46 protein-coding genes (1 of these 46 only partly in view) are annotated in these 57,671 nt (G+C 71.3%); 20 read left to right on the top strand and 26 right to left on the bottom strand.

Annotation, left to right across the window (positions count from 1 at the left end):
- Nucleotides 1–1,522 precede the first annotated feature (1,522 nt).
- From ACWCPW_RS30730 to ACWCPW_RS30760, 7 genes are all read left to right on the top strand, one after another.
- Nucleotides 1,523–2,995 (top strand): hypothetical protein, encoded by a 1,473-nt coding sequence (locus ACWCPW_RS30730; protein WP_449764821.1) that lies wholly within the window; start codon nt 1,523–1,525, stop codon nt 2,993–2,995.
- Between the two features lie 258 nt (nt 2,996–3,253).
- On the top strand, nt 3,254–4,735 hold the full coding sequence (locus ACWCPW_RS30735; RefSeq protein WP_449764822.1) for a hypothetical protein: 1,482 nt from the start codon (nt 3,254–3,256) through the stop codon (nt 4,733–4,735).
- Nucleotides 4,736–4,879: 144 nt separating this feature from the next.
- A complete protein-coding gene (locus ACWCPW_RS30740; protein WP_449764823.1) occupies nt 4,880–7,405 on the top strand; it encodes a hypothetical protein in 2,526 nt (841 codons plus the stop codon).
- Nucleotides 7,406–7,603: 198 nt separating this feature from the next.
- Nucleotides 7,604–8,626: an AAA family ATPase gene (locus tag ACWCPW_RS30745; protein ID WP_449764889.1), complete on the top strand. Its 1,023-nt coding sequence runs from the start codon at nt 7,604–7,606 to the stop codon at nt 8,624–8,626.
- Nucleotides 8,626–9,819, top strand: coding sequence for a DUF58 domain-containing protein (locus ACWCPW_RS30750; protein ID WP_449764824.1), 1,194 nt, complete (start codon nt 8,626–8,628; stop codon nt 9,817–9,819). The genes ACWCPW_RS30745 and ACWCPW_RS30750 overlap by 1 nt, the downstream gene beginning before the upstream one ends.
- On the top strand, nt 9,816–12,260 hold the full coding sequence (locus ACWCPW_RS30755) for a DUF3488 and transglutaminase-like domain-containing protein (RefSeq protein WP_449764825.1): 2,445 nt from the start codon (nt 9,816–9,818) through the stop codon (nt 12,258–12,260). Before ACWCPW_RS30750 ends, ACWCPW_RS30755 begins: the two co-directional genes overlap by 4 nt.
- 122 nt (nt 12,261–12,382) lie before the next feature.
- A complete protein-coding gene (locus tag ACWCPW_RS30760) occupies nt 12,383–13,450 on the top strand; it encodes a hypothetical protein (protein WP_449764826.1) in 1,068 nt (355 codons plus the stop codon).
- A 16-nt stretch (nt 13,451–13,466) separates the two neighbouring features.
- Here ACWCPW_RS30760 and ACWCPW_RS30765 read toward each other — a convergent pair whose 3' ends face one another.
- The 13 genes from ACWCPW_RS30765 to ACWCPW_RS30825 all read right to left on the bottom strand — a co-directional run bounded on the left by ACWCPW_RS30765 (nt 13,467) and on the right by ACWCPW_RS30825 (nt 27,073).
- Complete coding sequence (locus ACWCPW_RS30765; RefSeq protein WP_449764827.1) at nt 13,467–13,820, bottom strand: hypothetical protein; 354 nt, start codon at nt 13,818–13,820, stop codon at nt 13,467–13,469.
- A 47-nt stretch (nt 13,821–13,867) separates the two neighbouring features.
- Nucleotides 13,868–14,470 carry a hypothetical protein gene (locus ACWCPW_RS30770; protein WP_449764828.1) on the bottom strand — a complete coding sequence of 201 codons (603 nt, stop codon included), beginning with the start codon at nt 14,468–14,470 and terminating at the stop codon, nt 13,868–13,870.
- A 40-nt stretch (nt 14,471–14,510) separates the two neighbouring features.
- Nucleotides 14,511–15,158 carry a DUF4913 domain-containing protein gene (locus ACWCPW_RS30775; RefSeq protein ID WP_449764829.1) on the bottom strand — a complete coding sequence of 216 codons (648 nt, stop codon included), beginning with the start codon at nt 15,156–15,158 and terminating at the stop codon, nt 14,511–14,513.
- The gene (locus tag ACWCPW_RS30780; protein WP_449764830.1) at nt 15,155–16,918 is read right to left on the bottom strand and encodes a type IV secretory system conjugative DNA transfer family protein; all 1,764 of its coding nucleotides are present in this window, start codon (nt 16,916–16,918) and stop codon (nt 15,155–15,157) included. Before ACWCPW_RS30780 ends, ACWCPW_RS30775 begins: the two co-directional genes overlap by 4 nt.
- A gap of 59 nt (nt 16,919–16,977) precedes the next feature.
- Nucleotides 16,978–18,657: a hypothetical protein gene (locus ACWCPW_RS30785; RefSeq protein WP_449764831.1), complete on the bottom strand. Its 1,680-nt coding sequence runs from the start codon at nt 18,655–18,657 to the stop codon at nt 16,978–16,980.
- Nucleotide 18,658: 1 nt separating this feature from the next.
- A complete protein-coding gene (locus tag ACWCPW_RS30790) occupies nt 18,659–20,032 on the bottom strand; it encodes an ATP/GTP-binding protein (RefSeq protein WP_449764832.1) in 1,374 nt (457 codons plus the stop codon).
- A 280-nt stretch (nt 20,033–20,312) separates the two neighbouring features.
- The gene (locus ACWCPW_RS30795) at nt 20,313–21,803 is read right to left on the bottom strand and encodes an SCO6880 family protein (protein WP_449764833.1); all 1,491 of its coding nucleotides are present in this window, start codon (nt 21,801–21,803) and stop codon (nt 20,313–20,315) included.
- A 73-nt stretch (nt 21,804–21,876) separates the two neighbouring features.
- The gene (locus tag ACWCPW_RS30800; RefSeq protein WP_449764834.1) at nt 21,877–22,452 is read right to left on the bottom strand and encodes a hypothetical protein; all 576 of its coding nucleotides are present in this window, start codon (nt 22,450–22,452) and stop codon (nt 21,877–21,879) included.
- A 264-nt stretch (nt 22,453–22,716) separates the two neighbouring features.
- The gene (locus ACWCPW_RS30805) at nt 22,717–23,010 is read right to left on the bottom strand and encodes a hypothetical protein (protein WP_402236792.1); all 294 of its coding nucleotides are present in this window, start codon (nt 23,008–23,010) and stop codon (nt 22,717–22,719) included.
- A gap of 14 nt (nt 23,011–23,024) precedes the next feature.
- Entirely contained in the window at nt 23,025–23,441 is a 417-nt protein-coding gene (locus ACWCPW_RS30810; RefSeq protein ID WP_449764835.1) for a DUF6668 family protein, read from the bottom strand.
- Between the two features lie 276 nt (nt 23,442–23,717).
- Nucleotides 23,718–24,191 (bottom strand): hypothetical protein, encoded by a 474-nt coding sequence (locus tag ACWCPW_RS30815; protein ID WP_449764836.1) that lies wholly within the window; start codon nt 24,189–24,191, stop codon nt 23,718–23,720.
- Between the two features lie 247 nt (nt 24,192–24,438).
- Nucleotides 24,439–26,055, bottom strand: coding sequence for a hypothetical protein (locus ACWCPW_RS30820; RefSeq protein WP_449764837.1), 1,617 nt, complete (start codon nt 26,053–26,055; stop codon nt 24,439–24,441).
- Between the two features lie 103 nt (nt 26,056–26,158).
- A complete protein-coding gene (locus ACWCPW_RS30825; RefSeq protein WP_449764838.1) occupies nt 26,159–27,073 on the bottom strand; it encodes a hypothetical protein in 915 nt (304 codons plus the stop codon).
- A 555-nt stretch (nt 27,074–27,628) separates the two neighbouring features.
- On the opposite strand from ACWCPW_RS30825, the gene ACWCPW_RS30830 reads away from it, so the two are divergent.
- Nucleotides 27,629–28,768, top strand: coding sequence for a hypothetical protein (locus ACWCPW_RS30830; protein ID WP_449764839.1), 1,140 nt, complete (start codon nt 27,629–27,631; stop codon nt 28,766–28,768).
- A gap of 269 nt (nt 28,769–29,037) precedes the next feature.
- Here ACWCPW_RS30830 and ACWCPW_RS30835 read toward each other — a convergent pair whose 3' ends face one another.
- Nucleotides 29,038–30,021, bottom strand: coding sequence for a LysR family transcriptional regulator (locus ACWCPW_RS30835; RefSeq protein WP_449764840.1), 984 nt, complete (start codon nt 30,019–30,021; stop codon nt 29,038–29,040).
- Nucleotides 30,022–30,147: 126 nt separating this feature from the next.
- On the opposite strand from ACWCPW_RS30835, the gene ACWCPW_RS30840 reads away from it, so the two are divergent.
- Nucleotides 30,148–31,293 carry a Glu/Leu/Phe/Val family dehydrogenase gene (locus ACWCPW_RS30840; RefSeq protein WP_449764841.1) on the top strand — a complete coding sequence of 382 codons (1,146 nt, stop codon included), beginning with the start codon at nt 30,148–30,150 and terminating at the stop codon, nt 31,291–31,293.
- A 102-nt stretch (nt 31,294–31,395) separates the two neighbouring features.
- Here ACWCPW_RS30840 and ACWCPW_RS30845 read toward each other — a convergent pair whose 3' ends face one another.
- On the bottom strand, nt 31,396–32,394 hold the full coding sequence (locus tag ACWCPW_RS30845; RefSeq protein ID WP_449764842.1) for a hypothetical protein: 999 nt from the start codon (nt 32,392–32,394) through the stop codon (nt 31,396–31,398).
- Between the two features lie 474 nt (nt 32,395–32,868).
- Here ACWCPW_RS30845 and ACWCPW_RS30850 point away from each other — a divergent pair, with 474 nt between their 5' ends.
- Entirely contained in the window at nt 32,869–33,807 is a 939-nt protein-coding gene (locus tag ACWCPW_RS30850) for a hypothetical protein (protein ID WP_449764843.1), read from the top strand.
- Nucleotides 33,808–33,862: 55 nt separating this feature from the next.
- Here ACWCPW_RS30850 and ACWCPW_RS30855 read toward each other — a convergent pair whose 3' ends face one another.
- Nucleotides 33,863–35,056 carry a hypothetical protein gene (locus tag ACWCPW_RS30855; RefSeq protein WP_449764844.1) on the bottom strand — a complete coding sequence of 398 codons (1,194 nt, stop codon included), beginning with the start codon at nt 35,054–35,056 and terminating at the stop codon, nt 33,863–33,865.
- Nucleotides 35,043–36,017: a helix-turn-helix domain-containing protein gene (locus tag ACWCPW_RS30860; protein WP_449764845.1), complete on the bottom strand. Its 975-nt coding sequence runs from the start codon at nt 36,015–36,017 to the stop codon at nt 35,043–35,045. The genes ACWCPW_RS30855 and ACWCPW_RS30860 overlap by 14 nt, the downstream gene beginning before the upstream one ends.
- A 345-nt stretch (nt 36,018–36,362) precedes the next feature.
- Between ACWCPW_RS30860 and ACWCPW_RS30865 the strand changes: the two genes are divergently transcribed.
- On the top strand, nt 36,363–37,472 hold the full coding sequence (locus ACWCPW_RS30865) for an AraC family transcriptional regulator (RefSeq protein WP_406299954.1): 1,110 nt from the start codon (nt 36,363–36,365) through the stop codon (nt 37,470–37,472).
- 178 nt (nt 37,473–37,650) lie between these two features.
- Here the strand turns inward: ACWCPW_RS30865 and ACWCPW_RS30870 are convergent, their stop codons facing one another.
- Nucleotides 37,651–38,214, bottom strand: a complete 564-nt coding sequence (locus ACWCPW_RS30870) for an XRE family transcriptional regulator (RefSeq protein WP_406299953.1) — start codon at nt 38,212–38,214, stop codon at nt 37,651–37,653.
- A 100-nt stretch (nt 38,215–38,314) separates the two neighbouring features.
- Nucleotides 38,315–39,898 (bottom strand): serine/threonine-protein kinase, encoded by a 1,584-nt coding sequence (locus ACWCPW_RS30875; RefSeq protein WP_449764846.1) that lies wholly within the window; start codon nt 39,896–39,898, stop codon nt 38,315–38,317.
- A 97-nt stretch (nt 39,899–39,995) separates the two neighbouring features.
- On the opposite strand from ACWCPW_RS30875, the gene ACWCPW_RS30880 reads away from it, so the two are divergent.
- Entirely contained in the window at nt 39,996–41,318 is a 1,323-nt protein-coding gene (locus tag ACWCPW_RS30880) for a hypothetical protein (protein ID WP_449764847.1), read from the top strand.
- Between the two features lie 73 nt (nt 41,319–41,391).
- Here ACWCPW_RS30880 and ACWCPW_RS30885 read toward each other — a convergent pair whose 3' ends face one another.
- Entirely contained in the window at nt 41,392–42,987 is a 1,596-nt protein-coding gene (locus tag ACWCPW_RS30885) for a hypothetical protein (RefSeq protein ID WP_449764848.1), read from the bottom strand.
- A 63-nt stretch (nt 42,988–43,050) separates the two neighbouring features.
- Nucleotides 43,051–43,866 (bottom strand): hypothetical protein, encoded by an 816-nt coding sequence (locus tag ACWCPW_RS30890; RefSeq protein WP_449764849.1) that lies wholly within the window; start codon nt 43,864–43,866, stop codon nt 43,051–43,053.
- A gap of 551 nt (nt 43,867–44,417) precedes the next feature.
- On the opposite strand from ACWCPW_RS30890, the gene ACWCPW_RS30895 reads away from it, so the two are divergent.
- Entirely contained in the window at nt 44,418–44,582 is a 165-nt protein-coding gene (locus ACWCPW_RS30895; RefSeq protein WP_449764850.1) for a hypothetical protein, read from the top strand.
- Nucleotides 44,583–44,716: 134 nt separating this feature from the next.
- On the opposite strand, the gene ACWCPW_RS30900 is transcribed toward ACWCPW_RS30895, so the two are convergent.
- The 3 genes from ACWCPW_RS30900 to ACWCPW_RS30910 form a co-directional block, all read right to left on the bottom strand.
- The gene (locus ACWCPW_RS30900; protein WP_449764851.1) at nt 44,717–44,956 is read right to left on the bottom strand and encodes a YbdD/YjiX family protein; all 240 of its coding nucleotides are present in this window, start codon (nt 44,954–44,956) and stop codon (nt 44,717–44,719) included.
- Nucleotides 44,953–47,103, bottom strand: a complete 2,151-nt coding sequence (locus tag ACWCPW_RS30905) for a carbon starvation CstA family protein (protein ID WP_449764890.1) — start codon at nt 47,101–47,103, stop codon at nt 44,953–44,955. The genes ACWCPW_RS30900 and ACWCPW_RS30905 overlap by 4 nt, the downstream gene beginning before the upstream one ends.
- 156 nt (nt 47,104–47,259) lie before the next feature.
- Nucleotides 47,260–47,505: a DUF3311 domain-containing protein gene (locus tag ACWCPW_RS30910; RefSeq protein WP_449764852.1), complete on the bottom strand. Its 246-nt coding sequence runs from the start codon at nt 47,503–47,505 to the stop codon at nt 47,260–47,262.
- Nucleotides 47,506–47,691: 186 nt separating this feature from the next.
- Between ACWCPW_RS30910 and ACWCPW_RS30915 the strand changes: the two genes are divergently transcribed.
- The 6 genes from ACWCPW_RS30915 (at nt 47,692) to ACWCPW_RS30940 (ending at nt 54,598) form a co-directional block, all read left to right on the top strand.
- The gene (locus ACWCPW_RS30915) at nt 47,692–49,254 is read left to right on the top strand and encodes a sodium:solute symporter family protein (protein WP_449764853.1); all 1,563 of its coding nucleotides are present in this window, start codon (nt 47,692–47,694) and stop codon (nt 49,252–49,254) included.
- An 83-nt stretch (nt 49,255–49,337) separates the two neighbouring features.
- Complete coding sequence (locus ACWCPW_RS30920; RefSeq protein ID WP_449764891.1) at nt 49,338–49,949, top strand: SigE family RNA polymerase sigma factor; 612 nt, start codon at nt 49,338–49,340, stop codon at nt 49,947–49,949.
- Nucleotides 49,946–50,200, top strand: coding sequence for a hypothetical protein (locus ACWCPW_RS30925; protein WP_449764854.1), 255 nt, complete (start codon nt 49,946–49,948; stop codon nt 50,198–50,200). Before ACWCPW_RS30920 ends, ACWCPW_RS30925 begins: the two co-directional genes overlap by 4 nt.
- A gap of 423 nt (nt 50,201–50,623) precedes the next feature.
- The gene (locus tag ACWCPW_RS30930; protein ID WP_449764855.1) at nt 50,624–52,165 is read left to right on the top strand and encodes a discoidin domain-containing protein; all 1,542 of its coding nucleotides are present in this window, start codon (nt 50,624–50,626) and stop codon (nt 52,163–52,165) included.
- A gap of 175 nt (nt 52,166–52,340) precedes the next feature.
- Nucleotides 52,341–53,633 carry an MFS transporter gene (locus ACWCPW_RS30935; RefSeq protein ID WP_449764856.1) on the top strand — a complete coding sequence of 431 codons (1,293 nt, stop codon included), beginning with the start codon at nt 52,341–52,343 and terminating at the stop codon, nt 53,631–53,633.
- Nucleotides 53,630–54,598, top strand: a complete 969-nt coding sequence (locus ACWCPW_RS30940) for a hypothetical protein (RefSeq protein WP_449764857.1) — start codon at nt 53,630–53,632, stop codon at nt 54,596–54,598. Before ACWCPW_RS30935 ends, ACWCPW_RS30940 begins: the two co-directional genes overlap by 4 nt.
- Before the next feature lie 189 nt (nt 54,599–54,787).
- On the opposite strand, the gene ACWCPW_RS30945 is transcribed toward ACWCPW_RS30940, so the two are convergent.
- On the bottom strand, nt 54,788–55,756 hold the full coding sequence (locus ACWCPW_RS30945) for an ArsR/SmtB family transcription factor (protein WP_449764858.1): 969 nt from the start codon (nt 55,754–55,756) through the stop codon (nt 54,788–54,790).
- Between the two features lie 298 nt (nt 55,757–56,054).
- On the opposite strand from ACWCPW_RS30945, the gene ACWCPW_RS30950 reads away from it, so the two are divergent.
- A complete protein-coding gene (locus ACWCPW_RS30950; protein ID WP_449764859.1) occupies nt 56,055–57,353 on the top strand; it encodes an alpha/beta hydrolase in 1,299 nt (432 codons plus the stop codon).
- Between the two features lie 138 nt (nt 57,354–57,491).
- On the opposite strand, the gene ACWCPW_RS30955 is transcribed toward ACWCPW_RS30950, so the two are convergent.
- A protein-coding gene (locus ACWCPW_RS30955; protein ID WP_449764860.1) for a hypothetical protein crosses the window boundary here: on the bottom strand, nt 57,492–57,671 show its final stretch. Its footprint extends 516 nt past the window's final position; 180 of the gene's 696 nt are visible here — the last part of the coding sequence; the start codon falls outside the window, past its right edge; its stop codon occupies nt 57,492–57,494.

Consider the following 57,671-nt stretch of genomic DNA (forward strand, 5'->3'; position numbering starts at 1 on the left):
GAGCACCCGCCCGCTCCCGACGCGGCCCCTCAGCCCGAGCATCCGCCTGCTGAGCCCGCGCCCGCAAACCAGCCCGCAACCTCGTCAAGAAACCCTGATCAGCACCATTCGCCGGAGCATTCGCCCGCGCCTGACGACGCACCCGCCGCGCCTCCCGAGCCGCAACCCGGTTCGCAGCCCTGGTCTGACGCCGCGCCTGACGCGCCTGGCGAGCCGCAACCCGGTTCGCAACCCTCGCCTCACGCCGCGCCTGACGCCGCCCCTGACGAGCCTCCCGAGCACCCGCCCGCTCCCGACGCGGCCCCTCAGCCCGAGCATCCGCCTGCTGAGCCCGCGCCCGCAAACCAGCCCGCAACCTCGTCAAGAAACCCTGCCTCGGCCCCGTGCCCCGAGCATTGGCCCTCGCCTGCCGCATGTTGCGCACGGCGTCGCGGCCCCTGAGCACTTGGTTCCGCACGCCCCGGGCACCCGCCAGGAGGCCACGGCCGGCCCAACGAAGACCCGTCCATGTACCCCGACCCACCGCACGAGTTCCCGCCCAGATGCCCCGACCCACCGCACGAGTACGCGCGAACCGACCTCGACCCACGGGCCGACTGGGCGCGGTCGGCGTTACCGGCGTCGTCGAGTTGCGCTGCGCCGCCGCCTCCGCACGCCGCGTCCGCCGCTCCGCGAGCCCTCGACGGACAGCGTTCAAGGGTCGCGTGACGACCGCCTGGTACGCCCGTCGCGCCCCCGCCGCCAAGCGGGTGCGCAACGGCTGCCGTTCCGGCGCCAGGTCGGTCAGGGGCGGCAGACCGTTCCGCTCCCGAAGCGCATTCAGCTGGGTCCGGTTGAGACCCGGCACATCACGCAATACCGAAGCGTCCGAACGCAGCCCCTCACCCTGCTGCTGCCGCCCGGCGTTCGTCTCCCGCTGCGGAGCGGCCGCCTCCCGCTGCGGTGCGGGCGCCTCCCGCTCCGGCGCCGGCTCTCGTGGGGCCGGCTCGGGTGTCGGGCTTGCCGCTTCGGCGGCCGGAGTATCGGCGGCGGCGTTCGCGCCCGCGTCCACGCCGGCGTTCCCGCCGGGCAGGGGCCCGGGAATGGGAATCGTCTTCGCCCGTACATTGCGGGCGACGAAGGAGGACCACAGACCGCGGAAGAAGCGCACGGTGGCGGCAACGGGGCGCGTGATCACCCGGAAGAAGGCCGAGAAGAAGCGGCGGAAACGACCGCCGCGAGCGACGGGCTCCAGATTGAGCCACGGATTGGGGGTCGCCACCGGCCGCATCTCCCTTTGACGCACGGAAAACTTCACGGTAGTGATCACGAGCACACCACGACTAGGTCGCAACACGCGGACCCGTCACGGATATTCGCGCGATCCGTCCGTTGCACACGACTCCGCGCGGGCGTGCCGGCCGGGCGCAAACTTCATCGCCGCGGAAAGTCCACTCGCGTACATCGACTAGCCAACGCCTGCCCCATACTGCTAGAGCTGTTCGATACTTCGGGGGAGACGGACGATGGGTCAGGCGGTTACATGAGTGACGAGTCACGCAAGTCGTCGCCGAGCGGGCCGCGTGGTCGTGGAGCCGCCGCTCGCGACGAAGCCCTGCGGGTGTCCCTGCACGGCGCTGTCGCGCGAATTCGACAGGCGCTGGCCGACGATCCGGTACGCACTCGCTCCGAGAGCGAACTCGAGTCGCTTCGGGAACGGTTCGCCGATCACGGTGTGATCGTCGGGGCCCGGCACGGACTCCTCGACGTGCCCACGCCCCAGGTCCTGTCGGCGTGTACCACGCCCGATTGGGCCTCCCGTTCGATCCTGCACTTCGTCGCCCTGCAAGCCGCCGTCGAGGACGAGCTGCGGGGCATGTTGTCCGTCGCCGCGAACGAGGCGTCGGCCTCGGGCGATCTCGTACCGACCTGGACCGCGCCCAAGCGCAGCGCCGGTGACGACTGGCTCGGCATCCCCTCGATCTGGCAGGGTCGAATCGCCGAACCCCTGGGCGCGCTGGACGAGTTGTGGACGACGACGTGCCGCGCCGTGCTGCGACGGGCGCCGGACGCCGACGCACTCCTGCGCCGGCTGGACCTGTTGCTGCCGGCCACCCACGATCGCCGCGTCGCGCCGTTGTCCGGCGGAGCCGGCATCCAGGCCTTGCGCGAACGCATCACCGAAGGGGCGATCGCCTGGGACGATCCCGCCTCGGCACCGCCCGCCGGCTCGTTGTGGGTACCGGAGGGTTCCGGCGCCAACCCCTGGTTGCTGCAGGCGGCGAACGCGGCCCCGGCCGCCGGGATCACGCCCATCGTGTCCACCGCGTGGTGGTCGTGGTTGCGCGCGCTGTGGTCCCGGCTGACCGATCGGGTGTCCGCGTCGCTCGTCCCGGCGGTGACCGAACTGCTCAGCCGGATCCTGACCCGACTGCTCGCGCTGTGGGCGGACCACGTGAGCCGTCGCGAGGCGCAGTCGCCGGCACCGAATCTGCCCACCGGCGGAATCGATCTCGAAGCCCGCGGCCTGCCTTCGCTGCGCGCCGCGGTCGCCGCGGCGGAGTCGACGATCGACGCTCCACCGGCGGTGCGACCGCGTCCGGTGCGCCCGGTCGTCGATCGGCCCGCGCCCGCCCGCACGAACCCGAGTCCGGCGAAACCGATGCCGGCACCGGCACCGGCAGCGGCGCCCCCGGCGGCGGCGAACCCGGCGGCACGACCGGCCGGCACCGCGACCAAGACCAGGCCCAGGACCAGGCCCGCGCCGGCGACATCCCCGGCTCCGGCCTCCGCTCCGGTCTCGACGCCCGCCCCGGCCCCGGCGGCGGCCGCACCCGCGGCGCCCACCCGTCGGGTGTCGTCCGTACGCACCCTGTCCGGCCCCTCGACCCGCCACCTCTCGGAGACGCAACCCGCCCGGGAGCCCGACGCCGACCGTGTCGCCTCACTCGCCAGGATCGGCCTGCTTCCCGTCGCGGGCGCGATCTCGAAGGTCCGTACCACGAAATCGGGTTAGGTCCGGTCGGACGCGCCATCGAAGGTCCACACGACAAGGCCGGCCGGCTCCGGCAGGGCCTCGAAACTCCACACGACCAAGGTCGAAATGCGCGGAGGCCGCGCCCGATCCCGCGTTTTGTGACCTATCGCGTTCCGATCCGCGCCTCTAGGCTCCTGTCGCGCCGGCACGAGCCCTGACCTGTCCATGCGGCGAGTCGCGGACTCCGGAGCGGAGTCGCCCCGCCGAGCGGAACGGAAATCCGTGATTCGCCCACGCTTGCCCCTGATATCCCTGCTGATCGCTGCCGCGCTGGCGCTGAGCGGTTGCTCGAGTGCCGGGAGCGGGAGCGTTCCCCTGGTGCGCAATCCGGTCGACGAGCCGGTCAAGGCACCCAAGCTGGTGGTTCCCGCCGGCTTCGACGTGAACAACGGCTGGCAGGCCGATGTCCGCAGCCGGGCCTATGTCGTCGCCCCGAAGGTCGGCGCGCTGGTCAGCATCGACATCCGCAGCGACATCCCGTCCGCGGGCAGTGAGTCCACCACCCGAACCAAGACCGCCGTCGTCGCCCGTAGCGCCACCGACGGCAAGGTCTGGTGGTGGTCCCAGCCGGTGACCCCGCTGCAGGATCAGGAACGCCCGGTCCTGTCGCTGATCACTGTTCGCGACACCGAGATGATCGTGCTGATGCGGTTGGGCACGATCCCGGAGGACGGGCTCAGCCGGGCCCGACGCGTCGTGGTGGTGGACAGCTTCGTCGCCGCCAGCAGTGGCCGCAGCGTGATTCCGCGACAACATCTGGTGCGGGACGTACCCGAGGGGCTGACCGAGTTCCCGGCCCGGGTCGGGGACGGCGGGGTGTTGTTCCGCGACGACACCGAGGACCGCCAGGAGGCCCCGTTCGAGCGGGGTTCGGTGTGGAATCCCGAGACGGGCGAAGTCACGCCCACCGCGCCGACCGGACCGACTCCGCGTCGCTGCCTGCTGGGCGCCACCTGCGCGATGTTGTCGTATCCGATGTTGCCGACGGCCGCCGGAATGCTCAACGAGACCTGGCAGACGGTCGATTCCAAGGACGAGAACGGCCTGCCGGACACGTGCCGCACGCGCAGTTCCCGAGACGAGGCCTGTGGTCGCGGATTCGAGGTCGCCGGACGTTGGAACAGCGGATCGGTGGCCCCGCCCGGGCGCGCGCTCGGGGTACCGGTGAGTGTCACCAAGACCGCCGTGGTGGCGGCGTGGTGGACACCCGCCGAGGAGAACCAACCGCAGGAGTTTTTGTACGTCGTGCACGACCTGGTCACCGGGGCGGCGTTGACGCAGATCCCCTGCCACACCGCGCGCGACGACAACCCGGACGAATACCATCAACTGCTCCCCGCTCGGCACTCCCCCGACACCCGCTACCTCGTCGTCGGCCCGCTGGCCGTGGACATGCGCGGCGCGGCCGTGTGCTTCGCCCAGAACGATCGCAACAACGCGGTCGACCTGGAGGCGGTCTCCAACGCCGGCATCGCGTACGGAACGATCCAGAGCTCCGACGGCAGCGACAAGCTCAACGCCGGGCGCGCCGCGCTGAACATCACCACGAAGGGCATCGAGGCGCTGCCCGCCGGAGTTCGTCCCCCTTCGATGCTCACCGCCTCCAGTGTCGGGGTGTTCGTCACCCGCAACGTGGAGGGGCGGGAACCGGTCGACACGACCTTGACGATGTATCCGCCGCCGCCCGCCGTACCCGCCCCTACCAAGAAGAAGAGCTGAGCCGTCCGACGCGCGATTACCACATCGGCGGCGACGGTCCGGCCACTATCCCGATCGCGCGGAACGCTTCGCGCTCGGCGGATAGTTCGCCGACGGGCCGAACGTAAAGATTGACAATCGTTCCCTGTTTCGGGAAGAGGATCCATGTCCCAACACTCCGAGCCCGCCGCGCAGCCGGGTCGGACGATCGCCGCCTCCCTGTCGATCGAGTCGACCCGCCGTCAGGTCGCCCAAGCCGTCGCCTCGATCCGACGCGGCCGCGAGCGCTCGACCACCGTCGTCGCCGTGGTCGCCGTCGGCTCACTCTTCGCGACCTCCGTCGTCGTCGGAATCGGCGTTGCCGGAGCCGACGCCGACCTGGCCGACGTGGGCGCCTGGCTGCCCAGCGCGAACGGCAGCATGGTCCATGTCAACGGCCTCTCCGGCGACATCACCGGCCGGGTACGGCTGCCCGGGGCACCCGGCTCCAACTACCAGGTGAGCGAGGACGGCGACACCGTCCTGGTGATGGACGAGTCGACCGGCCAGGTCACCCGGATCGACCCCGCCCAGTTGACCGCTCCCTTGTCGGTCGACCTCGGCGACGCCGGCATGCAGTTGGTCACCGGTGGCGAGCGTGCGTGGTTGGTGGAGTCCGGTACGGCGCCGGGCGCCACGACGGCCGTGGTGCGGCCGATCGATCCGGGCACCCTCGCACCGCTGGGACCGCCGATCGCCCTCGGCGCCAAGCCGATCGGTCGCGCCCAGGCGGACGCCAAGGGCACGTTGTGGATCCCGATCCCCTCCAAGGGCGAGGTGATCCCGGTCCGCGGCGCCGTGTTGGGCACGCCGATCAAGGTGTCCGAGCCGAACAGCCCGATCATGCTCGCCCTCGTCGCGGACCGCGCGGTCGTCGTCGACGCGGCGGCCGGCGCCGCGAAGATTCTCACCGACACCGGCGTGCAGACGACCATCACGCTGCCGTCCGATCTGTTCAAGGGCGGCCTCGACAAGGCCGTCGTACCCGGCAAGAGCGAAGGACAGGTGCTTCCCGTCCTGAGCACCGCCGACGGCACCCTCGTCCTGGTGGACATCGCGGCGGGCAAGGTGTCCGCGGTACCGCTGGGCACCGGCGGGAACGTCCTGGGCGAGCCTCAGGTCCTGGGCAAGAAGGTCTACATCGCCGACCGCACCAGCGGTTCGCTGATCGTGTACAACACCGAGCAGGCCAAGCTCGAGGAGCAGGTCAAGGTCACCGGCGTCGCCGGCGAGCTGGAGACCTTCGTCCGCGACGGTCTGCTCTGGGTCAACGACGAGAAGAACGCCACCGCGGTCGTCGTCGACGGCGATGGCAAGCTGCACAAGGTACAGAAGTACGACGAGAAGGGCGGCAACCCGGTCCCGGGTGACGAGCTGCCCCCGACGCTTCCGCCCTCGACGCCGCCCGCCGACGATCAGCAGCGGCCGAACAACCCGGGCAACGCCGACGTCCCGCCGAACCCGAAGGACAACGACGGGGACGGCGACAACGACCGCGGCAACGACCGCGGCAACGACGACCCGGGCCGGGACAAGCCCACGGATCGTCCGACCCAGGGCGGCGGCAACACGTCCACCCCCGATCCCGGCAAGGACCCGAAGCCCCAGCCCACCGCCACCATCACGGTCACCGCCCCGCCCGTCCCGACGGGCTCCTCGACACCGTCGGCCACGACGACGCCTACGGCGAGCAGTACGCCGTCGGCATCCGCGTCCGCGACCAAGAGCCCCTCGGCGTCCGGCACGCCGACGGCTCCGGGTGGTTCCGCGACGGCGAGCCCCACGCAGACGACGCCGACCCCCAAGCCTCCGGAGCAGACGGCTCCGGGTACGCCGCAGGCGAAGTCCGGCGCGGGCTTCATCACCGTCACGTTCCCCAAGTCCAGTGGAGCAACGCCCCAGAGCTACCGGATCGACGGTCTCAAGGACGGCATGAAGGCCGAACCCGCCTCCTTGGGCCCCAAGGCCACGTCGTCGTTCAAGGTCACCGGCGGCCAGTGCAAGACGGAGTACAGCTTCACCGTGACCGCGGTCTTCGCCGACGGTGTGGAGAAGACGTCGAAGCCCTCCACAGCGGTGCGCCCCTGCACGGTCCCGGCGGCGCCCAAGGGCCTCACGTCGAAGCCCGCCGCCGGCGGCCACGGCGGCACGTTCACGTGGACCGACGTCGCAGGCCTCACGTACTCGATCGACTTCCAGGACAAGACCACGAAGTCCACCACCGCCAAGTTCGCGGTGAGCAACCTCAAGAACAGCCACACATACCCGATCACCATCAGCGCGACCAACGAGGCCGGCACCAGCCCCAAGGCCACGGGCAGCCTGAACCTGACCCCGCCGAAGCACACCTACAAGGTCGGCCCGAACATCGACAACAACGTCACGATCGGCATCCGGACCGGCCCCTCCGTGGCGGGAACCACTCGCGCCGGCTACATCGCGGCCGACTACACCGGCAACATCACCGTGATCTGCCAGGTCAAGGGCGAGCACCAGGTCCGCCAGGGAACCAACGTGACCGGTTCGATCTGGGACAAGGTCGAGTACAGCGGACCGGGCGACCCCGGCAACGGCTGGACCAGCGACCTCTACATCCGCACGCCCAACTCCAACAGCGGCAGTTTCTCGCCGGAGATCTGGCAGTGCGAGTGAGCGCGGCCGGCGAACCCGCCTGACGCGACACACATTTCCTGGTGGTGCGCCCCCTCTCCCGATCGGGGGCGCACCACCGAGTCACCCCGCCCGTCCGCGACCACACACGCGTCAAGACGCGGCAAGCCCTCCCGCCTTCCCCGACCGTCCACGGCACGGAGCGACGGTGGGCGATCGACCTGGAGCGCCGTGAACACGATGCCATCGACGACGAACGACGATCGTCAGAACTCTCTGCCGTTCCATGCCCCCGACGCGCTGGCGCTGTTCGGCGAGTGCTTCAGTGCCCTCGCCGACAACATCGAACGGGTCGTGGTCGGCAAGCGGGAGCAGATCGAACTGGCCCTGACCTGCCTGTTCGCCGAGGGTCATCTGCTGGTCGAGGACGTGCCCGGAACCGGCAAGACGACCCTCGCCCGCGCGCTCGCGGCATCGCTCGACGCGGCGTGGCAGCGCGTCCAGTTCACCCCGGACCTGTTGCCGTCCGACATCACCGGCGTGTCGATGTTCCGCCAGACGACCAACACGTTCGAGTTCCTGCCCGGACCGATCTTCGCGAACATCGTGATCGGCGACGAGATCAACCGGGCCTCGCCGAAGACCCAGTCCGCGCTCCTGGAGGTGATGGAGGAGGCCCGGGTCACCGTGGACGGCGTCGCGCACCCGGTGCCCCGCCCGTTCATGGTGATCGCCACCCAGAACCCGGTGGACATGTCCGGCACGTATCCGCTGCCCGAAGCGCAGTTGGACCGCTTCCTGATGCGGATGTCCTTGGGCTATCCGGACCTGCGCTCGGAGGTGGCGGTCGCGGCCGGGGCGAACGGCGCCCCCTCGATCGAGACGCTCCCCACGATCGCGACGGCGCAACACATCCAGGAGTTCGTCCAGATCACCCGCAGCCGGGTCAAGGCGGTCGAATCCGTCGTGGAGTACGCCGTGCGGATCGGCCACGCGACCCGGGAGTCGGCGCACACCCGACTGGGCGCCGGACCGCGCGGCAGCGTGTCGTTGATCCGGGCCGCCCGGGTCCGGGCCGCGTCGCAGCGCCGCGCGCACATCCTGCCCGAGGACATCAAGGCGCTCGCCGGACCGGTCCTGACGCACCGTCTGTTGCTCACCCCCGAGGCGGAATTGAGCGGCGTCACCGCCGCCGACGTGCTCACCGAGGTGCTCTCCCAGGTCAGCGTCCCGAGCGCGACGGCACTGAAGGCGAACGCTTGATGCTCTCGTCCAGCGGGCGCGGAGTGCTCGTCTTCGGCCTGGTCCTGTGCGGGCTCGGCTGGGGGCTGGGGTACCGCGAGGGAGTGGTCCTTGGCGTCGCGTGCCTGGTCTCCGTGACCGTCGCCGTGACCTGGACCCTGCGCCGCTCCTCCGTGGCCGCGAAACGCGAAGTGGTGCCCGCGAAGGTCGCCCGCGGCGACGTCGCCCAGGGCCGGGTGACCCTGGCCAACACCGGGCGGCGGGCGCTGCGCGGACTGCGGGCCGAGGACCGCGTGGCGGGCCTGATGGTTCCTCCCGTCGACCTGCCGCCCGTTGCCGCCGGTGCCGAGATCCGGGCCCGGTACACGCTGCCCACGCATCGTCGCGGCCGGGTGGAGATCGGCCCGATGCACCTCGTGCGCAGTGATCCGCTCGGGCTGACCCGGCGTTCGCGGCGGCACGGCGAGTTGGAGACCCTGCTCGTGCGACCGCGCACGATCGCGCTCCAGTCGCTGCCGGCCGGCCGCACCCACCACCTCGAGGGCCCGAACTCCGACACCGCGGACGACGGGACGCTCACCTTCCATTCGCTGCGCGAGTACGTCATGGGCGACGACCTGCGTCGGGTGCACTGGCGTTCGACCGCGCGCACCGGAACGATGATGGTCCGCAAGCTGATCGACGTGAGCCTGCCGCAGACCACGCTGGTCCTGGACACCAACCTCGCCGCGTTCGCCGAGGGGGTGAACGCCGACGAGCGCGACGAGGCGTTCGAGGTCGCCGTCGACGTCACCGCCTCGGTGGCGCTGGCCGCCGCGAGCAACAACTTCCCGCTGAAGGTGGTGACCGGGCGCGGCGCGCTGCCCGCTCCCCTGGGCGATCACCGCAGTGCCGAGCACTGGCTCGACCTGCTCGCCGAGGTCTCGGCACACGAGGACCACTCGTTGTCGGACGCCTTCGACGTGGTCGAACGCACCCGGGCGGGCGACACGCTGATCGTGGTCACCGGCAGCACCGACACCCCCGGGTTGCCGCGGATGGACCGGGTCCAGAGCCGGTTCGATCGCGCGTTGCTGATTCGGGTCGTCCCGCCCTCGACCACCGACCCCGGCCGGCGCCCGACCGCCCGGCCGACCGCGATGCACGTGTCGCAGATCCGGGTGTCCAGCCTGGAGGAGATGGCCGTGGCGTGGCGCAAGGAGATATCCCGGTGAGCACCACTCTCGACGATCGTCCGGTGGAGTCCCGACCCGCCGGCGATTCCCGGCCGGGCGGACCGGCGGCCACGCCGCCCGCGGGCGCGAACCACCCGCGCGGGCGGCTCGATCGGCCGGACGCCGACCGGCGTTCCCTGTGGTCGCTGATTCCCGTGACGCTCGCCGCGTTGTCGGTGGGCTGGGCGTTCGGCCGCACGTTCGAGACGCGCGACCTGCTGCCGGTGATCCTCCCGTCCGCGATCGTGCCGGTGTTGTTGTCCGTCGCCTGCTCGCGACCGGTGCGGTCCCCGTCGCCGTCGGGCACCGCCGCTTGGACCGGGGCGGCCGGGGCGGCTCGACGCGGTCCCGCCGTACGGCCGTTGTGGCCGTCGTTGATCATCACCGTGGTGTGCTGGTCGCTGGTGATGTCCGCGACGCTGTTCCGGGACCGGGCCGCGGGTGGTTTCCTGCCGAGCATCGGGCTGATCCGGGAGATCTGGTCGGCGCTGTTGGACGCGCCGCACGCGGTGTTGAGTGTGGTGGCGCCGGTGCCCGATGAAGCCGAGATGCTCGTGCTGCCCGCGACGTGTGTGTGGCTCGCCGCCCTCGGCGGGGCCGAGTTGGCACTGCGTACCCGCACGGTCGTCGCGCCCGCGGTGCCCGCGGTGTTGGTGTTCGCGGTGCCGGCCGTGCTGGGGACGGGTGGGCCGGGAAGCAATGTCGCGGCGTCGGTGGCGCTGGCGGGCTCCGTCGGCCTGCTGCTCGTCTCCCGGCGTCCGGGACGCGGATCGGGGCTGCGCAACCTGTCGATCGGCCTGCCGTTGGTGGTGGCCTCGTCGGTGTTCGCGGGCGCGGTCGGTCCCGCGCTGCCCGGGGCGACCTCGCGCGAGGCACCGGACCTGCACACGCTCGTCGAACCGCCCACCGATGTGCGCCTGGGCGGGGCCAGCCCGCTGGATCGCATCTCCGCGTGGTTGCAGACCCCCGAACGTCCACTGTTCACCGTCGCCGGCCCGGCCCCCGCGGAACGCAACTGGCGGCTGGCGGTGTTCGACTCCTACAACGGGGTGCGCTGGGCTCCGGCCGACGACCTGCGCACCACGACCGGGCGCGTTCCCGACCGCGAGGACACCTCCGTGGTGTCCAAGACGGCCGAGTCGCATCTGGTGACCATCAAGGAACTCGGCGGGATCTGGCTGCCCGCGGCGGACCGGCCGCGCGAGATCCGGCCCCCGGCCGACCTCGAGATCTCGGTGGAGCAGCACAGCGGCACGGTGGCCGCACACCGGCGGCTGACCGCGGGAACCCGCTACCAGGTCGACTCGCGCGTCCCGGTCCTGGATCCCAACCGCCTGCAATTCCTGCCGGTCGGTACGGATCCCGCCTTCATCGCGCTGCCGGACAAGGACGTCACGGGTGAGCCGTTCGAGGCGCTGCCGGTGTTTCGGCGACTCGCCGAGGAGGCCACCAGCGGTGCCAGCTTCCCCTACCAGCAGGCGCTTCGGCTCGCGTCGTGGTTGCGCGCCAACTACCGATACGACATCACGGCCACCCCGGGACACTCGTACCGCAACCTCCAGTTCTTCCTCGAGTCGGGCAGGATCGGCACCTCGGAGCAGTTCGCGACCGCGTTCGCGGTGATGGCACGCACGCTGAACCTCCCGAGCCGCGTGGTGGTCGGGTTCTCCTCGGGGACCGACATCGGCGGCGGGGTGCGCGAGGTGCGGGCCGGGGACGTGGTCGCGTGGCCCGAGATCGAGTTCGCGGGCGCCGGGTGGGTGCCCTTCTTCCCCACCCCGGGACGCCAGAACGAACCGGGTGACCGGAACAAGGCTCCCGGCCAGGACGTGGCCCAGCCGGGCACGGTGGCCTCGCCGCCGCCTCCGCAGCTCACCCGCGACCAGGTGGACGCGGGCATCGAGGGCACCGATCGCAGCGGGGTGGCCCCGGACCCCCACGACCGCGGGGACGAGGGTTCCGGTGTTCCGTGGTGGCTCGTGGCCGCGGTGATCGCCGTCGTCGTACTGCTGGGCTACGCGGTGTTGGTCTTCGCCGCACCACGTGTGGAGCGGCGTCGACGTCGCGGCGGCAGCCCGAACGAACGGGTGCTGGGCGCCTGGCAGTTGATCGGCGCCGCGCTCACCCGAGCCGGTCTGCCGGCCGGGAGCGCGGCGACGGCGCAGGAGGTCGCGGTGTACGGCGGCGCGCTGCTGCCCGCCGAGGTCGGGGCACGACTGCCCGCGCTGGCGGACCTGGTCAACGACTGCGCGTACGGCGAACGGGTCGCCACACAGCAGGAAGCCGACGACGCGTGGAGTCTGTGCGCCGCCCTGGAAGGGGTGTTGCGCCGCGAGTCGTCCACGACGTCCCGCCGGCAGCGCGTGCTTGCGCGCTGGCGGCCGCGCAGGGTCATCGGGGTATTCGGGTTGTCGAAAGGACGGCGGGAGTGGGGGCAATGAACAGCGGGGGAGCTTCGGGGATTCGGGCCGGCACGAGGGCCAAACTGGTGCGCCTCACCGCACTCGTCGCCGTCGGCTCGTCCTTGGTCGGATGTAGCGAAGCGGCGAATCGCTTCATCCAAATGTCGGCCCAGCAGCTCATCTTCGGTCCCGGGTCGGCGACGTCCGACATGTTGGACGCGTCCGCGATTCCGGAGAAGTATCAAAAGTACATACCGCAGATCGAGAAGGCCGGTGAGGCGTGCGCGGATGTGTCCGCGCCCTTGATCGCGGGGCTGATCGAAACCGAGACGAGTTGGGACCCTCCCGAGGTGAACGACGATCGCGGTCGGGCCCAGGGTCTCGGTCAGTTCATGCCGGACACTTGGGACGGAGACAAGGGCAAGGACAACGGGCGCGGTCGCGACGGAAACGGTGACAACAAGAAGGACATCGGCGAGCCGGCCGACGCGATCATCGCGATCGGCGACTATCTCTGCTCCATCGCCGAGCACGTGCGCAAGCTTCAGGAGGAGGGGAAGATCCCCAACGTCAAGCCCGGCGCTCAACTCAAGATGCCGGACCTGATGTTGGCGGGCTATCTCCGCGGCGAGAACGTCTGGACCAACCCCCCGCCGAAGACGACCTTCCTGTCCAACGGCATGCCGGACGTGGACGATCCGAAGAACAAGAAGCCGCAGGAATACGCGGACTCCATCATCAAGCTTGCCAAGGAGAAGTACTCGAAGAAGGGCGTGGGCGGCAACGTCCCCGCAGTGGTGGGTTCGGATCGACAGGCCATCATCGCGCGGGCGAAGGTGTGGACCGATGCCCATGTCCCCTACAGCCAGACCACCTACAAGGACGGCTTCATGGCCGACGGCAAGACGAAGCAGAGGTACCGCACCGACTGCTCGGGGTTCGTCACCATGGCGTGGGGCGTCGAGGCCGGGGCGAACACGACGATGATGACCGGCATGACCGAGTCGATCAAGAAGGACGCGTTGACGGCCGGTGACATCATCCTCGACGACGACGGCGGCAACTCCGGCCATGTCGTGCTGTTCGAGAAGTGGGTCGACGACAAGCGCAACGAGTACTGGGGTTACGAGGAAGCCGGCAGTACCGGCGCGATCTACCGCAAGATCCCCTACCTGTACTTCAACGGATCGGGGCCGTACGAACCGCGCCGGCTGAAGGGCCTCAAGTAGGCCCCCCGCCCGCCGGTCACGTACCGGCGGGCACCATGCCGATCGTCACGGCCGCGGCGCGAGTGGCCTTCACGTCGCGGCCGCCCTCGACCGCCCGGCTCGGCGCCGCGAGGCCGTCCCGGATCAACTGGTCGCGGTAGGTGCCCGGCGCCTCCAGCGGCTGAACGGGTCGATCGAACCCGCGCCCGACCACAGCGAGCGGACCCGGCGCCGGCTGAGGCGCGGCCGTCATCTCCAAAGGCCCGTAGCCCAGGGCCCACGCGGGAACCGACCGGCCAGGCGCCGCCGCCGGCAGCGCCTTGCCGACGGCGGTCCAGAGATTCCCGATCGCCGACGGCTCGGGTCGCGAGGGACCGGCCTGCTCACTCACGTCGCCTCCCGGCCTGGATGGATGTCTCGGATCTCGTTACCTGTCGATCAAAGGTTGAACATCTCGCGGGCACGCTGGGGAACCTGGCCGCTGCGATGCAGCACTTGAGCCCGGTCCCGGGCGGGCTGCGCCTGTGCGGCGAAGCCCAACGCCCTGCGCTGCGCGACGACCGCTCGCCTGCCCATCTTGGCGGCACTGCGTCGCGCGCTCGTCCTGCGCCGCTCCGCGGCACGTCGCTCGATGCCGGGCGCGAACCGGCGGCCCCCGCCCGGGGCGTTGATCTCGTTCAATCGCATGGTCTGCGCCCGGCTGCGGTCCGCGAAGAACTGCACCTTGGCCCGATTGTCGGCCGCCTTGACCGCCTGGTCCTCGTACTTGCGATAGGCCCGCGCTCCCGCGCGCATTCCGGAGTTCTGGCCGTAGAACTTCGCCGACTGCCATCTGGCCGCGACATTGGCCACGCCCTTGGCCAGGCCCGCCTTCATGGCGGGACCGAGGACCTTGTAGTGGTCCTTCCGCTTGTTCTTCATATGCTTGCGGGCCTTGTCGAGACCCTTGCTGACCCACGAGATGATCGGTTGGGCCATGTTGGCCGCGTCCTCGATGAAATGAGGACCACCATTGGGGCCGAACTCGACGGCTTGGCTCATCGCTCATCCCTTCCGTGCCGGCTGATGCCTCCGGCGAACATCACGGCCAGCCCGGGCGGTTCAGCTTGGCCTTCTGGAGGTCGTACTGTTCCTTCGGCCGTTCCGGTTGCCCCGGCGTTTCGAAGTCGTCCTCGATCTCGTAGACGACGTCGCCATCATCCCATGAAGCGTCGGGATCGCGCGGGGTCACCCGGAACGCCGGGTCGTCCCACATCTCCGGCGGCGAGGGTTCGACGGGCAGCTCCGCGAGGGGGCGATCCGAGTGACCCTCGCGCGGGTCACAGGCGACGAAGGGGCCCAGTTCGGGATCCATCAGCATGCGCAGGTGTGGGTCCGCGTGCTGGAGCCACCAGGTCGACATGCCCAACGCCGCGTCGTGGCGCAGGTATTCGAACGCGCGCCAGATCGCGGTGAAGCGAATGATCGCCTCGGGATGCTTCCACCACGCGGGGCACCACATGATCGACGAGCGGTTCAACCGGCGTTCGATCACCTTGACCATGTAGTCGACGACGAAGCGATCGACCGATTCGAAGACGAACTCGGGCTCGGGCTCTTCGTCGAACTCCTCCGGATCGGGCGGTGCCTCCTCCTGCGCCTGCCGGGCGGCGGCCTCGGTCATCGCCCGGAATCGCTCCAGCGCGTCGCCCTGCCCCCAGACGTCCTCGTCCGGGAGTTCGCCGCTCATTTCACCGCCTTGGCCATGTTGATCTGGGCGGCGTTCATCACCTGGGACGGGTCGTAGGTGTTGATCGACTCCTGGATCCGGTCGGCGTACTCCGTCTCCCACCACGGCACGGTGCGCACCAGGGTCGGGCGCGAACCACTGATCTGCACGAAGGCCCGGCCGCGCGGCATCGACATCAGGTCCGACGCGTCCAGCACCGCCTCGGGCCGGCTGGCCCGGCTGATCCCGCGATGGTCACCGAACTTGTGGCTGGTGGACGTGGTGCGGGGTTCGAACATGCCCGCGGACTTGGCCAGGTTCTCCAGGAACGACACGTCGGAGACGCCGCCCCCGTACACCCGGATGTTCGCCGAACCCCACAACTTCTGCATGCCGTTGTCGCCCCACACCGAGACGCCCTGGGCCCAGGACTGGAGGATCACCATCACGATCACGCCACGCGAACCGAAGTGGGTGTACTTGTCGGGAAGCGCCTTCCAGGGACAGACGTTCGCGGCCTCGTCCAGGACGAAGAGCGCCGGAATGGGCAGCCGTCCGTTGGGCGAGTCGCGCGAGTAGTTCTCCGCTTCCTCGGCCAGGATCGTGGTCAGCGCCATCACCAGCGGAGCCGCGATCTTGTTGGTCTCCTCGGACAGCAGGTAGAGGGTGTCCGAGGGGGAGCGCACGAACGCCATGTAGTCGAACTCGGGTCGGCTGGGGTCGCTTCCCGGCGTCACCCATTCGTTGATGTTCTCGGCCACCAGGAACGAGGCCATCTGGATCGCCGTGCCGTACACACCGGCCCGCTGCCGGTCGGGTTGACCGATCACCGACTCCACGGCCTCGGCGGGCATGTGATGGCCGCCGTCGCGCAGGATGCGCACGGGAGTGTCGTCGGTCGGGCGGGTCAGCCAGACGTAGACCTGGGTGATCGGACGCTTGTCGATCGAGGCCGCCAGCAGCAGGTTGGCGAACAGGTCCTGGGCGGCGGGCTCGAAGTAGGCGTCGCTGCGCGCGTGGTCCTGGCGGTTGACCGAGACGAACCGGGCGGCGAGCTTGACCGCCTTGACGATGCTGTCGCCGACGTAGGTCAGCGGGTTCCACCAGAAGACCGGCTTTCCACCCGCCTGGTTCTGCGGGTCGAAGATGTAGACCGTGCCCTTGGCCTCGCGAATGGCCCGGGTGGCGTCCACCACGTCGCGCTTGTTGGAGGTGACCACCACCGCGCCCGGGGCACTGACGATGTTCGGGATCGCCCTGGTCGCCGTCTTACCGGTTCGGGGACCCCAGATGTCGACGTGCATGTCCTCCCAGGAGCCCCACAGTTCGTTGTCGCCCCGCACGGTACGCCCGATGAAGACGCCGGGCGTGGTTCCCTTCGCGAGACCGAACTTGCCTGCCGTACGGGTGACTTGAGCCGTCATGGACGGGGCCAGTTCCTTGGGCGAGGCCAGGTAGCGGATGGCCATGTCGATCCGCTCGCGCTTGCCCCGGGCCTTCGTCCAGACCTTCCACCCGAGGCCGACCAGGACGAGCGCGACGACCAGTTGCAGGCACAGGTACACCGTCGCGATCGCGCCCGGCCATTGGTAGTCGCCGATGGCCAGGCGCACCCACAACACGAGTGGGTTGGGTCCGGGCTGTTCCGTCGGCCCTTCGGCCGCCAACGAGGCGGAGAGCCAGGTCATCACATGCAGCGCCACCAGTGCGACGATGCCGAACAGGAATACCAACGCCTCGAGTTCGACGTTGGGCCCTCTGCGCTTCTGAGTGGCGCTCATGCGTTACCTCCTGTCTTGTACGCACGGCCCGGGGCGCGCGGCCCCGGGCCGAACACTGCTCACCAACGCTGCGGCGCCGTCGCTCCTCCTGCGGGGCCGCCCGCGGGGACGGTGACTTGACGTGGCTGCGGTTGCGGCAGTCGAGGTTCCACGTACTTGGGCGACTTCATGAAGGCGCTTCCCTCGACGCCTCCACCGGTCTGGTTCAACTGGTGCTCGGCGACCGCTCCCAGCACCGGAATGGACATGGCCGCGAGCTTGCCGGTGCCAGGTGGTAGGCCGGTCGCGCCTTGCAGCACGTTGGAGGCCACGAACTTGGCGGCGGCGTTGACCGGCGCGGACGGAGGCACGGGCGGTGGTACCGGAACCGGCGGGGCCGGAGGAGTCGGAGGCTGCGCCTTGACCAACGACACCGGTGCCGGAGCCGGAGCCGGAGCCGGATCGTTGGACTGCTGCTGTTGCCGTTGCTGCTGTTGCTGTTGCTGTCGCCGTTGTTGCTGTGAGTCCGGGGGACCCGGCGGCCTGCGCCGGCCCCCGCCTCCGCCGCCGGCACCCTTGGCCATCATCGCGGCGGCTCCGGTGCCGCCCGTGGCGGCGACCGCGCCGAGCGCGGCCACACCCTTGGCGCCCATCGCCAGTGATCCCATCACCATGCCGTGGGCACCCTTGCCGTCCTCCGCAACGAGGCCGACCAAGGGATTGACCATGCGCATGGTCGCCGGTAGCGACAGCGTGCCCGCGGCGAGAATGATGACGCTGGCCAACCCCTCGGCGGCGCTGCCGTCCGCCGGACTGGCCCACATTCGGAACACGGGAACTATGACGAAGGCCGCCGTCGGTTCCAGCAGCGCGAACCCGATGGCGAAACTGAAGCATTTCTTCAGCGCCGATTTACCCGTTTCCGTTCCCGATCCGGCCGCGAATACGGGCATGATGCCCAGAAGTAGCGTCAAGCCTACGAGTCTGGCCAGCATGTATAGGTACAGCATCACCCCGCAGATGATGAGCAGGACTGCGGATACCAGGAACAGGAAGAAGTTGATCGGGTTCTGCTTGCTGCCCATGGGGGTGACTTCGAGGTACTTCTGGACGGCGTTGCAGACCTCGGCCTGGTTGACCGCCGTGTCGCCCTTTCCGGACAACCCTCTGATCATGAACCATTGGGTGAACGAATGGCCGGCGGTGAGCAGTAGGCCGAAGAACGCGATGCTCGAGGTGGTGACCACGATCAGCGTGAACATGGCCTTGACCATGCCCGACACCGCCATCGGGTTGCGCGAGAGCGCCATCTTCCCGGCCACCCACAGCAACGACAACACCGCGACGACCGTCGTGATGAAGATCGTGTGGCTGCGCAGCATGTTGGTGATGCCGCTCGCACCACGGTCGGAGCCGCCCGTGAACGGGGCATCGACCTTCAGCCACCAGCTGAGCGCGTCCGATGCCAACTGGCTCATCTCGTAGCGGATCCAGTTGATCGGCTCACCGAGAAAGTTGTACGGATTCTTCCGCTGGTCTTGCGACCATTGATCGACCGCCCACTTCCACTCGTCGTCCTTCAGCTCACAGGTGGTGATCCAGTTGTAGGCGTCGTCGGGATGGAATTTTTCACACCCGAACCTGCCGATTTCGTAGTCCTGCGACTCCGGCCAGACGTGGAAAGCACCCGTGAACGGGTTGTGTGCCTTTTTCTCGTTGATATCGACGCCGTATGGATTGACCAGTGCGAAATCACACATCTCACCACCGCCTGTTCGTGTTGTTCACATCGAGTTCGGCCGGGGTGAGGTCGACGTGGACCGGGATTCCGGGGCGACCGCCCACTTTGATCATGAAGTTTCCGAGGCCGGGGGGTGGCGCCTCTTCGCCCCGCGTGGAGTCCCATGACGGCGGCGTCGACCAGTCCTCGATCATCCGCTGTTCGGCCATCGTCATCGGGACGACCGAGTTCAACTGCGGCATCTCCGCCGCGGGCAGACCACCGGTGATCACCATTCCCGCGCGTTCCACGAAGCCCTTGGCCTTCATCCGGTCCTCCTCGGCCGGCAGCGCGAGCAGGTCGGACATGGTGTGGGTGATCATCGCCATGCCCACACCGCGCTGGCGGTTGAGTCGGGTCAGTGCGTCCACACGGTCGACCAGGCCCCGGCCGGCGCGGAGTACACGCCACAGTTCGTCGAGGATGACGAAGTAGTTGCGCCTGGGCTCCAGCCCCGCGTCCGCCAATGCCTGGGCGACCGAGATCGCACCGAAGCCGTAGCTCCAGCACGCCAGCAACGCCGCGGCCTGGAGCGAGCTTTCGCCGTCGTCGATGGCACTGACGTCGAAGCAGACCGGGCTGTCCCGGCGCATCGGCTCCGAGGTCGGCCGGGAGAACATCTCCCCCAGTCGGCCGTCGCCCAGCAGGCCGATCAGCGACGACTCCAGGGTTTCGGTGATCTCCCGGTAGCGAGCCACGTCGCCTCGGTCCAGGGCCACCGCCCGGAGTTCGTCGGGCGCCTCCTGGATGACCTTCAGCAGGTCGGCGAGCACCGGTACCCCGGTGAAGCGATCGTCGAGCAGCTTCAGCGCCGCGTTGAGGATCGTTTCCTCACGGTCCGCGGGAGGTGCGCCGCGGAGCACCGTGATCAGGGAGGCGACGGCGTTGAGCCGTCGGCCGTGCGCGTCGGCCAGCAGCGAGCGGCGCGCGGCCTCCGGCAGTCGCGCGGCGGCGGCCTTCGACTCGCCCGGGTCGAGGACGTTGAGATAGCCACGTCCGCGGCCGAGTTCGATGACCTGTCCGCCGAGTGCGCGGATCAGGTCGGCGTAGTCGGGCTTGAGGTCGCCGAACACCACCGGGTTGACCCCGTACCCCGCCAGCCCCAGTGCCTGGCGGCGCACGATGGTCGACTTGCCCAAACCCGGCTTGCCGAGCACGAACTCACTCGGGTTGAGGATGAGTTTGGCCCGCTGGAACCAACTGATCGGGTCACAGCACAGCGTGCCGCCGCCGGTCAGCGAGCGCCCCAGCGGTACACCGACCGCGGGCGTGCCGGACCCGGCCGCGAACGGCCACAGCCCACAGACCTGGACGGTGGTGCCACGCCACTCGGGTGGCGCCTCGACATATCCCACCGAGCCCGCGCCGTAGCCGGCCCAGCCTCGCCAGCCGGCCGTCCTCGGCCGCGGGGCCTGGGCCTTCTTCTGCTCGGCCTTCGCCTTGGCGCTCGTACCTTGTGGCCCATGGGGAAGAGGAGTCGGCTTCGACCGCCTTCCCCGCTTTCGTCCGACGTCCGTCTGCTCGGACTCGTCCGGGGGCATGACCCCTGTGGGGTTTTGCACCGACATTTCGTCCTGCCCTTCTAGCCGCGTGCGCGAACGCCCGGCGAGTACACGGTCGATGTCCGGTGACCGGTCACATCGCATCCCGGACGCTCTGCGGCACCTTGAGGTGCTTCGGCAAAACCAGGCCGAGCGGCAACGCGGCGGCGAAGGCCGATGCCTGGGATCCGTACACGCGACGGATCGCGATCCGGGCGGAGGCGGACAGGTTGTCCATCGCCGACGCGGCCAGGTCCAGACCGTCGCTGTCCTCGACGGTCGCGGTGACGAGCATGCCGAACTTGACCAGCCCGGCTCCGGTGGCCTCTTCCTGCGCACTCTGCTGGGCGGCACGCACCGCGATCGAGTCGCGGGCGTTGCCGACCTTCGCCTGCTTGGCCTTGAACAGCGCGTCCTTCACGTCCCGTTCGACGATGTTCGCGGCGGTCGAGGAGTCGTGTGGGCGGTACAGCAGCGTGACCCGCTTGCGGTCGATGTCGGGGTGCGGCCCCAACAGTCGCGCCAGGACATTGGAGAAGACCTCGCCACGCGGTGCGTCGGACATCGCCCAGGTCACCGACAGCGCACCGTCGTGCCGGTAGTGGTCCCAAGCCTCCTGGGTGGCGCTGGGCCCCGCGTCGTCCCAGGTGATGCCCGCGCCGCCCTCGGAGCGGGCCTGGTCGATGAGTGCGGCCACGCTGGGGTCGTACGCGACCCGTACCGCTTCGGCGAGTTCGGTGCCGCTCATCGGGCGTGCCTGTCCCGCTCCGGTCATCTGCAGACCGGCGCACAGCCCGGGCAGCCGGGTGCCCAACTCGGTGGCCATCTCCTCCGGAGTGCGCTTGGGCACACCGGGGCGGGGGGCACCGGAGAAGGTGAGCGCGACCCGGGTGGACACCCGCGCCGAACCCACCGGGTAGTACTCCACGACCTCGTTGAGCACATGCTTGGACAGATTGGGCGCGTCCGGCCGCAGATGGTCGAAGACCTCACGGCGCAGTCGTTCACCGGTGTCGACCGCGGTCTCCACCGTGACCGAGGCGGCCACGATGCCGGGCTCGTTGCCCAACGCGGCCAGCCACTGTCCCCAGTACGCGACCCAGGTGTCCACCTGCTCGGTGTCCACCAGCGATCCGCCGTCGGCGTCGCACTCGATCACGACGGTGTGGTCGTTGGTCGAGGGCACCGTCAGCAGCGCGAACGGGCGCTGATAGGCGTCCTGGGCTTCATAGAGCTTCGACCCGGCGGCCAGTCCGGGCAGCTTGCAGGTGCCCAACGGCATGCGGCCCAGGGGGCCGGATCGGTAGAGGTGTTGACCCTTCGCTTTGCCCCGCGACCACGCGCCTCGGGCGACCAACCACTGCAACCCCGTACGTCCTTGTCGATCTCGGTACAGCAAGGGAGCCAGGACGACCGCGAGCAACACCGTGAGGACGATCGCGAAGACCAACGAGATCATCATGCTGACGATGATCGTGACCATGCCGCCCAGCAGGATCATTGTTCCGGCCATCCCCAGGCCGAGGATGCCCGGCGAGGTCGGCTTGCGCCAATTGCCGTAGGTACGAATCTCGGGTGCTGTCACGTTCTTCTCCTCGGTGCCGCGACCGCTCCACATACGCGATCACGGTCAGAAGTGCCCGCCGGTTCGCGGACCGTCAGGGGGTCCACGCCACGAACCCGGCCGGCGATGCCACCGATCGGGCCGGCGGCCGTGTGCCGTCGGGGGCAAGTTGCAGACGCCAGCCTTCGTCCCAGACCACCGTCCATGTGGTGGCGTCGAACGTGCCCGCCTGCTCGCGCATCCGTACCAAGGTGACGGTCGCTGCCTGCGGAGAGTAGTTCTCCACCCGAAAGCCGACGAACTGGGCCTTGTCCGGCACGGCTTGGCTCTGACCCGCAGCCCGCGTCGGCGTGGCCGAGCGACTGCGGGCCAGGAAGCGCTCCCGACCGGGCCCCTGCGCCAACATCGTGCCCGCCACCAGGATCGGGGACTCCGCCGTCTCGTACCGTTCACTGATTTGAGCCGCGGCGATCAGTGCCCCGGCCGGTGTCCGCGCGTAGCACCGGACGGTGCCCGAGTCGGCACGCGCCGGCCCGGCGGTCCGGGAGACCGGCAAGCCCACTCCGTGATACGGCTCCCAGATCACGCCCGCCGGTTGCACCGTGGGAATGCTCTGGTTGTCGTCGGACAGCGCCGGGCACTGTTGACCCGAATCGGTCGAACCGCTCACACCACCCGCCCCGGGCGCGACCGCCGGCGAGGACCCCGGGGGGTACGGCGTGCCGGAGCTCGCGCGTGCCTGCGGTGACGAGGGCAACCCGTCCGGCTCGAAGACGATCACCGAGAGTGCGGCCACGCACATGATGCCGAAGCCCGCCGCGGCGACGATGAACCCCCGCTGGGTGAAGGGGTTCCCGTCATTCTGTGAACGGTCGTTGTCGGCCGATTTGTTGCGCCGTAGAAAGGCCACAGTCGTTCCCCCGGGGCGTTCGGCCTAGTTCAGCAGCAGCTGTGCGAGTGTCGCGCAGCTGCCGACCAGGATGGCGGCGACCATGATCCAGCCGAGGCTCATGATGTGCTCGCCGCTGCCACCGCTCTTGTGCGACATCGCCATGCGTCCGGCGCAGGCCAGGACTGCGATGACACAGACCACCGTGACCACCCAGGCACCGTAGCCGAGCAACTCGTTGATGCCGGTGCCCAGCTTGCCCGGCGCCTTCGGCTTGGGGTCCTTGATGTCCGTGGTGAAGCCCTCGACCCGTACAAGGGCTGCTGCGATCAAAGCCATTACTACTCCCCGCTCTATCGGTTGTTGGTGAGGCCAGCCAGTTCGGAAGCCAACTTCCGAACGTCCTTGGCGGAGTTCCGGGCGTCGGGCCACTCACCCAGTCGCCATGCCTCGTTCCAGGAGATTCGCCACACTCGAGGCACTCCTCCCGCCACGAGCTTCAGCCATTGCTGAAGGCTCTTCGGCAGCGGGCCGGGGGCGTCCGCGACGGCCACCAGTCCCAGGAGGTCGACGCCTTCCAGTGCCCCGGCAGCCCATTGCCGCCCGGCGTTCTGGGCCGCGTGCAGACCACCCGCATGGGTCCTGGCAACCAGGACCACCCCGTGCCGTTCCGACGTCGAGGAGATCGGCCATCCCCGGCCTCCCGATTCGGCGCCCTGCGGTATCGCCAGCGCGAGGGTGCTCTCCCCCGCTCCACCATGGCAACTCACCCACCACCAGGGCGGGCGAGCGGAGCCGGGGGGAGTCCAGGTGCCCAGCCCTCCGGCTCCCGGTTGTACCAAACCGCGTTGGGGCGATTGAGGCCCGAGGCTGACGTAGGTGGGAGCCTCCACCACGGGTTCGGCCTCGACTACCACCGCGGCACGCGGTAGCCAGGGATTGTCCTTCGGTTCTTCGGGTCGACGCGACACGCGATCACATCCCGCGTTACGACGGTCGTCGAAGCGTGACGATACGAACCGTGGCCGGATTCCGGGAGTACGGCATCAGAAGACGACCGCCTTCGCGATCGACACCGAACTTCCCGCCAGGGCGCAGGCGACCATCACCCAGCCCGCCCCGAAGATGGTTCCCTCGGCATCCCCGTTGCGATACGTCATGGCCAATTTCGCTGCGGACAACAGGAATCCCACCACGCACGCGGTCAGCGTCAGGTAGAAGGCGATGCCGATGATGTCGTTCAGCGGCCCGGCGAAAGGCGCGTTCCCCCCGGGAGCGGGGGGCAGATTCTTCACCGTGTCCGGCGGCACGATGTACGTGGGCGCCGGTGGCGGCTTCGGCTTCGGGTCGTCCATCGGCAGCAGCAGATCGAACAGCACCATCTGTATCTCCAGGCGTTCGGCAGTCGGCACCGCCCCGCCCCGCCGATCCGAGCCTGCTGCTTCGGTGAAGTCCCGAAACATCGGCCGTAGTGCCGTATTTCCGCGCGCGCGCGAAAAAAATGGGTGGACGGAGGTCACCAGCGCGCGCTTGCTCCGCGCCGGACAGACCTCCACGTCGCCGTGCGATCGGCGGGAACCGGCCGATTGTGGGGTCTGCCACGAGATGGTGCTCCGTAAGACGTGATGATGCCGATTGATGCAAGGCGCACGCCGACATTAGCCACCCCGTGGGAACCCCACTATCCACATTGCGTGGGACCGATCGCGCCAATCGGATGACCGCCCGGGACGGCGGCGCGCGACCGGACCCGGACCGGCGAATCGGTCAATTCGGCGGCGCGGACGAGGGCGGGTACGCGTCGGGACACACCGGTTCGCCGCGCGCGACGAGCACGCCGGTGGGCTCTCCGATCAGCGTGCTCACCACGAAGCAGGAACTGCGGGGCGCCGACGGGAAGATCGCCGCCCGCTCGTTGGCGCCGACCAGGACCCGCTCGACCAGACTGCCCGCGGGCGTCTGCGCGATGGCCACATACCCGCTCACGTTCTGGACGTTCACCGGCGCCTCCCAGGTGACCTTGAGCGCCTTCTCGAAGCCGCTCACCGCGACCGAACGCGGTACCCGGGCGGCGAGTTGGGCCTGCTCGACCGGTCGCGCGGTCTGCGTCGTCCACGCGGTCGCGGATCCGGACGGCTTGCCGGGCTGGACCGGCACCTGCCGATCCGCCGGTCCGGGCGCGAGGGTGCTGGGCAGAGACGGCTCCGGCGCCGCCGCGGGCTCCTCGTCACCACCCGAGACCAGCACCACACCGATGGTGATCACCAGCAGGCCGGCGGCACCCGCGGCGACCAGGAGCATCGGCTTGATCCGCTTGCGATCCGCCTTCTCCTCGGCCAGCTCCCAGTCGTGGGGGCGGGGGAAGTAGCCGGTGGGACCGGCGCCCGGCGAGCCGGCCTGCGGCGCTTCCGGTTGCGCATTCGCATCCGCAAAGGTGTGCGAATCGGCTTCGTCCGGCTCGTCCTCGTAGCCGGCGTACGGCGAGACGTAGGGCGGCGGTTCATCGGGATCGGGACCTGCCGTGGACACCGAGGCCGCCGAGGGTGTCGCGGCGGCTTGGCGCGGCGGGTCCTGGTCCAGTTCCTCGTAACCGGCGTACGGCGAGACGTACGGCAGCGGCTCCTCGTCGCCGGAACCCCCCGGACGCACCGACGGCATCGCGGCGGCCCGGCGCGGCGGGTCCTGGTCCAGTTCCTCGAATCCGGCGTACGGCGAGACGTACGGCGGCAGTTCGGCGGGCTCGAAATCGGACTCCGGCTCGGGTGCCGGCACGGGCTTGGGCTTGGGTTCCGGCACGGGCGCGGGCTGAACGGCGGGCGTGGGCTCCGGCTCCGGCGCGGGCTGGAAGGCGGGCGTGGGCTCCGGCTCCGGCGCGGGCTGCGGCTCGGGCCGCGGCGCGGACTCGGGCGCCGGCACGGGCAGTGACACTGCCGCGGCTTCCGCCGCCGGCGTGTTGTCCCGCGCGTCGCCCTCGGCCGGCCACCACGCGGGGGCGGACAACTGCCGCGGCGGCGTCCAGGCCCGCCCGGCACCGGGATCGGCCGGGTCGCCCGGCTGGGCCGCGGTGCCGGCGGAGACCGCGGGTACGTCGATCGTCGCGGGCCACCACTCCCCCTCCGGCGCGAGCAGCGACTCCTGCCCGCCGCGGCCGGCGGCGGGACGCGGCGGCTCGTCGAGCCACCACTCCTCGTCCGGCGGAAGCAACGTCCGCGGCCCGTCCGGGTCATCGGCGGGGCGCGGCGTCGTGCCGGGCCACCACTCCTCGTCCGGCGGGAGCAGCGCGGCCTCCGATCTGCTCGCCCCGTCGACCGCGCCCACCTCGGGAACGACTCGGTCGCGTTGTGTCGTGGCGCCTTCGTCGGCACCTTCCCGACGCTCTTCCACTGGATCGTCTCCCCTCGATGAGTCTCGATGAGTCGTCGGCCTCGGGACCGGTGACGAGGCCGTCGCCCGCCGGGGCCGAACGAGACAGGACCTGCCGAACCGCTCAACCCAACGAACGGAGTTCCTCGAGCCAGCGCGTCGCGACGCCCGTCGTCGGATCCTCGACGCCGCGCACCCGCACCTGCGCCTCGACCACGAGGGGACCGACTTCCAGGCTCGCCCGCAGCCGGGTCACCCGTCGCCAACTGGTGTACGCGTTGGCGGCATAGCGTTGTGCCGCCGGGTCCGAGGCGACGTCGACGCCCGACTCGAGGGCCAATTCGGCGTAGATGCGCGCCGCCAGCTCGGGTTCACCGGCGAGGGCGGCGACATACGCGCGCACCTCGCGCGCCCCCCTCTGTGGCGTCCCGCCGTCCGCCACGAGTCGCTCCGACAGTTCGCGGGCCTCGTCCAGCTTCCCGGCGTCGGCCGCCGCCCGGATCCGCACCAGCAGCTCGTGCCGCTGTCGGGCGATGGAAGCCGAGGACTCGGGGGCGGCGGTGGAGCCGGCGGGGACGGAGGGTTCGGGGACGGCCGGTTCGGGCGTGGCGGGGCTCGGAGCGGCGGGCACCGAGGCCGCGGCGGGCACCGAAGCGGCGGGCGGCGCCGACGCCGCGGAAGGCGCAGGCCGCGCCTCGACCGTCTCGAACTCGACCGGAGCGGTGTGCGTCTCCCCGACCGGCGCCGGTCGGCCGGCCGGGGCGGCCGACCGGGCGGGCTCGGGATGCGCGTCCGTCGCCACCACGGCGCCGTCGACGCCGACGATCAACGGCCAGCGCGTACCGTCCGCCTCGACCGCGACCGCCCGCACCGGCCGCCCCAGGGCCAGGGCCTTGACGGAGACCCACCGAATCGCCTCGGCCCGCGCGTCCTCGTCGGGCGCCAAGGGCACGAGTACCCCGTCCACGGCCGTCTCCCCGTGGACGGTCATCTCGATCACGATCACCGGTACGGCCGGCACCGAAGCAGGGTCGATCATGTACGGCTCCCCCTGGATCCTCGACGAGCGTCTCGAACGCGTCGTCCGGTCTCGACCGAGACCTCCCACCGTGCGCGATCACGACTGTGCCAAGCGAGTCCGCGCGCATCGTGGGAACCCACCCTAAGACCATCGGCGGACGGCCACGCGGTCCCCGGCCTCACCGAGGACGCGCCCGGGCTCGGGAGGGTTCCGGGCGGTCCGCGGTACGGGCCGGCGAAATCCGGGCACAGTCAAAGGAAATGACCCGGTATCCCCATCGAATGAGTCACCCGGGACGGTCGTCGGCATCGTACTCGTGCTGCGCTCCGCCTTCGATACACGGGCGGACCCGGTCGGCGAGCCGAGCGCCGGCACGCCGGTGAATGTATGCTTCCCATCCGCGACTTCGACATCGGCGCTCGGTTTCACGCGGCCGGGCGAATAGGGCCGGACCGCAGCACCGGCCGCCCGCTTCGGGTGACGACGCCCGCTTGGAAGTCTCCGTGAAGGGGTTATCACAGCACGTCACAATCGGTGCGGCTGTACACCGATTCCCGAAATCGAGGAGCTCTCGTGACCGGTAACGCCATACCCGCTTGGCCGGTTGTCACCATCGAGATCGCGTGGGACGACACCGTTCGCGTCGACGGCAATGTGATACCGGTCGAATTCAATGGTGATCCTCGGGCGGCGGCCCTTGCCGTCGCGGCCGAGACGGCGCGGCTGCTCGGCCGCCCGGTACGGGTGGACGCCGTCGAACCGGACGGTACGACGTTCCCGCTGGTGGTGTCCACGGACGGCTCGGCGACCGAAGCGGGCCCGTCCTCGCCCGCCCCACAGACCCGGCGCGGCCTCTTCGGCCGCCGCAGGAAGAGCGAACCGAGCGGGCCGCCGCCCGACTCGGTGCCCGAGCCGCACCTCGCGCCGCGCCCCGCCCCCGAGTTCCACGAAGCCCACGAAACCCGCGAGACGGCACCGTCGGACCCTCGCCCGGCAGTGGACCCGACGCCGGCCGGCCGGTCGCCGGAACCCGCGCGCCCCGGATCCCCGATCGCCGAATCCGCCGCCCCGTCGGCTGCCGCAGAACCCGCTTCGCCGGCCCCCGGCGGCGACGAAACTCCTGGTCCGAGCCCCGCCTGGCGACCTCCCACCGCTGCCGCGAGCGCCGCCGCACCGGCCGAGGCGGCGTCCGAGGTGGCTTCCGAGGTGGCTTCCGGCGCGGCGAGGAACACGTCGCGGGTCTCCTCCGCGGCGCCCCGCGGGGTCGCCTCCGCGCCGGCGCCCTCGCGCGAGCAGGCGCACACCCTCGGCCTGATTCGACGTTCGATCGACGAGCGGGACACGGCGCGCGCGTTGGAGTTGGCCGCCGTCCTGGACGCGACGAGCGCGGCGACCGGCGATCCCGCCCAGACCCTGGCCGGCCGCGAAGTCCACGCCTACGTGGCCCTGTTGTCGGGTCGGGTCGAACCGGCGGTGGAGTTGTACGCCGGAGCCGTCTCGATCGGTCTGCGCCTGGGCGCGGACGGCGACTGGCCGCCGCGCATGGCGGAGAACGCGCACTATTGCTGGCTCCGGGTGAAGGATCCGAAATCCGCGCTCGCGTTGGGCCGACTCGTCCGGGACGCGTACACGACCATTTCCGCTGTCGATTCCCCCGCCGCCAAGGCGGTCGCTCGACGAATGGCCGACCTCGAACGGTCCGCGACCGCCTGACCGAGCACCGCACGCTTCACCGAATTCACCCCCGTCGGATGTCGATTCGGCGATCTGCCGATGTACGCACGGCGAATCCGACCTTTTCCGCGTCCGCGGGTTCATCCGCTCCGCCGGCCGCGGTCCGTCGCCGTCGCGGGAATGGCCGGCCGTTTTCCGCCCCGTGTCACGCGGGAATCGATGGCTCGCTGCGGGCGAGCCATCGCTCGATATCCACGGGGCCGAAAGCGGCGGCTCCCGGCGTTCCGCCCCCGATTTCGGGAACACGATCAGCTCTGCTTCATCCCCCGCTCCACGCGCTCGGCGGCCGGGGCCCCCAGCGGCCCGAGCGACTCGTCGGCCCGGACGAACCGGCCCTGGAGCCGCTGCCCGGCCAACACGAACGCCTCCAACGCCGCCTTCATCAGCGGATTGTGGTTGGCGGTGCGGTACAGCGCGGACACCCGACGATACGAGGGGGTGTGCGCCAGCGGTACGCCCACCACCCCCTCCCGGGCCTGGTAGGCCAGGCCGGGGACGATGGCCACGCCCGCCCCCGCGGCGACCAGGCCCTGCACGACGTCGTAGTCGTTGCTGCGGAAGGCCACCTTGGGCGCGAAGCGGTGCGCGGCGCACACCCGGGACAGGCTCGTGGAACCCGCCGTCCCGGGCCGGCTGGCCACCCACCGCTCGTCGGCCAGCTCGCCGATGTCGACGCCGTCCTCGCGCAGCGCGGGGTGGCCCTCCGGCACCAGGAGTGCCAGCGTCTCCTCGACGAGCGGGAAGACCGTGAGTTCGTCCGGCCACACGCGCGGCACCAGGTCGTAGGCGAAGACCAGGGCCAGGTCCAGGTCGCCCTTCTGCACCTGCGGCACCAGGTCGTCCGGCTCGGCCTCGTCCAGCAGGATCTCGGCGGTGGGGTGCAGTCGGGTCAACTCGGCCACGGCGTGCGGGACCAGGCGTTCACCGGCGGTGGGGAACGTGCCCAACGCCAGCCTGCCGCTGCGGCCTTGCACCACATCGCGGATGTCGCGCTCCAGGCTGTCCAGTACGGCGATCGCGTCGCGGGCCCGATCGGCGATCGTGAACGCCATCCCGGTCGGCCGGATGCCGTGGGCCTCGCGCTCGAACAGCGGCGTTCCCACCGCTCGTTCCAGCGCGGCGATTTGCTGGGATACCGCCGACGCGGTGTATCCGGTGCGGCGCGCGGCGCGCGCGAACGAGCCGGTGAGCACGACCTCGATGAGCGTCTGCAGGTGCAAGGGGTTGAGCATCAGTATTCCTTGGCCTCGCTCGAACGAGGTCGCGGGCTGGCGCATCTTGGCACTCGGAATCCGGGCCACGACTCTGTTGGAGCACGGTAACCGTATCGATCGTTGGGTCTCGAGGAGTGCTTCGACATGTCGGATGTCCTGTCGCTGATGGATCAGTGGGGGCCGGAGAAGGTCGTCTCCGTGTCACACACCCGCACCGGAATGAAGGGCGTGTTGGTCATCGACAACACCGCCCGTGGCATGGGTAAGGGCGGCACCCGGATGTCCCCGACGGTAACCACCACCGAGGTGGCCCGGTTGGCCCGGGTCATGACGTGGAAGTGGGCGGCGGTCGACCTGTTCTACGGCGGTGCCAAGGCCGGAATCGTGAGCGATCCGGCCGGATCGGACAAAGAGGCGATACTGCGGGCGTTCGCGCGAGCCCTGTGGAACGAGGTGCCCAGCGAGTACGTGTTCGGTCTGGACATGGGGTTGACCGAGGACGACGCCGCGATCATCCAGGACGAACTGGGCGATCGCGGTGCGGCCGTGGGCACCGACGCCGTGTTGGGCGGGGTCCCCTACGACCGGCTCGGGGTGACCGGGTTCGGGGTGGCGGAAGTGGCCGACGCGATGTTGGCGCACGTCGATCTGCCCCTTCGGGGCGCCCGGGTGGTGGTCCAGGGGTTCGGCGCGGTCGGCTCGGCCGCCGTGCGCCGCTTCGCGGAGCTCGGTGCGACGGTGGTCGCGGTCTCCTCCGTGCACGGGACGTTGTACGACCCGCACGGCCTGGAGGTGGAACGGTTGCTGCGCGCGCACGCGGACAGCGGCGACCTCGCGGTCAAGGAGTACTCGGGCGGGACCGTGCATCCGCTCGGATTCGAACTGACGGTACCCACCGAGGTGTTGGTGCCGGCGGCGATCCAGGACGTGATCGACGAGCGGGTGGCCGACGGGATCACCGCCCGGCTGGTCGTGGAGGGCGCCAACCTGCCCACCTCGCCCGCCGCCCAACGCGTGCTCGCGGACCGGGGCATCGTGGTGGTGCCCGATTTCATCGCGAACGCCGGCGGTGTGGTGGCCGCCGGATTCGCCATGGACGCACGCTACTCGGCGTTTCGCCCGGACCCGGAGGTGATCCGGGCGACCGTGTCCACGAAGCTGCGCGAGAACGCCGTACTGGTCCACGAGGAGGGCGCTCGCCGAGGGATCACCTCGCACGAGGCCGCGCGCTCGCTGGCCCAGGAGCGGGTCTTGGCCGCGATGCGGCTGAAGGGAAGGGTGGCGCGTTGACCGAGGTGTCGCGGCGCGGGGGCCGGGATCGTGTCCGACCTTGGACCTGCGGCCGGCCTTCGCACGGCACCTGACCCGGCGCATGGCGATGTTCGACCCGGCTCAGGCCTGCGTGTCCAGGGACAGCGGCATCTGACAGAAGGTCTCGATCTCCTCCTGGAGTTCGCGCACGCGGGTCTCGCGCGCCCGCAGCGGACGACGCAGCCGCACGTGCACCTGCATGACCAGGGACAACAAGCCGTGCACGCGCCAGGCCGGTTCGAGTCGCAGCACCGGGCGCAGCGCCTCGGTGGTCGCCTCGATCTCGTCCAGGCTCGCGTAGGCCAGCGCGATGGCGACCCGGGCCTGCATCTCGTCGGCGAACGAGTAGCCCTCGGGGGCGACCGCCGCGTACCGGCTCAGCGCGATCTCCGCGGCTTCGATCGCCCGGCGTTCCGCGCCGGGGATGAAGACCCGGGTCAGTGCCTCGTAGGCACTTTGCCGAGCCGGGTCGAAGTTCAGCAGGCCGCCGATCTCGTCGAGTTCGTCGCGCCGGGACAGCTCGCGGGCGTCGGCGGCGGCGCGCAGCGCGGCCGACGCCGCGAGCGCGTCGCCCAGCGAGGCCTGGGTCAGCGCGACGAGGGAGTGCAGCCACACGGCGGCGGTGCCCACTCCGGAGTCCTGTACCGAAGCGCCCAGTCGGGCGTAGCGCAGCGCCTCGTGCACCCAGCCGGCCCGGTAGGCGATCAACGACTGCACACCGCGCAGCCACACTTCGGCGCTGGGGTTGCGCGCGTCCGCGACCGCGTTCACCAGTCCGGCCTGCGTCGCGGCCAACGCTTCGCGGGCGTCTCCCAGGTCGTGCCGGGCCCAGCCGGAGATACCGCGCACGAGTGCCTTGGTCAGCGGGTCGACGCGCGCGCCGTCCGGGTCTCCGTGCTCCGACTCCACCGCGGTGGCGCGCCGGCGGACGGCGACCAGCTCGTCGTGGAACGTCGGCAGGGCGGTGTGCGGATACACCGCCGCCAGACGCCGGACGGCCGCCGTCGTCCGAGCCGGGGACAGGAACTCGATCGCGCCCCCCGGCTCTTCGAGGACGTCGACCTTGTTCGGGAGTTTCATGCGTTATCTCTCCGCCGATGCGAGATCGTGCCTTACCTGCCGCCAGCGTGCCCTCATCGGGCGCGCGCGCAAAGGCCGTATCGGTTACCCGAACTCGGTAAACCCGAAGGTAACCGCAGGGAATGGCCGCCCGGGGCTTCCCGGACCCGCCCCGGCGACCGCCCGCCGGCTCCCCGCAATTGCCCGGAAACATCGACACCCGATGCCGCATCGAATGGCGGGACGCCCGAGCGACGACTTTATCCTCGAAATGTTGCGCCGGTCGATACCCCCGCCGCCGCCCCGACTGCACCGTCGAATGTATGCTGCAAAACAGTTCCGCTTCCCCCCATTCATTCCGGCAGGCGCCCGGATCGAGCCGATGGCGGGGTGACATTCGATCGCGACCTCCTCGGGTCGATTCCGTGAGCGCATTTCCACTGCGCGTCACCACCGTGTCGCCGGTGCGCCGATTCCTGATATCGAGGAGCCCTCGTGACAACTGGCATCGTTCCCGACGGGCCCGTCATCGTCGTGGAGATTTCGGCGGATCGATCCGTAAGGGTGGCCGGTCAGGCCGTGCCGGTGCCGCCCGGGGGCGATCCACGCGCGATCGCCCTCGCGGTGGTCGCCGAACAGGCTCGGCTGCTCGGGCATCCGGTTCGGGTGCACGCCGTGGAGGCGGACGGGACCATGTTTCCGTTGAACGTGTACGCGGACCGCTCCATCGCCGAGGCGGGCCCGCCGGTGCTGCCTGCGCGGCGAGCCGAGCCGGCGCAACCGGCGCGACGGCGCGCCAGGTTCGGCCTGCGACGGTCCTCGGCCGAGGAGGCCGCCGGGTCCCCGGCGACCCGGCCGCCGGTGGCACCCGGGTTCACGGCGGCGCCCCCCATCGGGTCGGCGGCGAGCCCGGCCGTCGGTGTCGACCCGATCGCGCCGGCGCCGACCTGGGCCCCGCCGGGGTCCGCGCCCGCGGTTTCGGCGCCGTCGGCCGCGCGTGTGCGCACGCCCGACGACCTGCCGCCTCCCGGTGAGGATCAGCGCTTGGTCCTGGACCTGATTCGCGGTGCGATGCAGGCCGGGAACGGGGCTCACGCGTTGGCGATCGCGGCCGATCTGGACGCGAGTTCGACGGCGGATCCGGCACAGCGGTTGGCCGCGCGCGAGGTGCACGGCTATGTGGCCCTGGCCACGGGGCGACCCGAGTTGGCCGTGCGGTTGTACGCCGAGGCGGTCACGTTCGGGGATGGATCGGCCGAGCCCGGGCAGTGGCCGGCGCGGATGGCCGCGAACGCGCACTTCTGCTGGTTGCGGGTCGCCGACCCGGTCCTCGCGCGGGCCGTGGGCCCCTTGGTGCTGGACGCCTACGCGGCCGGCGGGGCGGCGGATTCGGCGGGGGCGCGAGCGGCCCGCAGGCGGATGGCGCGAACCTGAGCACGCCGGCCGGGTCCGATCCTGCGGCCCCGCCCGGCGGGGCCGCGTGGGTTGGTCAGAGGTGCGCGAGCGCGCGTGGCGGAAGCGGGTTTCCGCTCCCGCCCACCTGCGGCCCGGCAGCCCACAGGCGGTGCAGGTCGTCGGGAGCCAGGGGGGTGTGGTATGCCGCGCGCAGCACGTCGGCGGCTACCGGCCCCCCTTCCTCGGCGAGCCGGACGAACCAGTCGAAGCCGGCCGGATAGGCCCACAGGTACGAGCGCAGCAGTGGGTTGGCGCCGCGGTCGCAGATCAGATCGGCGATCTGCTCGTCGGTCCAGAACGGCACCCGGGCCCGGGCATGGGCCGCGCACGCCGCCACACCCACGCCCCGGTTGATGGCCAAGTGCAGTTCGCTGCGCACCAGTTGCAGGTAGTGGTCCAGTCGTACCCGGGCGATCAGCACGGCGTCGTCGGGCGTCACGAACAGCGGGAGCGCCTGGGCCAGTCCCTCCAGCACCACCTGGGTGGGTCCGTGTACCGACAACACCCGCACCCACGGCACGTCCTCGCCGGCGCACCGGTGCGCGAAGCTCGCCGCCTGGAGACCGTGGCCCAGCACCTCGTGCAGTGCGAACTGCCGTGCGCCGACCCGGGTGAAGCGCGCGTTGCGCGGATTGAGCCGTAGTCGAACGTGCCGTCCCACGCCGTCCAGCCAGTACGCCCAGTAGGCGTCGACCTCGACGCATTCGATGGTCAGCTCGTAGGACGCCACGGATTCGGTCACCTTGCGGACCGCCGGTTCGTACTCCGCCGCCGCCACCCGGATCTCGGCCGGCACCAGGTCCGCGTCCAGGGGCTCTTCGGCGATCCGCAGTTCCCGATCGGTGGCGTCGTGCCAGCCGATCCCCAACGCCTCCAGCAACTCCCGGGCCAGCGCCGCCCGTTCGGTGACATAGTCCGCGGACCAGCCCACCGCGGCACAGCCCTGGGTGGCCCGGATGTACTCGTCGAGTTCGAGTCGTTGCCCCAACTGGGCGCCCAGATAAGCCAGATCGGCGTTCAGCCGGGTGGCCAGGCGGGGCGCGTCGGCCACTTCCGGGATTGCCGCGAGTTCGCTCAGCCGCGCGTGTACGGCCAATCGATCGCCCGCGGCGGGCACCGGCGCGGCCTCGGGAAAGAAGTCGAAGTCGATGATCGGGGCACCACCTCGGTCGATCTCGAGGTGGTGCCAGGCGCGAATCGCGGCTTCGATCTCGTTACGCACTGTCATGGACCACATCCCAACGCAAGGTCACGTACTGATTGGCGTGCAGGTCTTGCCTGGACAACGTCACGTGCAGTCGATCCTCGTCGAGACTCCATCGGGTGTGCTGGGTGACCGAATTCTCCGAGCCGTCCGGATACTGCTCGATCGCACCGCACCCGCGGAACTCGGTGACCCCGTGTTGGGTCACGCTCAGGGAGAATTGTCGCGTAGGCCGCGCGATGGCCTGACGCCAGTACGTCGCGTCCACGAACATCCCTCCCTCACACACGTATTCGATGACCGTAGTCTCCCCGTGCGGGACCGGCGGCGAAATCTGGCACGCGAACTTGCTCAAGCCGGTGGTTTCGTACAGCCGCTGGATGGCGATCTGCCGATCGCACGCGTCGGTGGGCGTGATGGTCAATCGGCCGCGGGTGCGTTCGAACCACATCTCCCGGACCATCCGGGTGAGCGGTCGGCCGGTCAGGTTCAGCACCACCTGGCGATAGGTCAACCGCACGTCCCCCCGGGCATCCACCTCGATGTTCACCTGCAGGGAGAGTTCCACCGCGTCCCCGAACGGCATCGGCTTCTCGCTCGGCGTGTCCCACGGCACCGGTTCCCAGTGGTCGGCGGCGGCGACGACGGCGCGGGCCGGCTCCCCCACCGGAGCCGGGGCGTCCAGAGGCCGGTCGTCCTCCCACGGCTGGGGGGCCAGGCCCAACATTTCGCCGGGAATGCGCAACCCCTGGGAAACCCGCTCGATAACGTGCTGCTGGCGGACCTGGGCCCTTCCCTTGACGTAATCCCCCACCCTGCTCGGGGTCATCTCGCACAGCCGCGCCAATTTGCTCAGAGTAAATCCGAGGTCATCTTGGGCGAGCCGGAATATGGCCCCCAGATCGCGGTCCGCACAGGCCCTGATCATGGCCGGAGTGGCCAACAATTCGGTAGTCAGCGGCGTTCGGTCACCGATTTTCGGCATATTGAGCTCCCCGTGACGGGGCCACCCGGGAGCGGCCCACGTTGTTACTGACGAATTTACCAGCGCCGGGTAACGGACTCGACCTTATGCTGCACTCTTCACGGATCCATACTCGAACGAAAGCGCGTTCATTCGAACGCGGTCCGTGACATCCAATTCCGAAGCGGACGGGCAGGCACAAATGCGGTACGGGCAAATGGGGCCGGCGGGCATATATCGCCCGTCCTCGCGACCCGCCCGCGTGTGTGACACCGACCACCGCGAAATCGCCCACGTCCGGGTCGTCCGCGACCGATCGGCGCGCCTGTCCCGCAGCGTCGCGGTCACTTCCGTGAGGCGCCCGACGTGAACCGTCCCATCGAGGCGAAGATCCAGGAGATCATGTCCGCGTCCACCCCCTTTCGTCCCGTATTGGTCGAGCGGAGGCAACCCATCGCCGAGGCCGCCCGCGTTCCCACGACCGAGACCACCGCCCATCGGCGCGTGCTCTATCAGGGGGCCGATCCCGCCGCCGTGCACGCGGCCGTGGCCTCCCGGCTGGGGCCGCACCGGCTGCACATCCCCGCAGCGCGGATCAAGGCGAGCTTCCGGGTGCTGCACGAGGGCGACATATCGATCCACGAACTCGCCTACGGCGCCCGCGTCGACATGTATCTCGACGGCAACACCCCGGATTACCTGATCCCCATCCGCCACCGGGGGTGGGGCCGGGTCGTCATCGACGACGTGGAGAGCGCTCTCTCCCCGTGTGTTTTGGGTCCCGATCGCCCGGCGCGGCTGAGTTGGGAACCCGACACCTCCGTGGTGATCGTCCGGATCCCGGGCGCGGCGATGGAGCGGGCGATGGAGCGCGCCGGTGCCGGCGAGTCGTCGAGGGTCGGCGCGTTGGGCCCGTACCTGGACGGCGCCGACCTCGGCGTCCGGCAATGGCTTTCGCTGGCCCGCGACTTCAGCGCGATGGTCGACTCGGCCGGGCATCTGGCCGGTTCGCAGTTGGCCGCGCGGCATTTCGAACAGGTCCTGGTGCACGGGTTGCTCTCCTGCGCGCCCGCCTACGGCGCCGGTTCGCGGCCCGACGCGGGCTCGACCGAACCGAACGGCCTGCGCCGGGCCTTGGCGTATTGCGCCGAACACGCCGGTGAACCGATCTCGGTCAAGGCCGTGGCCGCAGCGGCGGGCATGAGTGTGCGTACGCTTCAGGAGAAGTTCCGCATCCACCTGGGCGTGACTCCCGTGGGCCATCTCCGCCGAGTGCGCCTGGCCGGCGCGCACGCGGATCTGCTCAACGTGGCCGAGGGAAGGTCCCGGGAGACGGTGACCGACATCGCGCTGCGTTGGGGCTTCGGTCACCTGGGGCGTTTCGGTTCCATGTACCGCGAGACATACGGGCAGTTGCCCTCGCGGACCTTGCGCAGCGGAGCGGCGGACCCGGAGATCTCGCGCGCCGCGGGCTGATCGGGGGCACCGCGTCGGGTCGACGATCGATGGAGCGGGTGCCCCGGCCGCGTCGGCCGGGGCACCGTGTCCGTCGCATCCGCTGGGCCCATCGCGCCCGTTGCGTCCGCCACTCGTGGTGGGCGCGGCGGGCGCGGTGGGCGGACACGTCGTCGGGCGCACGATGATCCGCGAACGCCTATAGCGCCGAGAGTCCCACGGTGGCCCGGAAGTGTTCACGGGCGTCCGATGTGCGTCCGTTGCCGTACACCCGCAGGACCTCCGCCAGGCCCGGGTAGCGCTGGGCGAGCAGTTCGGCCGCGGACTCGATCTCGGCGGCCGACGCCACCGCGCGCAACACCGCGTGCACCGCCGCGGCCGGGTCCGCACGCGGACCCGTCAGCACCTCGGGACCGTTCAGCCGCAGGGCCGTGCGTGTGCTGGGCTGATGCGAACGCACCCGCTCCAGCGCGGCCTCCCGATCGGCGACCGCCAGGCGGTCGAAGTCGGTGGAGGCCACGAGTGCCTCGACCTCCTGGAGTCGGGCCAGCACGGCGGGGTTGCCGATCTTGGCCCGCTGACCGGACATCAGTTGCGAGAGCATCGGTGCGGACAGACCCAGCATGGCGGCCAGTTCCATCTGCGAGGTGCCCAGCCGTTTCAGGAGTCGACGGAAGCGGTCGTTCAACGGCTCGCCGTACCACTCCGTCTGGCGCGCCCGGTTGCGCGCGACGGCCTCCTGGTCCTCCTGCGACTTGGTCACCGTCGCATCATGCACTGCGAACGGCGTGTTTGCAATTGCAATGCAACGGATCGCTCCCGAGTCGGCGCGCGACGTCCGGCCCGCCGGTTCGACGGCCGGCTCAGGGCGTCGGGAGCGCCATCCACCGATACGTCCCGTCGTCCCGATAGGTGCAGCGCATCCGTTTTCCCTCGGGTGTGCGAACTTCCGCCGACACGTCGTACCAGTCGCACGGGGTGCCGGCCGCCACGTCCCTCGGGAGCGGCGCCGGCACCGGGGGCGAGGCCGACGGCTGCGACCCCGCGGTGCCGGACGGCCGGTCCGAGGGGCGGGTGAGCGCGGGTGCGCTCGGTTGCGTGGGACCGGGGTCGGCCGGATCGTCCTCGTCGCCGCTCGCGATCAACGCGGTCGTCACCGCCGCGACGGCGACCACGCCGCCCACGAACGCCCACTTCCCGGGTGATCCGACTCGGCGCCGACCACGGCGATTTCCGGCCGGCGCCCCGACCGGCACGGGTGCCCGGGGAGCCGGGTCGGCCGCGTTCCGTTCCGCCGCCCGCAACCACAGCGAGACCGACGGCGCCTCGGCCGACACCGCGAGCCCCGACAAGGCGGCCGGCGCCGACGGCGGCGCGAGGGGTGGTACCGGCGGTGTGTCGACCGGCCGCGCGGGCGGTGCGGCGAGGACGGGCGGCGCCGTGACGACAGGCGGTACCGGCGGCGCGGTCGGCCCCTGCGGCGTGGACCCCGACCACGACACCGCGACCGTTCGGCCCCCCGACGAGGCACCGCGCACCGCCGGGACCCGACCGTCCGGCCAGGTGACCGTGGTCCGCGACACCCCGCGCAGCACCGGGCCTTCCGGAGCCTCACCGGGCAGCGGGCCCACCACGTCGAAGACCTCGATCGGCTCGCCGTCCGCGGTCGACGCGGGCGTCACCGGCCCCAATCCGGGCGCGATCTCCCGCAGCCGCGCCGACGCGCACGCGGCGTCCCGCGGTCGCTCTTGCGGTTCCGCCTCGGTCAGCGTGCCCACCAGGTCCCACAACGCGCCGGCGTCGGCGGGCACGCTCGGCGGCCCGTCGGGCGGATCCTCGCTCCCCGACAGGAGTTGCCACGCCAGGATGCCCAGCGCGTACAGGTCGCGGCGCACGTCCGGCGGCGCGCCGGTGGCGGCCTCCGGCGGCAGATAGCCCCAAGTGCCCACCACGTGACCGGCCTCGGTCAGCCGCGGACCCTCTCGGGGCAGCGCCAGGCCGAAGTCGCCGAGCAGACAGTGCGGCCGGCCCTGGCCGGTCACCTCGAGCAGGACGTTCGCGGGCTTGACGTCGCGGTGCACGAGGCCGACGTCGTGCACATGCTCCAGGGCGTCCAGGAGTTGGCCGAGAATCGCCGCGACGTACGGCTCGGGCAGGGCGCCGTGATCCCGGATCAGCGAGGCCAGCGACCCACCCGCGTACAACTCCATCGCGATCAGCACGTCCCCGTCGGCGACCCACGTGTAGGGCGACGAGACGTGCGGGTGTTCCAGTCGGAGCCCCTGCTCGCGCACCACTCGCAGCAGCAGACCCGCGTCGGCCGGGCGCACCAGCTTGGCGGCGCAGTAGCCGCCCAACCGGTGGTCGAACGCCCGCCATACGGTGCCGGACATTCCGGTTCCGACGGGATCGACGAGGGTGAAGCGGCCGGCGAGCGGTGTGGGCACGCGGTCACCCTAGCGCAGGGGTTCGAGCACCCTGCGGACCCATTACTCTCCGGTAATCTATTGTTTGCAAGTGCAATCCTGATCTACATTCCCGGGCATGAGTCTGCGCGCGTTCCTGGCCGGTACGGCGGCGCTCACCTTGGGCATGGTGTCGGTGTCCGGCGTGGGGCCGCACGCCTTCGCCGCCGAGGCGCACGACCTCGCCGCCCACCGGTCGTCGCCGGAACCCGCGTCCGCCCCGCTGAACCACCATGCGCCCCGCACCTACTCGCCCACCGGAACACCCGTCTCCGGCGCGCCCGACGGCGCCCGCGCGGTGTCACTGGCACCCGGTGACTACCTGGACCGGATGGCGGACAAAGAGGTCAAGTACTACGCCGTGGACGTGCCCCTGGGCCACACCGTATACGTGTCGGGGACGACCGTCAGCACGGTGAAGGGCCTGGAGGCGCTCGATCTCAAGCAGATCGACGACCGCAGCGGCTCGTGCCGGACGGAAACCGGACTCTCCCAGTCGTTGTCGAAGGTCGTCACGGCGTCGTTGAACTGGGGGGCGACCTCCACCGGCCGCAACAACAGTTGTGCCCGGCCCGGACGGCAGGTGTTCTCGGTGACCCGCCGGGGCACCGGTCCGCCGGTCCCGCTGGAACTGCGGATCTTCCTGGAGCCGGCCGTGCTCGACAAGGGCCCGGCCGAATCCGTGATCGCGCGCTACACCGAACCGGGCGGTGCGCCCGTACCGGTGGTCGGCGGCGGCTCGTTCGCCGATGCCGCCGCGCTCCCCGGCTCCGGCCACTTCACCGACGACGTCGCGTTCGGCGAATGGGCCTTCTACCGCGTCCGCCTGGACTGGGGCCAGAGCCTGGCCCTCCAGGTCCGGGTCGGTGGCGGGCGGGGGTACGCCCCGACCGAGGTGCGCCTGTACAACCCCGTACGCGAGGAACTCGCCCAGGAGTCGGCGGCCGTGTTCGACACCGAGCACATCTTCGCCGGCCGTTCGGACCCGTTCGCGACCCGACCCGTGCGCTACCTCAACCGCAGCGAACGGCAGCAGGAGGTCGCCGACATGCTGCCCGGCTGGTACTACCTCGCGGTCGCGGTACAGGGCGAGGGCGAGCAACGCTCGCTCGCCGTCGACGTGTCCGTCGGCGGTACCAAGGAGCCCGGTCCCGGGTACGCGCCGGACTCGGGGACGTCCGCCACGCCTCCGGGGTGGACGCCCACGAACGGCGCGGCCACTCCGGGCGGGGCCCCGGCCCCGGCCGGCGGGCAACCGACCGGCGCCGAGAAGTCCGCGGGCGCGAGTGCGGCGTTCGGCGGCCCCGCCGTGTGGCTCGGCCTGCCGCTCGCGCTGCTCCTGGGCGCCGGACTGGCGACCTGGCTGATCCGCCGACGCGTTTTCGCGACCCGCCCCGGCTGAGCCGGGTCCGGCGCGCGCGCCACGCCCTCGGCTCCGTGCCCGCGGCGACCCGCCGCGACGTCGGCCGGTCGGGTCACCCGGACAGGCCGGCCCGCAGGGAGCGCATGCGATCGCGAACGGCCGCCTGCCCCGGGTCGGTCGGGACCGCCGAGTAGGCCCGCAACAGAACCCGGCCGAGATCGTACGCGGACTCCATGTCGTCGATCCGCAACCAGCAGTAGTGCGCGTTCGAGGTCATCCGGGCGGCCTCCTTGGGGTGCGTCCCCCGGGCCAGGGCGGCGTCCGCGTACAACTCCAGGGCCAGCTCCGGTCGACCGGTCAGCACCGCGACGTACGCGTGCACCTCGCGCGCCGCGGGCATCGCCCCCTCGTCGCCGCCCGCGCTGGTGGCCGCGTCCAGGGACGCGGCGAGGGCCAGCGCCCGCTCGTCGTCGCCGGCACGGATGAACCGCGCGATCTCGGCCACCTTGAGGGCTTGTTCCTTGCTGGGCTCGGCCAGGACACGCGTCGGGGCGGGGGCCGACGCAGACGCCGGCTTCGGGGCCGGCGTCGGAGCCGGAGCCTCGACCCGAGCCGAAGTCGGGGCCGGTACGGGCGGATCGGCCGGCGCCGAGGCGGCGGGGAAGGCGGCGGGTTCCTCGTCGATCGGTACCTGCGCGACCTGGCGCTGCGGGGCATGCCACGAGGGCGTGGGCGGTTCGACCGGATCGACGGGTGCGACGGGTGGCACCACCGTCACGCGCGGCGCGAAGAGGGTCTGGGCGGGAGCCGGTTCGACGGCGGCCGGTTCGGGCGCGGGCGTCGAGCGCTCACCGGCCGGGGCGGCGGCCGGTGGCGGGTCCACCGCCTCGACCGCCGGCGGAACGGGGACGGCTTCCACCGGCGCGACGGATGCCGCCGGCGCGGCCGGCCCGGTCACGCTCGTCGGCGTCGGCGTCGGCGTCGGCGTCTGAGCCTGCGTCGGCGCCTGCGTCATCGGCGTCGAGGAGTGCGCGGACTCGACGGAGGGTTCCGGCGCGGACGCGGCGGGCGGCTCGTACGTCGGTGTCCGCCCGGGCTCGTTGCGGGGCGCGAACGGCGCCTCCACGTAGTCGTCCTCGGCCTGGGGCGCCCGCCCCGAGGCACGCGGTCGGTCCCGATCCGGCTCCCGGGGGACCTCCGGGGCCGGTTGTGCGTACCCCTCCGGTCCTGCGGGCGACGCCTCGTACGGCGCTTCCCGGCCCACCTCGGGCTGCGGCGCGACCGGCGGGGCCGGTGTCGCCGCACCGGTCGGGAGCGTCCGCCGACCGCGCTTCGATCCGTCACCGGACCGGGTATCCGTCGGGTCCCCGGCATCACGACCCGGCTCGAACACCGGACGCGGCGTGCTCTTGCGCCGGCCCAGCAACGAGCGTCGCTTCGTGTTCGGGCTGATCGGATCGTCCGCCGCGGTCACCCCGCCGTCCTGCGCGACGATCAGTGGGAAGACCGTACCGTCCGGCTCCACCGCCTCCGCGCGCACCGGCCGGCCCAGGACGCGCGCGGTCACGGCCGCGGCCTCCAGCGCGGCGGCACGCGGATGTACACCGGACGGCACCGGAATCGACACGCCGTCCACCCGGACCGTGTCGTCGATCAACAGCTCGATGGTGACGACGGGCCACGCCGGCACTGCGGAGTTGTCGGGCACGAGGGCTCCTTCGGTCGAGCGGAATGCGGTCGGACGAGGCGGCGGGGTGGTCCCGCCGCGGCGCTACCCACGCGGCGTCGATGCCGGCTTGGCGGGCGGCGGGCGCGAGCCGGACGCCCCGGAGGGGGGTGTCCCGGTCGCCGGCGGTCCGCACACCGGCCCGCCGGGAGCAATCTTCATCGTGGGCGCTCCGCGGATCAAGGTCACCACGACCACGCACGAATCGGCGCTCACCGGTGCTCCGGCGAAGACGACACCCATCTCGCCCGGGCGCGGGAGTTCGGTTTTTTGGAACACGCCGGCCGGACTCTGCGCGACGGCCATGTATCCCGCGACTCCGTCGGTGTGCGTCGGCGGCAGCCAGGACACCTCGACCCGTCCGTCCACGACGCGTCGACTCACCTGTTGCGGCTGATACTCGGCGAGCAGCTCGGGAGCGACCTGACTCGCGGTGCCCGGAGCCCCGGCGGACGACGCGACCGGGGGCGGCGGCAGCGTCGGGGGCGGCGGCGCGGCGGTCGAGGCGGCGGGTTCGTCGCCCCCGGTCAACAGGACCGCCGCGACGGTGATCCCCGTGACCAGCAGCAGCCCCGCGAGCACCAGCCGGGTCCGGGAACGGTCTCCGCGCCCCTCGAAGCCCCCTCCCCGATGGCCCCGTTCGTCCGATTCGAAGTCCCATCCGTAACCGGCCGGCGAACCGGACCACGCGGGCACCGCCGACACCGCGGGGACGCCGTGGAGTTGCTCGTCGTCCCCGGGCGCCATACCGGGCGCGAGCGGGATCGGAGGAGGCCCGGCCACCCGTCGCGGCGTTCCCCGGGCGGGCATCGGCGGTCCGGCCGCCGATCGTTCCTCGACGGTGTCGCGTACCGGGGTCACGCGGTTCACCGGGGCGCTCGGCGTCGTGGGTGGCACCGGGCCATTCGCGGTCACCGGACTCGGCACGGCCGCGGACGCGGTGATGGGGGTCGGCGCGGGGGTGGGAACGGGCGCGGACGCGGCGACAGGGGTGGGCGCCGGCGCGGGGCTGGGAACGGGCGCGGACGCGGGGGTTGGGGCGGGCAACCCGGGCGCATCGAGATCGAGCTCCGCCGGCCACCAGGCCGGCCGGGTCAACCCGGGTCGGGTGTAGGTCACGCCGCTTTCCTCGCTCCATACCCCGGGCCCCGGATCGGGCGAACCCACCCGGAGCTTCGCGACCGGCGTCCATCGCCCTCGTCCCGGGCTCTTGTTCGGTTCCGCAGGAAGGCCCCACCGCCGCCGGGGCGGGTCGGCGGCGATCGGGCACGATCCATCGCCCGTGACCGCAGCGGATCGGGCAACGGAACCCATGGGAAGTGTAGAAACCGTCCGACTCGATCGATAGGCCGGATTGCGCGACACCGACCACGCGAATCGGCTGACCCGGACACCGCGACCAACAGGGGTCCGTGCTGGCAGACGGTGTGCCGCGCACGTACGTGCACCTGTACGTGATGCGGCACCTGAGCGGGGGCCTGGTCGAGGAGTTGCTCGCGGATCTGCGACGACCCGGTGCCTTCGCCGCCGCGCCCGCCGACCCGCCCCGCCTGCCCCGGCAACGACTCGGCACCTGAGCACGGGCGGGTGCGCCGTGCACGGGCCGCGCGACCGGGTCGGGCGGACCCGGCCGGCGCGGCGCGTGTCGGTCGTCGCGTGTCGGTCGTCGCGGATCACGGATCGGTCGTCGGATCCCCGCCGCCGGCGCGGCTCAGCAGCAGCGGGTCTGCGGGTTCTCCTCGCGCCGCCCGGCCCGCCAGGACTCGTAGGCCCGCCGGGACGGCACCGGCCGATCCGGATGCTCGCGCAGGTGCCGCCGACAGTGCCGGTCGTACTCCGCGTCGCCGGAGATCTCCCGCAGGTACCACCGGATCCAGCGGAACAGCCGCTTCGGGCCCGACCCGCCCCCCACGTCGGGGTCCGGGTTCACCTCGGGGTCGGTGCGCGTCACAACCGAGCCGCCTCGTCGCCGGAACCCGGAGCCGCGCCCGTGCCCGCGCCCGTACTCGCTCCCGCTCCCGCGAATTCCCGCACGCGCGGTGCGTCGACGGGTTCGTCCGTCAGCTTCGACTCGACGTAGGCGGTCTCCGTGGTGGGCAGCGACCCCCCGGCCCGGATCGCCCGCACGCACACGATCGCCGCGTTGCCCATCACCAGCGCGATCAGTACCAGGAACACCGAGATCAGCACGCCGTCCACGGTGGAGTTGAGCACCACGGTGTGCATGTCGTCCATGTTCTTCGCCGGGCCCAGCACCTTGCCCGCGTCGATCGCGTCGGCGTAGCGGTCCCGTTGCGCGAAGAAGCCGACCCGGGGGTCGTCGGAGAAGATCTTCTGCATCCCGGCGGTGTAGGTCACCGCCACGTCCCAGGCCAGCGGGATGCCGGTGACCCAGGCCCAGCGCAGCTTGCCCGACTTGATCAGCACGGTGGTGGCCACGGTCAGCGCGACGGCGGCGAGCAGTTGGTTCGCGATGCCGAACAGCGGGAAGAGCTGGTTGATCCCGCCCAGCGGGTCGGTGGCCCCGGCGTACAGGAAGTAGCCCCACAGGCCCACCACCACGGCGCTGGTGATCCAGATGCCGGGCTTCCAGTTGACCCGGCCGATCGGCTTCCAGACGTTGCCCAGCATGTCCTGGAGCATGAACCGGCCCACCCGGGTGCCGGCATCCACCGTGGTCAGGATGAACAGCGCCTCGAACATGATCGCGAAGTGGTACCAGAACGCCTTCATCCCGGCGCCGCCGAAGACTTCGGCGAATATCTCCGACATGCCCACGGCCAGCGTGGGCGCTCCGCCGGACCGGGCGATCAGGGTCTTCTCCTCGACCGCGGTCGCCGCCGAGCGCAGGTCCTCGGGACTGATCGTGAAGCCGAGACCGGCCACCGCCTGCGAGGCGCTCTCGGCGGTGGCACCGAGAACTCCGGCGGGGGCGTTCATCGCGTAGTACAGACCCGGATCGATCACACACGCCGCGATCAGCGCCATCACCGCCACGAACGACTCCATCAACATGGCGCCGTAGCCGATCATCCGGACCTGCGACTCCTTCCTGATCAGCTTCGGCGTGGTGCCGGAGGCGACCAGGGCGTGGAAGCCGGACAACGCCCCGCACGCGATGGTGATGAACAGGAACGGGAACATCGACCCGGCGAACACCGGCCCGGAGCCCGAGCTCGCGAACGAACTGACCGCGTCGGTCTTCAGGTTCGGCGCGGCCACGAGCACCCCGATCGCCAGGAGCACGATCGTGCCGACCTTCATGAAGGTGGACAGGTAGTCGCGCGGGGCCAGCAGCAGCCACACCGGCAACACCGAGGCGACGAAGCCGTATCCGACCAGGCAGAACACCAGCGTGGTCGGGCTCCAGGTGAACGCGTCGCCCAGCGCGGTGTCCTCGATCTGCCCGCCGCCGATGATCGCGGCCAGCAACAGCACGACGCCGATCACGCTGGTCTCCAGCACCCGACCCGGGCGCAGGAAGCGCAGGTAGACGCCCATGAACAAGGCGATCGGGATGGTCAGCGTGACCGAGAAGGTCCCCCACGGCGAGTTCGCCAGCGCGTTGACCACGACCAGGGCGAGCACCGCGAGCAGGATGATCATGATCACGAACACCGCGATCAGCGCCGCGACGCCGCCGACCCGGCCGATCTCCTCGCGGGCCATCTGCCCCAGGCTCTTGCCGTCCCGGCGCATGGAGAGGAAGAGGATCACCATGTCCTGCACGGCCCCGGCGAAGATCACCCCCACCACGATCCAGATCGTGCCCGGCAGGTAGCCCATCTGCGCGGCCAGCACCGGGCCCACCAGCGGCCCGGCACCGGCGATCGCGGCGAAGTGGTGCCCGAACAGCACCCGGCGGTCCGTCGGCTGGTAGTCGACGCCGTCGTCCAGGCGCTCGGCCGGGGTGGCCCGGGTGTCGTCCGGCTCCAGGACGCGTACGGCGATGAATCGGGAGTAGAAGCGATAGGCGATCGCGTACGAGGCGACTGCCGCGAAGATCAACCAGACGGCCGAGATCTCCTCGCCGCGGGCCAGGGCGACCACGCCCCAGCCGGCCGCGCCGATCAGCGCGACGACGGTCCAGATCAGGATCGACCTCGGGTTGTACGAACGCGGGCTGCGGGTGCCGGTGCTGGTGCTGGTACTGGTGTTGGTGGGGGGCACGCGTACTCCTCATCGGGCAGGGGACGGAAGAGCGACGGACGGGTACGACGGGAGCGGCCGGGGGCGGCGGCCGATCCGGATCGGTCAGGCCTCGCGCCGGTCGGGGCGGCGCAGCAGCAGGTAGGCGACGAGCATGGCGGCGGCGCACCCCGGCACCCAGGCGAGCTGGTACCAGTAGAAGAACGGGACGCCGGCCGTTTCCGGCCCTCGGCGGGCGTACGAGGGCACCCACAGCAGCGCCGCGACCGGCGCGGCAAGGCAGACCCCGGCCGCGATCCGGCGGCGCGCGCGGGCGCGTCCGGCGGCGGTCGGGGGTCGGTTCCCGGTCATCACGCCTCCTGCTGTCGGTGGTCACGGGGCCGACCGTGCGCCGGCCCTGTGGAAGAGTTGCGCGTGCGCGCTTTTTGGTTGACAGCCGATGTCCGGCGGATTTCCGCGAGGCGGCCCGGGCCGGGTCGGGTACGCTCGCGCAACCCGTGGGCGAGCGCGCTCACACGTCGATCCGGACGGTGACGGATGACCGACGGGGCCATGATCGCGGCCCTCCTGATCGTCGTCGGCGGTGCCTCGCTACTGGCGGTGACCGCGCCGCGCCTGCGCCGCACCGACGACCTGCCGTCGCTGGGGAACTGGTCGCTGGCCGACCGCGGTCTCGGCCCGGTGTGGACCTGGTTCCTGCTCGGCGGCACGATCTTCACCGCGTACACCTTCACCGCCGTACCGGGCCAGGTGTACGGCCGGGGCGCGTCCGCGTTCTTCGCGCTGCCGTACACGGTGATCGTGTGCCCGATGGCCTTCGTCCTGCTGCCCCGGCTGTGGGCCGTGGCCCGCCGGCACGGCTACCTGACCGTCGGCGACTTCGTCCGGGGCCGCTACGGCTCGCCGGCGCTGGCGCTGGTGGTCGCGCTGACCGGGATCCTGGCCACGATGCCGTACCTGGCGCTCCAGGTGTTGGGCATCCGCGCCGTGCTCGCCGCCGCGGGGCTGCATCCGCGCGGCGCGGCCGGCGACCTGACCATGGTCGCGCTCTTCGCCGGCCTGGCGATCGCCACGTATCGGCACGGGCTGCGCGCTCCCACGGTGATCTCGGCGCTCAAGGGTGTGGTGATCTTCGGCTCGGCCGCGGTGGCGGTGGCCTTTGTGCTGCGCCGGTTCGGCGGGCCGGGGCCGATGTTCGAGGCCGCGGACCGGCGGCTGGCCGCGCGCGGACCGATGGACGCCTCGCTGGTCCTGGGGCCGCATCAGCAGGCCGGGTTCGCCACGCTGGCGTTCGGGTCGGCGCTGGCGCTGTTGATGTACCCGCACGTGCTGACCGCCGGGTTCGCCGCGTCCGGTCCCGACACGCTGCGCCGGGTCTGCGTCGCGTTGCCCGCCTGGACCTCGGTGCTGGCGATGTTCGGCGTGCTGGGCATCGCGGCGGTGGCGATGGACGTCGACGCGCCCTCGGGTACGGCCGAGGCGGCCGTACCGATGCTGGTCGACCGGCTGCTGCCGGCCTTTCCGGCCGGTCTGGTGTTCGGCGCGATCATCGTCGGCGCGTTGGTGCCGGCTGCGGTGATGTCGATCGCCGCCGCGACCTCCTTCGTGCGCAACGTCTACGTCGCGTACTTCCAGCCGACGGCCACGCCCAAGCGGCAGATGCGCGTCGCGCAGTGGGTGTCGCTGACCGCGAAGGTGGGCGCGGTGGCGTTCGTCTTCGGGCTGCGCGACCAGGCCGCGATCAATCTGCAACTGCTCGGCGGGGTGTGGATCCTGCAGATCTTCCCGGCCGTGGTGATCGGGCTGTTCACCCGGCGTCTGCACCACCGGGCACTGCTGGCGGGCTGGGCGGTGGGCATGCTGACCGGTACCGTCGCGGTCGTGCGGGAGGGCTTCGTCTCGCTGATCCGGGTCGAGCTGGGAGGTTGGGGAGTGCAGATGTACGCGGGGCTCGCCGCGCTGCTGCTCAACCTCGCGGTCACCCTGGTCCTCACCGAGGTGTTCGACCGGATGGGCAGCGCGCGGGGTGCGGACACCACGGCGCTGCCGGCGCGCCTGGCCGGCCGGCGTGGCCCGGGGAAGGAGGCGAACGGTTCGTGAAACGCCTGCGCCGGGACACCGAGCCCGCACCGGCACCCGCTGCCGCGCCGTCGCGCGGCGCGGCGGTCCCGCAGGGGCCGATCGTGGAGTCGCGGGTTGCCGAGGCATCGCTCCCCGAGGCACTGGTGCCCGAGGCGCTGCTCCCCGAGACCCTCGTCCCCGAGACCCCGCGCCCGGGCGGGACGCAGCCGTCGCCGGTCGCGGACGAATCGGATCGCGAGGTGCAGGTCGCACGCCTGTTCGACCTGCACTACCCCTCGATGCTCCGACTCGCGACCCTCCTGGGCGCCGACGACCCGGAGAACATCGTGGCCGAGGCGTACTACGAGATCTACCGCAAATTCCGCAAACTGCGCACGCCCGACGCCGCCGCCGCCTATCTGCGTTCGGTCGTGTGCAACCAGACCCGGATGCGAATACGCCATCTCCAGGTCGCCCGCCGACACGTCGAGGAATCCGTCGACACGGTGGCCTCCGCCGAGACCTCGGCCCTGCTGCGCGACGACCAGCAGGCGCTGATCCGCGCGCTGCGCGAGTTGCCCGCACGCCAGCGCGAGGCACTCGTCCTGCGCCACTGGCTCGGGCTCAAGGAGAAGGAGATCGCGTCGACCATGGGCATCTCGGTCGGCTCCGTCAAAACGCACACCGCTCGTGGGATCGCCGCTCTCACGCACGCGCTGGAGGTACGGCGATGAACAACCCTCCCACCCCTCCCGACACCGAGCGACACCTGCGCGAGGCCCTGGAAACCCTCGCCGCCGGCGTACACCCGGCCCCCGACGCCTACCGCACCGCCCACCAGGACTGGCAACGCCGCGAACGCCGCCGCCGGCTGATCCTGGCCGGCCTGATCCTCGTCGTCTTCACCCTGGCCACCGTCATCGGCGTCCTGGTCCTCAACCACGCCCCCGCCACCCCCACCTTCGACCACCCCGGCTCCCCCTGATCCACCGCCGCATCCGAGTCCCTCGAGTCGTCGGGGTGCTCGGCGCGTGGGGGCGCAAGGGGTGGTCGGTGGCTTCTTGTCGTCGGGTTCGGGCGGGGGGCGTGGACTGCGCGGGTCTTGTTAGTAAAGTTTCCTAACAAGTCTTGACGGGGTGCGCGGCGGCTTGGGATCGTCGGGCCAACAGTCGGGCCGGAGGCTCCTGTTGGGGTACTGCGGACTGTTGTTTCGCGGTGTCGCCAGGTCCCGCGAGCGCACTTCTCCGGCCCGATCGAGCGCACCATCCCGCCCGGCTCAGGCACGACGATCGGCTCCTCAACGCTGGAGGACGACGTGCACCTGTCCCTGCCCACGCGCCCGCATCGCGGAAGATCCCCGGCCCGGTTCGGCCGGCGCGCCCTGTCCCGAATTCCCCGACTGCCCGCGGTGATCGCCGTCGTCGCGATGTTGGCAACCGTGCTGACCTTCGGGGAAACCGCCTCCGCCGCCGAGGTGTTGCTCTCCCGCGGCAAACCCGCCGCCGCCTCGTCCACCGAGAGTTCGACCTACGGCGCCGCCAAGGCCGTGGACGGCAAGACCACCACCCGGTGGGCGAGCAAGGAGGGCGCCGGCGCCCAATGGCTCAGCGTCGACCTCGGCTCCGACGTCTCGATCTCCCGGGTGCGGCTGACCTGGGAGGCCGCCTACGCCACGGCCTACCGGATCGAGGTCTCGCCCGACGGCGCGTCCTGGACCAAGGTCTACAACACCTCCGCCGGCGACGGCGGCACCGACGATCTCGGCGCGTTGTCCACGCACGGTCGCCACGTGCGGGTGTACGCGACCACGCGGGCCACCGAATACGGCTATTCCCTCTGGGAGTTCGAGGTCTTCGGCGCGGGCGGCCCGGACACCACCGCACCGAGCACGCCGACCGCGCTGCGGGTGACCGGCACCACGTCCACCGGCGTCTCGCTGGGCTGGACCGCCTCCACCGACAACGTCGGCGTGACCGGCTACGACGTGCTGCGCGACGGCGTCACGGTCGGCACCAGCGCCGGCACCTCCTACGCCGACACCGGCCTGACCACCGGGGTCGGCTACACCTACACCGTCCGCGCCCGCGACGCGGCGGGCAACCTGTCCGCGCCCAGTGCCTCGGTGGTCGGCACCCCGCAGGCCGGCGGCTCCTCGTTCACCGTGGTCGCGGCCGGCGACATCTCCGACCCGGGCTGCACGTCGTCGCAGGACTGCGGGGCCGAGCAGACCGCGAAGCGGGTCGAGGCGATCAACCCGGACGAGGTGATCACGCTCGGGGACAACCAGTACGACACGGGCAGCCTCGCCGACTTCCGCAAGTACTACGACACCACGTGGGGCCGGTTCAAGGCCAAGACCCATCCCTCCCCGGGCAATCACGAGTACGACGACAGTCCTCCCGAGTCCGGCTACAAGGCCTACTTCGGCGACCGGGCGACTCCGAACGGCACCACCTGGTACAGCTGGGACCGGGGCGGCTGGCACTTCATCGCGCTCGACTCCGAGCAGTCGATGTCGGCGAACTCGGCGCAGATCCAATGGCTGAAGGCGGACCTGGCGAACAACTCGCAAGGATGCGTGGCCGCTTACTGGCACAAGCCCCTGTACAGCTCGGGACCGCAGGCCGACAAGGTCAGTCAGACCGCGTGGCAGGTGCTCTACGACGCGCGCACCGATCTGATCCTCAACGGGCACGACCACCTCTACGAGCGCTACGCGCCGCAGAACCCCAAGGCCAAGGCGGATCCCGCCGGCATCCGCGAGTTGCTCGTGGGCACCGGCGGCGCGGACCCGTACGACTTCGAGAGTCCGCAGCCCAACAGCGAGAAGCGGGTGACCGGTTCGCCGGCCGTGCTCAAGCTGACCCTCTCCGCCGGCACCTACTCCGGACAGCTCGTGCGCTACGACGGCAAGCAGCTCGACTCCTTCGGACCGGTCGGCTGCCACTGAGTCCACCGATCGTGCGGGCCGCCCGGCGACCTCCTTCCCGGCCGGCCCGCACCGGGCTCGTTCCAACCCGTTCCAACCCGCCCCGTCCCCGTCCCGCCCCCGTCCCCGCCCGCTCCATCTCGCTCCGACCCGACCCGAGTCCACCGTCCCCGGACGGATCGAGGGAGGACCGCCCGTGTACATCGCCGCCACCCGGCGCGCGGACCAGGCCGGTGGGATCGCCTCGGCCCGGACGCCGCGCAGGTTCGCGCGCAACGTCCCGGCCAACGTGCTCGCGCTCGGCGCCGTCAGCCTGGTCACCGACGTCTCCTCGGAGATGGTCACCGCCGTACTGCCCACCTACTTCGTGCTCACCCTGGGTCTGAGCCCGCTGCAATACGGCCTCCTGGACGGCACCTACTTCGGCGTCACCGCGTTCGTGCGCCTGCTCGGCGGCCAGGTGGCCGACCGCACCCGCCGGCGCAAGCTGGTCGCGGGCACCGGGTACGGCCTGTCCGCCGTGTGCAAACTCGGCCTGCCACTGGCCGGTTCGTCGGTCACCGGCCTCGGCCTGGTGCTCGCGGCGGACCGCACCGGCAAGGGCCTGCGTACCGCGCCGCGCGACGCGCTGATCACACTCAGCACCCCGGCGCCCGACCTGGGTCGGGCGTTCGGCGTGCACCGCGCGATGGACACGATCGGCGCCTTCCTCGGCCCGCTCGCCGCGTTCGCCGTGTTGTGGGCCACCCACGACGCGTACGACGCCGTGTTCGTGGTGAGCTTCTGCGTGGCCGTCTTCGCGGTGCTGCTGATGGCGCTGTACGTGCGCGACCACCGCGAACCGGCCGCGCCCCGGCGCGAGTCGTCGCTGCGGGCCGCGTTCGCGCTGCTGCGCCTGGGTCCGTTCCGGCGCGCCTGCGTGGCCGCCACCGTGCTGGGACTGCTCACCGTCGGCGACACGTTCGTGTACCTGGTCCTGCAACAGGGCTTCGACATCCCGCTCCGATACTTCCCGTTGTTGCCGCTGGGCACCGCCGGGGCCTACCTGCTGCTCGCCGTGCCGCTCGGTCGGCTCGCCGACCGGGTCGGCCGATTCCGCGTCTTCCTCGGCGGGCACCTCGCCCTGCTCGCGGCCTACGCGGTGGCCGCCGCGCCCACCGGCGACCGCACCCCGGGCACCCCGCTGCTGTGGACCGTGCTGCTGAGCGTGCTGGTACTCCAAGGCCTGTTCTACGCCGCCACCGACGGCGTGCTGATGGCCGCCGCCGGACCGCTGCTCCCGGTGCACCTGCGCACCAGCGGCCTGGCCCTGCTCCAGACCGGTCAGGCCGGCGCCCGGATGGTGTCCTCGGTGCTCTTCGGCGCGGCGTGGACGTTGTGGGGTTCGCGCCCCGCACTGCTCGCCATGGGAGTCGGGATGGCCGGCTGCCTCGTCCTGGCCCGGCGGTTGTTGCCGTCGCGGTCCCCGCTCCCGGAGGTGACCGGATGAGGCGCGCCCTGGCGTTGCTGCTCGGCCTGTTGGTATTGGCCGGAGTGGGGGTCGGGTACTCGACCTTCGCGGCCGGCCGCGAGGAGGAAGCGACGGTCGAACGCCGACCGCTGGACCTGGCCGCGGGCGGGCAGTTGGTGTTCGTGGACACCGACCGCGGCGGCGGCCGGCGCACCGTGGCCGCGACCGGGATCGACCCGGCCGGCAACACCGGCCCGTCCCGGATCGACAGCGGGCTGCGCTGCGAACGCTTCGCGGTCGGCGCGGGCACCGGAGTCTGCCTGCAGACCCGAGGCGGCCCGCTGCCCGGCACCGACGCGCTGATCGTGGACGGTTCGATGAACGTGCGACGCCGGATCGAACTCGCGGGCACGCCCAGTCGCGCCCGGGTCTCGGCGAGCGGACGCATGGTGTCCTGGACCGTCTTCGTCACCGGCGAGTCCTACAACAAGACCGGGTTCTCCACCTGGACCGGCATCCTGGACACCCGCACCGACTACACGCTGATCAACATCGAGGCCATCCCGCTGACCATCGACGGCAAGCGCTACCGATCCGCCGACGTCAACTACTGGGGCGTCACCTTCGCCGCCGACGACAACCGCTTCTACGCGACGGTGTCCACCAAGGGACGCACCTACCTGGTCGAGGGCGACTACGCGAACTGGGAGGCGCACACCGTACGGGAGAACCTGGAATGCCCGTCGTTGTCCCCGGACGGCACCCGGATCGCGTTCAAGAAGCGTTCCGGCAGCACCACATGGCGACTGCACGTGCTCGACCTGGCGACGATGCGCGAGACCCCGTTGGCCGAGCGCGCGAATGTCGACGACCAAGCGGCCTGGCTGGACGACCACACCGTGATGTACGGGCGGGACAAGAACGTCTACGCGGTGCCCTCCGACGGAACCGGCGCCCCACGCCTGCTCGCCGCGAAGGCGGCCTCACCGACCGTCCTACGCTGACCGGCGGCCACCCGACCGCACCCGACGCGGCATCCACCGCGCCGGCCCCTCGCCCGATACCCCGCACGGATTCGCGCCATCGACCGAACTCCCTTCACCTCGGCGGCACCCGCGTGACCAGCCAAACCACCGCGCCGGAGGGCGTCAACGGCTCCGGGCGTCGCCGAAGGGTCGGCCCGATCGCGGCGCTCAGCCGGTGTGCCGGCCGATCAACAGGGTTCCCACGGCCGTGCGTTCGTGTCGGACGGAACGACCGGCGCGGGTGGTCGTGATCAGTCCGGCACCGCGAAGGGCGGCGGTGTGCGCGGACACCGTCGCGTTGCTCACCCGCAGCCGACGGGCCAGGTCACCGGTGGTGTACCCGGTCTCCAACGCCTGCAGGATGTCCAGCCGGGTACGGCCGAGCACCGCGGCCAACGAGTCCTCGGTGTCCCCGGATCCGGCGAGGGCGAGCGGCAGACCCGGGCCCGCCGGGTAGGTGACGACCACGGGCCGGTCGGGCAGGTCCGACACGAGCGCGTGCGCGCTCCAGTGGAAGGTGGGCAGGAGCAGCAGGCCGCGCCCGCGCAGTTCGACGTCCCCCGCGAACCGGCCCGCGAACTCCCAGACATCCTCGTGCAGCCGACTGCCCGGCACGAGTCCGACGAGTCCGGCGCCGAGACCGTGCTCGGCCGTGGTCAGCGCGTGTCGGGTGAACTCGGTTCGATGCAGGTCCTGCACCAGGGACCAGACCGGACGCAGGACCGTCTCGAAGGCCGCGCGTTGGGCGTGCCGCACGATCTGCCACGCGTCCGCGTCGCCCCGGTGCAGGTCCCGGATCCAGCGCGGCGCGGGCGCGGGGTGCCCGGCGTACACCCGCTCGATCTCCGCGCGCACCACCTCCGGTCGGGTCGCCCGGACCGTGTCCAGGCCGTCGGTCAGCGAATCCTCGAACACGTCGATGAAGGTGGGCGGGCGCCCGCCGGGAACCAGATCCGCCAGCGGATCGACCGCCTGCGGCAGCGAGCGCAGCAGCCGTTGTCGCCGGCCGCCGAAGAGCAGCGCGTCGCCGGGGGTGACCATCCGGGTCAGCGCCGCGTTCAACTCCTGGAGCGGGGCCGGTCGAGGGGCGAACCGAACCCGGCCGAAGTCGGCGGTGGTGAAACGGATCCGGATCACTACTCCCCCTGTCCGCGCGGCGCCATCCTTTCGGCCCGAGCCTCAACCCTCGCGTGGGGTCCCGGCCGGCCGGCAGCCTTCGGGACATGCCCCGGGCATTCACCCAGGAGCCGGCGAACGGCACAAGGGCGCAGGTCACAGCGCTGCCGTGCCCGACACTCCACACCGCACGACCCGACCCGACGCCATCCGACGCCGGCGCACGACACCCGGCACCCGGCACCCGGCACCCGGCACGACACCGCACCACAGCACACCGCACGACACCGCACGACACAGCTCGCCACGAGGAGAACCCATGGTCCGCGAAGCAGCCGGCGACGGCGCCGGAATCGACCGACGGCGCGTCATCACCTCCGCGATACCGGCCGCCGCACTGCTCGTCACGGGCGGCATCGCCCGCGCCCGACCCGCGTCCGCCCGACCGGCCGACCCGCGGCGCGCCGACCCGCGACCGGCCGACCCGCGACCGACCACCGGGCGCACGCTGCGGCTCGCGCCCCCGACCGGGCCCCACCCGATCGGTACCACCACGTTGTACCTGGTCGATCGTTCCCGGCCGGACCCGTGGGAGCCGATCCCGGTGCGGGAGTTGATGATCACCGTGTTCTACCCGGCCCGCACCGTGCGCGGCTACCCGGTCGCGCCACACCTGCCCGCCGAAGCCGCGCGGGAGTTCGCGTCCGCCGCTCCGCTGACCCATCCGCAGTTGCCCGCGGCCGGGGTGGACTGGGCGGCCACCGCCACCCACGCGCACTCGAACGCGCCCGCGCTCACCGATCGGCGCCCCGTACTGCTGTACAGCCCCGGCGGCGGCGACCCGCGCGGGACGGGCACCGGCCTCGCCGAGGAGCTGGCGAGCCGAGGCTACGTGGTGGTGAGCGTCGACCACCCGGGAGACGCCGCCGTGGTGGAGTTCCCGGTCGACATGGCGGGTCGGGACGACCGGGTGCGTTGGACCGTCTTCCGCTTCGACCCGCGGACCGACCCGGGCATGTTCCGCACCGCGATCGCCACCCGGATCGCGGACACCCGCTTCGTCCTGGACCGACTGGCGGTCCTGGCCGCCGGCGGGAACCCGGACCCGACCGGGGCGCCGCTGCCCGACGGCCTGCACCGGGCCCTCGACCTGCGTCGGGTGGGCGTCTACGGTCACTCGGCGGGCGGAACGACCGCCGCCGGGACGATGTACGAGGACCGCCGCGTCGCCGCCGCGGTCAACCTGGAGGGCTATCTGGATCACCCGTCGCCGGCGCCCGGCCGGGAGGGCGAGCTGTACCCGATCGCCCGCGACGGCACCGACCGACCGCTGCTCCTGGTCGGCACCGACGGCTTCACCGACCAGCGGAACCTGGACCGCTCGTGGTCCGCGCTGCTCGCCAATTCCCGCCGCCCCGTGCCTCGGCGCCGGATCACGCACGCCGCGCACCAGGTGTTCACCGACCACGCGGTGATCGCACCCCGACTGCAAGCCTGGGGACTGATGCCCGTCGCCGATCGCATCTCGCTGATCGGCGCGATCGAACCGGCCGACTCGGTGCCCACCGTGCGCCGATACGTGCACTCGTTCTTCGACCGGCATCTGCCCACACGCTGAGCGGCCCGGCCCGGCGCGACGTAACGCGGTCCGAGGGCTCGACAACTCGACAGCCCATCGGCCCGACAGCCCGACAGCCCGACGGCTCCCCGGCGAGGCCGCGCTCGGCCCGGGGGCGCCGGCCGGCCGACGGCGGGGTCAGAACCGGCAGCTCACGCCGGAGAAATCGCACGTGGCGTTGGTGACCGGATCCTTGAGCTCGAAGTAGACCGTGAGTTCCTCGTGCGGCTGCAGGGGTCGCGTCGACGTGGCGGTCGCCACCGTGGTGCCGTACTGCGCGGTGAGGCCGCCGTTCCCGTCCGCGCGGAAGACGGTGAA

This window comes from Embleya sp. NPDC001921, from assembly GCF_053594475.1.

Coding starts and splice junctions, on each gene's coding strand:
- ACWCPW_RS30910 (WP_449764852.1), bottom strand. CDS start 47,505: ATGACCGGGAACCGACCCCCGACCGCCGCCGGACGCGCCCGCGCGCGC.
- ACWCPW_RS30745 (WP_449764889.1), top strand. CDS start 7,604: ATGCCATCGACGACGAACGACGATCGTCAGAACTCTCTGCCGTTCCAT.
- ACWCPW_RS30770 (WP_449764828.1), bottom strand. CDS start 14,470: ATGAGCCAAGCCGTCGAGTTCGGCCCCAATGGTGGTCCTCATTTCATC.
- ACWCPW_RS30760 (WP_449764826.1), top strand. CDS start 12,383: ATGTCGGCCCAGCAGCTCATCTTCGGTCCCGGGTCGGCGACGTCCGAC.
- ACWCPW_RS30880 (WP_449764847.1), top strand. CDS start 39,996: ATGAGTCTGCGCGCGTTCCTGGCCGGTACGGCGGCGCTCACCTTGGGC.
- ACWCPW_RS30835 (WP_449764840.1), bottom strand. CDS start 30,021: ATGCTCAACCCCTTGCACCTGCAGACGCTCATCGAGGTCGTGCTCACC.
- ACWCPW_RS30740 (WP_449764823.1), top strand. CDS start 4,880: ATGTCCCAACACTCCGAGCCCGCCGCGCAGCCGGGTCGGACGATCGCC.
- ACWCPW_RS30860 (WP_449764845.1), bottom strand. CDS start 36,017: ATGCCGAAAATCGGTGACCGAACGCCGCTGACTACCGAATTGTTGGCC.
- ACWCPW_RS30785 (WP_449764831.1), bottom strand. CDS start 18,657: ATGTGTGATTTCGCACTGGTCAATCCATACGGCGTCGATATCAACGAG.
- ACWCPW_RS30805 (WP_402236792.1), bottom strand. CDS start 23,010: ATGGCTTTGATCGCAGCAGCCCTTGTACGGGTCGAGGGCTTCACCACG.
- ACWCPW_RS30840 (WP_449764841.1), top strand. CDS start 30,148: ATGTCGGATGTCCTGTCGCTGATGGATCAGTGGGGGCCGGAGAAGGTC.
- ACWCPW_RS30940 (WP_449764857.1), top strand. CDS start 53,630: ATGAGGCGCGCCCTGGCGTTGCTGCTCGGCCTGTTGGTATTGGCCGGA.
- ACWCPW_RS30775 (WP_449764829.1), bottom strand. CDS start 15,158: ATGAGCGGCGAACTCCCGGACGAGGACGTCTGGGGGCAGGGCGACGCG.
- ACWCPW_RS30950 (WP_449764859.1), top strand. CDS start 56,055: ATGGTCCGCGAAGCAGCCGGCGACGGCGCCGGAATCGACCGACGGCGC.
- ACWCPW_RS30915 (WP_449764853.1), top strand. CDS start 47,692: ATGACCGACGGGGCCATGATCGCGGCCCTCCTGATCGTCGTCGGCGGT.
- ACWCPW_RS30730 (WP_449764821.1), top strand. CDS start 1,523: ATGAGTGACGAGTCACGCAAGTCGTCGCCGAGCGGGCCGCGTGGTCGT.
- ACWCPW_RS30825 (WP_449764838.1), bottom strand. CDS start 27,073: ATGATCGACCCTGCTTCGGTGCCGGCCGTACCGGTGATCGTGATCGAG.
- ACWCPW_RS30855 (WP_449764844.1), bottom strand. CDS start 35,056: ATGACAGTGCGTAACGAGATCGAAGCCGCGATTCGCGCCTGGCACCAC.
- ACWCPW_RS30780 (WP_449764830.1), bottom strand. CDS start 16,918: ATGAGCGCCACTCAGAAGCGCAGAGGGCCCAACGTCGAACTCGAGGCG.
- ACWCPW_RS30925 (WP_449764854.1), top strand. CDS start 49,946: ATGAACAACCCTCCCACCCCTCCCGACACCGAGCGACACCTGCGCGAG.
- ACWCPW_RS30845 (WP_449764842.1), bottom strand. CDS start 32,394: ATGAAACTCCCGAACAAGGTCGACGTCCTCGAAGAGCCGGGGGGCGCG.
- ACWCPW_RS30750 (WP_449764824.1), top strand. CDS start 8,626: ATGCTCTCGTCCAGCGGGCGCGGAGTGCTCGTCTTCGGCCTGGTCCTG.